49 protein-coding genes and 3 pseudogenes (1 of these 52 only partly in view) are annotated in these 56,923 nt (G+C 73.5%); 34 read left to right on the top strand and 18 right to left on the bottom strand.

The window, feature by feature from the left end:
- The 7 genes in view from ACZ7IF_RS06270 to ACZ7IF_RS06240 are tightly spaced (at most 7 nt apart) and all read left to right on the top strand, a layout consistent with a single transcriptional unit that may run on beyond the window.
- A protein-coding gene (locus ACZ7IF_RS06270) for an NAD-dependent epimerase/dehydratase family protein (protein WP_470963898.1) crosses the window boundary here: on the top strand, window positions 1-904 show its 3' portion. It extends 122 nt beyond the left edge of the window; the window shows 904 of its 1,026 coding nt (coding positions 123-1,026); the start codon falls outside the window, past its left edge; it ends in the stop codon at window positions 902-904.
- A complete protein-coding gene (locus ACZ7IF_RS06265) occupies window positions 892-2,175 on the top strand; it encodes a DUF4910 domain-containing protein (RefSeq protein ID WP_470963895.1) in 1,284 nt (427 codons plus the stop codon). The genes ACZ7IF_RS06270 and ACZ7IF_RS06265 overlap by 13 nt, the downstream gene beginning before the upstream one ends.
- Window positions 2,172-3,491, top strand: a complete 1,320-nt coding sequence (locus tag ACZ7IF_RS06260; RefSeq protein ID WP_470963892.1) for a hypothetical protein — start codon at window positions 2,172-2,174, stop codon at window positions 3,489-3,491. Before ACZ7IF_RS06265 ends, ACZ7IF_RS06260 begins: the two co-directional genes overlap by 4 nt.
- Complete coding sequence (locus ACZ7IF_RS06255; protein ID WP_470963888.1) at window positions 3,488-4,435, top strand: glycosyltransferase family 2 protein; 948 nt, start codon at window positions 3,488-3,490, stop codon at window positions 4,433-4,435. Before ACZ7IF_RS06260 ends, ACZ7IF_RS06255 begins: the two co-directional genes overlap by 4 nt.
- A complete protein-coding gene (locus ACZ7IF_RS06250) occupies window positions 4,432-5,700 on the top strand; it encodes a polysaccharide pyruvyl transferase family protein (RefSeq protein WP_470963885.1) in 1,269 nt (422 codons plus the stop codon). The genes ACZ7IF_RS06255 and ACZ7IF_RS06250 overlap by 4 nt, the downstream gene beginning before the upstream one ends.
- Entirely contained in the window at window positions 5,697-6,248 is a 552-nt protein-coding gene (gene rfbC / locus ACZ7IF_RS06245) for a dTDP-4-dehydrorhamnose 3,5-epimerase (RefSeq protein WP_470963882.1), read from the top strand. The genes ACZ7IF_RS06250 and rfbC overlap by 4 nt, the downstream gene beginning before the upstream one ends.
- A gap of 7 nt (window positions 6,249-6,255) precedes the next feature.
- Window positions 6,256-7,590 (top strand): glutamate-1-semialdehyde 2,1-aminomutase, encoded by a 1,335-nt coding sequence (locus ACZ7IF_RS06240; protein ID WP_470963879.1) that lies wholly within the window; start codon window positions 6,256-6,258, stop codon window positions 7,588-7,590.
- A 28-nt stretch (window positions 7,591-7,618) separates the two neighbouring features.
- Here the strand turns inward: ACZ7IF_RS06240 and ACZ7IF_RS06235 are convergent, their stop codons facing one another.
- Window positions 7,619-8,293, bottom strand: a complete 675-nt coding sequence (locus ACZ7IF_RS06235; protein WP_470963876.1) for a phosphatase PAP2 family protein — start codon at window positions 8,291-8,293, stop codon at window positions 7,619-7,621.
- 119 nt (window positions 8,294-8,412) lie between these two features.
- On the opposite strand from ACZ7IF_RS06235, the gene ACZ7IF_RS06230 reads away from it, so the two are divergent.
- On the top strand, window positions 8,413-9,657 hold the full coding sequence (locus ACZ7IF_RS06230) for a cytochrome P450 (protein ID WP_470963873.1): 1,245 nt from the start codon (window positions 8,413-8,415) through the stop codon (window positions 9,655-9,657).
- A gap of 19 nt (window positions 9,658-9,676) precedes the next feature.
- On the opposite strand, the gene ACZ7IF_RS06225 is transcribed toward ACZ7IF_RS06230, so the two are convergent.
- The 4 genes from ACZ7IF_RS06225 to ACZ7IF_RS06210 form a co-directional block, all read right to left on the bottom strand.
- Entirely contained in the window at window positions 9,677-12,874 is a 3,198-nt protein-coding gene (locus ACZ7IF_RS06225; RefSeq protein ID WP_470963870.1) for an ATP-binding protein, read from the bottom strand.
- Between the two features lie 67 nt (window positions 12,875-12,941).
- Window positions 12,942-13,682 carry a class I SAM-dependent methyltransferase gene (locus ACZ7IF_RS06220; protein WP_470963867.1) on the bottom strand — a complete coding sequence of 247 codons (741 nt, stop codon included), beginning with the start codon at window positions 13,680-13,682 and terminating at the stop codon, window positions 12,942-12,944.
- Window positions 13,683-13,973: 291 nt separating this feature from the next.
- Window positions 13,974-14,741 (bottom strand): response regulator, encoded by a 768-nt coding sequence (locus ACZ7IF_RS06215; RefSeq protein ID WP_470963864.1) that lies wholly within the window; start codon window positions 14,739-14,741, stop codon window positions 13,974-13,976.
- Between the two features lie 43 nt (window positions 14,742-14,784).
- A complete protein-coding gene (locus tag ACZ7IF_RS06210; RefSeq protein WP_470963861.1) occupies window positions 14,785-15,969 on the bottom strand; it encodes a sensor histidine kinase in 1,185 nt (394 codons plus the stop codon).
- A gap of 334 nt (window positions 15,970-16,303) precedes the next feature.
- Here ACZ7IF_RS06210 and ACZ7IF_RS06205 point away from each other — a divergent pair, with 334 nt between their 5' ends.
- From ACZ7IF_RS06205 to ACZ7IF_RS06175, 7 genes are all read left to right on the top strand, one after another.
- On the top strand, window positions 16,304-16,990 hold the full coding sequence (locus ACZ7IF_RS06205) for a peptidoglycan-binding domain-containing protein (RefSeq protein WP_470963857.1): 687 nt from the start codon (window positions 16,304-16,306) through the stop codon (window positions 16,988-16,990).
- A 42-nt stretch (window positions 16,991-17,032) separates the two neighbouring features.
- Complete coding sequence (locus ACZ7IF_RS06200) at window positions 17,033-17,554, top strand: hypothetical protein (RefSeq protein WP_470963854.1); 522 nt, start codon at window positions 17,033-17,035, stop codon at window positions 17,552-17,554.
- Window positions 17,555-17,559: 5 nt separating this feature from the next.
- Window positions 17,560-18,558 carry a penicillin-insensitive murein endopeptidase gene (locus ACZ7IF_RS06195; protein WP_470963851.1) on the top strand — a complete coding sequence of 333 codons (999 nt, stop codon included), beginning with the start codon at window positions 17,560-17,562 and terminating at the stop codon, window positions 18,556-18,558.
- A gap of 29 nt (window positions 18,559-18,587) precedes the next feature.
- Window positions 18,588-18,986 (top strand): hypothetical protein, encoded by a 399-nt coding sequence (locus ACZ7IF_RS06190; protein ID WP_470963848.1) that lies wholly within the window; start codon window positions 18,588-18,590, stop codon window positions 18,984-18,986.
- Window positions 18,987-19,128: 142 nt separating this feature from the next.
- Entirely contained in the window at window positions 19,129-20,805 is a 1,677-nt protein-coding gene (locus tag ACZ7IF_RS06185; protein ID WP_470963845.1) for an NAD(P)/FAD-dependent oxidoreductase, read from the top strand.
- Entirely contained in the window at window positions 20,802-22,265 is a 1,464-nt protein-coding gene (locus ACZ7IF_RS06180; RefSeq protein WP_470963841.1) for an ATP-binding protein, read from the top strand. The genes ACZ7IF_RS06185 and ACZ7IF_RS06180 overlap by 4 nt, the downstream gene beginning before the upstream one ends.
- Window positions 22,262-22,615 carry a UBP-type zinc finger domain-containing protein gene (locus tag ACZ7IF_RS06175; protein ID WP_470963838.1) on the top strand — a complete coding sequence of 118 codons (354 nt, stop codon included), beginning with the start codon at window positions 22,262-22,264 and terminating at the stop codon, window positions 22,613-22,615. The genes ACZ7IF_RS06180 and ACZ7IF_RS06175 overlap by 4 nt, the downstream gene beginning before the upstream one ends.
- Here the strand turns inward: ACZ7IF_RS06175 and ACZ7IF_RS06170 are convergent.
- Complete coding sequence (locus tag ACZ7IF_RS06170; RefSeq protein ID WP_470963834.1) at window positions 22,524-23,486, bottom strand: aldo/keto reductase; 963 nt, start codon at window positions 23,484-23,486, stop codon at window positions 22,524-22,526. The genes ACZ7IF_RS06175 and ACZ7IF_RS06170 overlap by 92 nt on opposite strands.
- A gap of 15 nt (window positions 23,487-23,501) precedes the next feature.
- Entirely contained in the window at window positions 23,502-24,455 is a 954-nt protein-coding gene (locus ACZ7IF_RS06165; RefSeq protein WP_470963831.1) for an NAD-dependent epimerase/dehydratase family protein, read from the bottom strand.
- Between the two features lie 70 nt (window positions 24,456-24,525).
- Here ACZ7IF_RS06165 and ACZ7IF_RS06160 point away from each other — a divergent pair, with 70 nt between their 5' ends.
- On the top strand, window positions 24,526-25,434 hold the full coding sequence (locus ACZ7IF_RS06160; protein ID WP_470963828.1) for a LysR family transcriptional regulator: 909 nt from the start codon (window positions 24,526-24,528) through the stop codon (window positions 25,432-25,434).
- A 16-nt stretch (window positions 25,435-25,450) separates the two neighbouring features.
- Here the strand turns inward: ACZ7IF_RS06160 and ACZ7IF_RS06155 are convergent, their stop codons facing one another.
- From ACZ7IF_RS06155 to ACZ7IF_RS06125, 7 genes and pseudogenes are all read right to left on the bottom strand, one after another.
- A complete protein-coding gene (locus tag ACZ7IF_RS06155) occupies window positions 25,451-25,936 on the bottom strand; it encodes a dihydrofolate reductase (protein WP_470963825.1) in 486 nt (161 codons plus the stop codon).
- Window positions 25,933-26,730 (bottom strand): thymidylate synthase, encoded by a 798-nt coding sequence (locus ACZ7IF_RS06150; RefSeq protein WP_470963823.1) that lies wholly within the window; start codon window positions 26,728-26,730, stop codon window positions 25,933-25,935. Before ACZ7IF_RS06150 ends, ACZ7IF_RS06155 begins: the two co-directional genes overlap by 4 nt.
- A 50-nt stretch (window positions 26,731-26,780) precedes the next feature.
- Window positions 26,781-27,896: an LLM class flavin-dependent oxidoreductase gene (locus ACZ7IF_RS06145; protein ID WP_470963820.1), complete on the bottom strand. Its 1,116-nt coding sequence runs from the start codon at window positions 27,894-27,896 to the stop codon at window positions 26,781-26,783.
- A gap of 10 nt (window positions 27,897-27,906) precedes the next feature.
- Window positions 27,907-28,953 carry an LLM class flavin-dependent oxidoreductase gene (locus tag ACZ7IF_RS06140; protein ID WP_470963817.1) on the bottom strand — a complete coding sequence of 349 codons (1,047 nt, stop codon included), beginning with the start codon at window positions 28,951-28,953 and terminating at the stop codon, window positions 27,907-27,909.
- Complete coding sequence (locus tag ACZ7IF_RS06135; protein WP_470963814.1) at window positions 28,950-30,332, bottom strand: NtaA/DmoA family FMN-dependent monooxygenase; 1,383 nt, start codon at window positions 30,330-30,332, stop codon at window positions 28,950-28,952. The genes ACZ7IF_RS06140 and ACZ7IF_RS06135 overlap by 4 nt, the downstream gene beginning before the upstream one ends.
- 22 nt (window positions 30,333-30,354) lie before the next feature.
- Window positions 30,355-31,560 (bottom strand): LLM class flavin-dependent oxidoreductase, encoded by a 1,206-nt coding sequence (locus tag ACZ7IF_RS06130; RefSeq protein ID WP_470963811.1) that lies wholly within the window; start codon window positions 31,558-31,560, stop codon window positions 30,355-30,357.
- A gap of 160 nt (window positions 31,561-31,720) precedes the next feature.
- Window positions 31,721-31,966 (bottom strand): annotated as a pseudogene (locus ACZ7IF_RS06125) (ABC transporter substrate-binding protein); the annotation flags it as partial.
- 700 nt (window positions 31,967-32,666) lie between these two features.
- On the opposite strand from ACZ7IF_RS06125, the gene ACZ7IF_RS06120 reads away from it, so the two are divergent.
- The 9 genes and pseudogenes from ACZ7IF_RS06120 to ACZ7IF_RS06080 form a co-directional block, all read left to right on the top strand.
- A complete protein-coding gene (locus ACZ7IF_RS06120; protein WP_470963808.1) occupies window positions 32,667-33,869 on the top strand; it encodes an acyl-CoA dehydrogenase family protein in 1,203 nt (400 codons plus the stop codon).
- Between the two features lie 50 nt (window positions 33,870-33,919).
- Window positions 33,920-34,378 carry an RrF2 family transcriptional regulator gene (locus ACZ7IF_RS06115; RefSeq protein ID WP_470963805.1) on the top strand — a complete coding sequence of 153 codons (459 nt, stop codon included), beginning with the start codon at window positions 33,920-33,922 and terminating at the stop codon, window positions 34,376-34,378.
- Between the two features lie 161 nt (window positions 34,379-34,539).
- Window positions 34,540-34,611, top strand: a complete 72-nt coding sequence (locus tag ACZ7IF_RS06110; RefSeq protein ID WP_350325368.1) for a putative leader peptide — start codon at window positions 34,540-34,542, stop codon at window positions 34,609-34,611.
- A gap of 226 nt (window positions 34,612-34,837) precedes the next feature.
- The gene (locus ACZ7IF_RS06105) at window positions 34,838-35,953 is read left to right on the top strand and encodes an ABC transporter substrate-binding protein (protein WP_470963802.1); all 1,116 of its coding nucleotides are present in this window, start codon (window positions 34,838-34,840) and stop codon (window positions 35,951-35,953) included.
- Between the two features lie 203 nt (window positions 35,954-36,156).
- On the top strand, window positions 36,157-36,318 hold the full coding sequence (locus ACZ7IF_RS06100; protein ID WP_470963799.1) for a hypothetical protein: 162 nt from the start codon (window positions 36,157-36,159) through the stop codon (window positions 36,316-36,318).
- A gap of 96 nt (window positions 36,319-36,414) precedes the next feature.
- Window positions 36,415-37,293: a glutathione S-transferase C-terminal domain-containing protein gene (locus ACZ7IF_RS06095; RefSeq protein ID WP_470963796.1), complete on the top strand. Its 879-nt coding sequence runs from the start codon at window positions 36,415-36,417 to the stop codon at window positions 37,291-37,293.
- 370 nt (window positions 37,294-37,663) lie between these two features.
- Window positions 37,664-37,930 (top strand): annotated as a pseudogene (locus ACZ7IF_RS06090) (sulfatase); the annotation flags it as partial.
- 46 nt (window positions 37,931-37,976) lie between these two features.
- Window positions 37,977-39,068, top strand: a complete 1,092-nt coding sequence (locus ACZ7IF_RS06085) for a sulfatase-like hydrolase/transferase (RefSeq protein ID WP_470963793.1) — start codon at window positions 37,977-37,979, stop codon at window positions 39,066-39,068.
- 95 nt (window positions 39,069-39,163) lie between these two features.
- A pseudogene (locus tag ACZ7IF_RS06080) lies at window positions 39,164-40,051 on the top strand (formylglycine-generating enzyme family protein); the annotation flags it as partial.
- Between the two features lie 30 nt (window positions 40,052-40,081).
- Here the strand turns inward: ACZ7IF_RS06080 and ACZ7IF_RS06075 are convergent.
- Window positions 40,082-42,319 carry a sulfatase-like hydrolase/transferase gene (locus ACZ7IF_RS06075; protein WP_470963790.1) on the bottom strand — a complete coding sequence of 746 codons (2,238 nt, stop codon included), beginning with the start codon at window positions 42,317-42,319 and terminating at the stop codon, window positions 40,082-40,084.
- Window positions 42,320-42,489: 170 nt separating this feature from the next.
- Complete coding sequence (locus ACZ7IF_RS06070) at window positions 42,490-42,867, bottom strand: hypothetical protein (RefSeq protein WP_470963787.1); 378 nt, start codon at window positions 42,865-42,867, stop codon at window positions 42,490-42,492.
- A 194-nt stretch (window positions 42,868-43,061) separates the two neighbouring features.
- On the opposite strand from ACZ7IF_RS06070, the gene ACZ7IF_RS06065 reads away from it, so the two are divergent.
- A complete protein-coding gene (locus tag ACZ7IF_RS06065; RefSeq protein ID WP_470963784.1) occupies window positions 43,062-44,090 on the top strand; it encodes an ArsR/SmtB family transcription factor in 1,029 nt (342 codons plus the stop codon).
- A 173-nt stretch (window positions 44,091-44,263) separates the two neighbouring features.
- Here ACZ7IF_RS06065 and ACZ7IF_RS06060 read toward each other — a convergent pair whose 3' ends face one another.
- The gene (locus ACZ7IF_RS06060; RefSeq protein WP_470963781.1) at window positions 44,264-44,827 is read right to left on the bottom strand and encodes a hypothetical protein; all 564 of its coding nucleotides are present in this window, start codon (window positions 44,825-44,827) and stop codon (window positions 44,264-44,266) included.
- 445 nt (window positions 44,828-45,272) lie between these two features.
- Complete coding sequence (locus ACZ7IF_RS06055) at window positions 45,273-45,695, bottom strand: MarR family winged helix-turn-helix transcriptional regulator (protein WP_470963779.1); 423 nt, start codon at window positions 45,693-45,695, stop codon at window positions 45,273-45,275.
- Between the two features lie 135 nt (window positions 45,696-45,830).
- Between ACZ7IF_RS06055 and eno the strand changes: the two genes are divergently transcribed.
- The 8 genes from eno (at window position 45,831) to ACZ7IF_RS06015 (ending at window position 56,861) form a co-directional block, all read left to right on the top strand.
- Window positions 45,831-47,108: a phosphopyruvate hydratase gene (gene eno / locus ACZ7IF_RS06050; protein WP_470963776.1), complete on the top strand. Its 1,278-nt coding sequence runs from the start codon at window positions 45,831-45,833 to the stop codon at window positions 47,106-47,108.
- A 295-nt stretch (window positions 47,109-47,403) separates the two neighbouring features.
- Window positions 47,404-48,222, top strand: coding sequence for a hypothetical protein (locus ACZ7IF_RS06045; RefSeq protein WP_470963773.1), 819 nt, complete (start codon window positions 47,404-47,406; stop codon window positions 48,220-48,222).
- 145 nt (window positions 48,223-48,367) lie between these two features.
- Window positions 48,368-49,066 (top strand): sigma-70 family RNA polymerase sigma factor, encoded by a 699-nt coding sequence (locus ACZ7IF_RS06040; RefSeq protein ID WP_470963770.1) that lies wholly within the window; start codon window positions 48,368-48,370, stop codon window positions 49,064-49,066.
- 431 nt (window positions 49,067-49,497) lie between these two features.
- On the top strand, window positions 49,498-50,760 hold the full coding sequence (locus ACZ7IF_RS06035; RefSeq protein WP_470963767.1) for a phenylacetate--CoA ligase family protein: 1,263 nt from the start codon (window positions 49,498-49,500) through the stop codon (window positions 50,758-50,760).
- The gene (locus ACZ7IF_RS06030; protein ID WP_470963764.1) at window positions 50,757-52,058 is read left to right on the top strand and encodes an MFS transporter; all 1,302 of its coding nucleotides are present in this window, start codon (window positions 50,757-50,759) and stop codon (window positions 52,056-52,058) included. Before ACZ7IF_RS06035 ends, ACZ7IF_RS06030 begins: the two co-directional genes overlap by 4 nt.
- The gene (locus ACZ7IF_RS06025; RefSeq protein ID WP_470963761.1) at window positions 52,055-53,203 is read left to right on the top strand and encodes a GNAT family N-acetyltransferase; all 1,149 of its coding nucleotides are present in this window, start codon (window positions 52,055-52,057) and stop codon (window positions 53,201-53,203) included. Before ACZ7IF_RS06030 ends, ACZ7IF_RS06025 begins: the two co-directional genes overlap by 4 nt.
- Window positions 53,200-54,348 (top strand): LuxE/PaaK family acyltransferase, encoded by a 1,149-nt coding sequence (locus ACZ7IF_RS06020; protein ID WP_470963758.1) that lies wholly within the window; start codon window positions 53,200-53,202, stop codon window positions 54,346-54,348. Before ACZ7IF_RS06025 ends, ACZ7IF_RS06020 begins: the two co-directional genes overlap by 4 nt.
- Window positions 54,349-54,350: 2 nt before the next feature.
- Complete coding sequence (locus tag ACZ7IF_RS06015) at window positions 54,351-56,861, top strand: acyl-CoA reductase (protein ID WP_470963755.1); 2,511 nt, start codon at window positions 54,351-54,353, stop codon at window positions 56,859-56,861.
- Window positions 56,862-56,923 lie beyond the last annotated feature (62 nt).

Below are 56,923 nucleotides of genomic sequence, written 5' to 3'. Positions count from 1 at the left end.
CCCGCGGCCCGCGGACCCGCCGGGGCGGCGGGTGGACCTGCGCGACGTCACCGCCGAGGACGTGGCCGGGGCGGACGCGGTGATCCACCTGGCCGCGCTGTCCAACGACCCGCTGGGATCGCTGGCGCCGGAGCTCACGTACGACATCAACCACCACGCGTCCGTGCGGCTGGCCCGGCTGGCCCGCGACGCCGGAGTGCGGCGCTTCCTGTACGCCTCGACGTGCTCGGTCTACGGCGCCGCCGGCGGCGACGTCCTGGTGGCCGAGGACGCCCCGCTGCGCCCGGTGACGCCGTACGCGGAGTCCAAGGTGCGGGTGGAGGACGATCTGCACGCGCTGGCCGACGGCGACTTCAGCCCGGTGCACATGCGCAACGCCACCGCCTTCGGCTACTCCCCCCGGCTGCGCGCCGACATCGTCGTGAACAACCTGGTGGGCCACGCCCTGCTGTCCGGCGAGGTGCTGGTGATGTCCGACGGCACCCCGTGGCGCCCGCTGGTGCACGCCGCCGACATCGCACGGGCCTTCACGGCCGCGCTGGAGGCGCCGCGCGAGGCGGTGCACGACCGGGCCTTCAACATCGGCAGCGAGACCAACAACGTCACCGTCGCCGAGATCGCCGGGCAGGTCGCCGACGCGGTGGCCGGCTCGAAGGTGGTGATCACCGGGGAGACCGGTGCCGATCCGCGGTCGTACCGGGTGGACTTCTCCCGGTTCCGTGCCGCGGTGCCCGGCTTCGAGTGCGAGTGGACGGTGAAGCAGGGCGCGCTCGAACTCGCCGACGCCTACCGCGAACACGGGCTGACCCGCCAGGACTTCGAGCAGCGCTTCACCCGGCTGGCCGTGCTGCGCGCGGCCTCCGGGGCCGGTGCGGTCGACGACACCCTGCGGTGGCGCCGGTGACCGCGCTCGGCCAGGAGATGCACGCGCTGGTGGAGCGGCTGTACCCGCTGTGCCGGAGCATCACCGGCGACGGTGTGCGCGCCACCCTGGACATCGTCGGCGAGTACGTCCCGCTGGAGGTGCACGAGGTTCCGACCGGGACGCAGGTGCTGGACTGGACGGTGCCGCAGGAGTGGAACATCCGGGACGCGTACGTCGCCGACGCGTCCGGGAAGCGGGTCGTGGACTTCGCCGCGTCCAGCCTGCACGTGCTCGGCTACAGCGTGCCGGTGTCGGCGACCATGCCGCTGTCCGAGCTGCGGGCGCACCTGCACACCCTGCCCGACCACCCTTCCTGGGTGCCGTACCGCACCAGCTACTACAAGCCGGAGTGGGGGTTCTGCCTGGCCCAGGAGACCTTGGACGCGCTGCCGGACGGGGATTACGAGGTGCGCGTCGACTCCACGCTCGCGGACGGCCACCTCACCTACGCCGAGCACGTGGTCCCCGGTCGGGTCTCCGACGAGGTGATCGTCTCCTGCCACGTCTGCCACCCGTCGCTGGCCAACGACAACCTGGCCGGCATCGCGGTGGCCGCCTTCCTGGCCCGGGCGCTCGCGGAGCGGACCCCGTACTACACCTACCGGTTCCTGTTCGCGCCCGGCACCATCGGGGCGATCACCTGGCTGGCCCGCAACGCGGAGCGGATCGACCGGGTCAGGCACGGCCTGGTGCTGGCCTGCGCCGGCGACCCGGGCCGGCTGACGTACAAGCAGAGCAGGCGCGGCGACGCGGAGATCGACCGGGTGCTGCGGCACGTGCTGCGGGCCTCCGGACGTCCGCACCGGATCACCGAGTTCACGCCGTACGGCTACGACGAGCGGCAGTTCTGCTCGCCGGGGTTCGACCTCGGCGTGGGCTCGCTCAGCCGTACCCCGTACGCCGGGTACCCCGAGTACCACACCTCGGCGGACAACCCGGACTTCGTCACCCCGGAGGCGATGGCGGACACCCTCGCCCTCTGCCAGGAGGCGTTCGCCGTGCTGGACCGCAACCGGCGGTACCAGAACCTCAGCCCGTACGGCGAACCCCAGCTGGGCCGGCGCGGGCTGTACGACTCGCTCGGCGGCCGCAGCGACGCGAAGGAGGCCCAGATGGCCGTGCTCTGGGTGCTCAGCCTCTCCGACGGCGAGCACAGCCTGCTGGACGTCGCCGAGCGGTCCGGGCTGGCGTTCGACACCGTGGCCGCCGCGGCCGGGGCGCTGCACGGCGCCGGGCTGATCAAGGCGTGACGCCGGTGCCCACCGAGGGGGAGAAGACGACGGCACCGGCGGCCCCGGACGCGGACACCGCCCCGCGGGCCGCCAAGCGGGCCGTCCTCGGCCGGCTGTCCTGGGGACTGGCCGACCAGGCGGCCTCCAGCGTGTCCAACTTCGCGGTGGGCATCTACGTGGCGCGCTCGCTGGGGCTGGCCGCGTTCGGCGTGTTCAGCCTGGCCTGGGTGACCTACGGGGTGGTGCTCAGCGTCTCCCGCGGGCTGGCCACGGACCCCCTCGTGGTGCGCTTCAGCGGTGTGCCGGAGGCGGCCTGGCGCGGGGCGGTGGCCCGGTCGTCGGGTACCGCGCTCGGCGTCGGCGGCGCCATCGGCGCGGCGTGCCTGGTGGCCGGGCTGGGGCTCGGCGGGGCCGTGGGGACCGCGTTCGCCTGCCTCGGCGTCGTGCTGCCGGGGCTGCTGCTGCAGGACGCCTGGCGGTACGCGTTCTTCGCCGCCGGGACCGGGCGCAAGGCCTTCGTCAACGACGTGGTGTGGGGCGTCGCGCTCGTCCCGGCCATGGTGGTGGCCGCCCGTGTGGGCAGCGTGTCCGCCTTCGTGCTCGCCTGGGGCGCGTCCGCCGCGGTGGCCGCGGCGTACGGCTGCTTCCAGTCCGGGATCCGGCCCCGCCTGGCCGGTTCCCGCGAGTGGGTCCGCGAGCACCGCGACCTCGGCTACCGGTACCTGGTCGAGAACACCTGCGTCAGCGGCGCGAGCCAGCTGCGGGCGTACGGGCTCGGCGCGATCGTCGGGGTCAGCGCGGTGGGCGTGGTCCGGGGCGCCGAGCTGCTGCTCGGCCCGTTCCTCGCCGTGCTGATGGGGCTGTCGCTGGTCACGGTCGCGGAGGCGGCCCGGGTACTGCGGCGGGCCCCGCACCGCCTCGGCGTGTTCTGTCTCCTGCTCGGCGGCGTGCAGGCCGTCGCCGCGCTGCTCTGGGGCGCGGCGCTGCTGCTGGTGCCGGACCGGCTCGGCGGGCTCGTGCTCGGGGACGTCTGGGGCTCGGCCTCGCAGCTGATCGTGCCGGCCACGCTCGGCGTCGCGGGCGCCGGCCTCGGCACCGGCGCGGCGGCCGGGCTGCGGGCGCTCGGTGCGGCCCGGCGCAGCCTGCGCAGTCAGTTGTTCGCCTCCGCCTGCTACGCCGCGGGCGGGCTCGGCGGTGCCGCCCTGGCCGGCACGGTCGGGTCGGCCTGGGGCGTCGCCGCCGCGACCGCCTGCGGCTCGGCCGTGTGGTGGCTGCACCTGCGGTCCGCCCTGCGCGAGCGCACGAATTCCATCCGCGAAGTGAGGACACCGTGAACGACCGTCCCAGGCTGAGCATCGGCCTGCCCGTGTACAACGGCGAGGAGTACCTCGCCGAGTCGCTCGACGCCCTGCTCGGCCAGACCTACGAGGACTTCGAGCTGGTCATCTCCGACAACGCCTCGACCGACGGGACCCGGGACATCTGTCTCAAGTACGCCGCGCGGGACTCGCGCATCCGATACCTGCGGCTGCCCCGCAACATCGGCGCCGCGCCGAACCACAACCACGTGTTCACCGAGTGCCGCGGCGAGCTGTTCAAGTGGGCCTCGCACGACGACCTGTACGCCCGGGACCTGCTGAAGCGCTGCGTGGAGGCGCTGGACGAGCGGCCGGACGTGATCCTGGCGCACAGCGGCCAGGCCGTCATCGACGGCGACGGCCGGGTGAAGGTCCCGTACGAGTACGGGATCGCCACCGACTCGCCGCGCGCACCGGAGCGCTTCCGCAGCTTCCTGTTCGAGCCCGGTGGCGACGACTTCTACGGGGTGATGCGGGCCGACGTGCTGCGCCGGGTGAAGCCGCACGACAGCTACCACCACGCGGACCGCACGTTCGTCGCCGAGATCGTCCTGAACGGGCCCTTCCACCAGGTGCCGGAGCTGCTGTACTTCCGCCGCGACCACCCCACCCGCGCCGAGCGGGCGAACCCCGGCAAGCGCTCCCGGTGCGTCAACCTGGACCCGCGCCGGGCGGGCGCGCTGCACCCGACGCCCCGGCTGCTCGCCGAGTACGTCCTGGGGTTCCTCGGGGCGATCGGGCGGGCGCCGCTGTCGGCGGCCGACCGGCGCGCCTGCTACCGCCACCTGGCCGTCTGGATGGCCAGCCGGGCCAGGCCGGGCGCCGGCGAACGGGTCGAGGACCGTGCCCCGGTCGTCCCGGCCGGGCTCGCCGTCTCCGTCGACGACCTCGTCGCCGGCCGTGAGGGGAGGGGGGCGTGAGGTCCGCGGACGGAACCCCGGTGCGGGTCGGGGTGTTCGGCCTGCTCGGCTCCGGGAACCTCGGCAACGACGGGTCGCTGGAGGCGGTGCTCGGGTACCTCCGCGGCGCGCACCCGGAGGCGGCGGTGGACGCCCTCTGCGGCGGACCCGAGGTCGTCGCGGCCCGGTACGGGATCCCCGCGACGCGGCTGCACTGGTACCGCGGGGAGTACCGGACCGCGTCCCGTGCGGGCGCGATCGCCGGCAAGGGCCTGGGCAAGCTCGTCGACGTCTTCCGCACCGCCGCCTGGGTGCGCCGGCACGACGTGGTGATCGTGCCGGGCATGGGGGTCCTGGAGGCCACGCTGCCGCTGCGGCCGTGGGGCTTCCCGTACTCGCTGCTGCTGCTGTGCGCGAGCGGGCGGCTGCTGGGCACCCGGGTCGCGCTGGTCGGCGTCGGCGCCGCCCCGATCGGCGACCGGCCGACCCGGGCGCTGGTGCGCTGGTCGGCCCGGCTGGCCGCGTACCGGTCGTACCGGGACGGCCCGTCCCGCGACGCGATGCGGGCGATGGGCGTGGACACCTCGCGCGACGAGGTGTACCCGGACCTCGCGTTCGCCCTGCCGACGCCGCCGGCGGGCGTGCCCTCGGACGCGCCGGGCCCGGTCTGCGTGGGTGTCATGGACTTCCACGGCGGCAACGACGACCGGGCCCGGGCCGAGGAGATCCACCGGCGCTACCTCGACGGGACGACCCGCTTCGTCCGCGCGCTGGTCGAGGAGGGCAGGCCGGTCCGGCTGCTCACCGGCGACGAGTGCGACGCTCCGGTGGTCGCCGCGATCCTCGAAGCGGTGGACTCGCCGCTGGTCACCGCCGCCGGGGCGGCCTCGCTGGCCGACCTGATGAAGGAGGCGGCGGCCGCCGGTGCCGTGGTGGCGACCCGCTACCACAACCTGGTCTGCGCGCTGAAGGCCGGCACGCCGACGCTCGCACTGAGCTACGCGGCGAAGAGCGACGCGCTGATGGCCCGGATGGGGCTGGACGCGTACCGCCACCCGGCCCGCGAGGTCGACGCCGACCGGCTGCTCGGCCAGTTCCGGGAGCTGGAGGAGCGGTCGGCGGAGCTGCGCCGGACCCTCGCCGAGCGGAACCTGGTCGCCGCCCGGCTCCTGGAGGACCAGTTCGCCGCCCTGACCGCGGCCCTGTTCCCGGCGGCCGGCCGCACCCGGGGCCGCGCCCACGGCCATGCCCATGCCCACGCCCACGCCACTCGGGAGACCCCATGAAAGCGACCGAAGTCCCGGCGATCGCCGGCGCGTACCTCTTCGAACCGACGCCGTACGCCGACGAGCGCGGCTTCTTCTGCCGCACCTTCGACGCCGACGTGGTCCGCTCGGTGGGCCTCGACCCGGACGCCTTCATCCAGGACAGCCTGTCCCGCTCGGTCCGGGGCGTGCTGCGCGGCCTGCACCTGCGCTCCGGCGCCGGCGAGGCCAAGCTGGTCCGCTGCTCGTACGGGAGCATCTTCGACGTGGTCGTGGACCTGCGGCCGGACTCGCCGACGTACCGCAACCGGGCCTTCTTCGAGCTGTCCGGCGAGACGCAGGCGACCGTGTACGTCCCGGCGGGGTGCGCGCACGGTTTCCAGGCGCTGAGCGACACCGCCGACACCTCGTACCGGATCGACCGCCCGCACGATCCGACCGAGGACGTGACGATCGCCTTCGACGACCCGGAGCTCGCCATCCCGTGGCCGCTGCCGGTCACCTTGATGTCCCAGCGGGACCGGGAGGCGCCGAGCCTCGCCGAGGTCCTGAAGCAGAACGAGAGCTGAGGCCGGCGTGGACACCGAAGACAACCGAGAGCTCCGCCTGCCGCGGTCGCGGGCGGCGAACGAACGGCTGCACGCCCTGGTCCCCGGGGGCGCGCACACCTACGCCAAGGGCGACGACCAGTACCCCGAGGACCTGGCCCCGGTCATCAGCCACGGCAGCGGTGCCCACGTGTGGGACGTCGACGGCAACCGCTACGTCGAGTACGGCTCCGGCCTGCGGTCCGTCAGCCTCGGCCACGCCCACCCGCGCGTGATCGAGGCGGTACGGCGCGAACTCGGCCGCGGCAGCAACTTCGTGCGGCCGTCCATCGTGGAGGTCGAGGCCGCGGAGCGCTTCCTCGCCACGGTGCCGACCGCCGAGATGGTGAAGTTCGCGAAGAACGGCTCCGACGCCACCACCGCCGCGGTACGCCTCGCCCGTGCCGCCACCGGGCGCCGGCGGGTGGCGGTCTGCGCCGACCATCCGTTCTTCTCCACGGACGACTGGTTCATCGGCACCACGCCGATGTCCGCCGGCATTCCGGACGCGGTCAACGAGCTCACCGTGACGTTCCCCTACGGGGACCTGGCCGCCACTCAGGAGCTCCTCAGCCGGTACCCGGACGAGGTCGCCTGCCTGGTCCTCGAACCCGCCACCCACACCGAGCCGCCGCCCGGATACCTCGCCGGTCTGCGCGAGCTGGCCGACCGGCACGGCTGCGTCCTGGTCTTCGACGAGATGATCACCGGCTTCCGCTGGTCCGAGGCGGGCGCCCAGGGCCTGTACGGCGTGGTCCCCGACCTCTCCACGTTCGGCAAGGCGCTGGGCAACGGGTTCGCCGTCTCCGCGCTGGCCGGGCGCCGCGACCTGATGGAGCGGGGCGGGCTGCGCCACTCCGGCGACCGGGTGTTCCTGCTGTCCACCACGCACGGTGCGGAGACCCACTCGCTGGCGGCCGCGATGGCCGTGCAGGCCACCTACGTCGAGGAGGGCGTCACGGCGCGGCTGCACGCCCTCGGCGAGCGGCTGGCCGCCGGGGTCCGCGACGCCGCGGCCGGCATGGGCGTCGGTGACCACGTCGTCCTCCGGGGCCGGGCCAGCAACCTGGTCTTCGCCACCCTCGACGAGAACGGGCAGCCGTCGCAGGAGTACCGCACCCTGTTCCTGCGCCGGCTCCTGGCGGGCGGGGTGCTGGCCCCGTCGTTCGTGGTGAGCAGCGCGCTCACCGACGCCGACATCGATCACACCGTCGACGTGGTGGCCCAGGCGTGTGCGGTGTACCGCAAGGCGCTGGACGCCGCCGACCCCGCTCCCTGGCTGGCGGGACGACCGGTGAAGCCCGTCTTCCGCCGCCTGGCGTGACGTGAGGTGAGGTGGCCGGCGTGGCGCGTCAGCGGCGCTCGCGCCGGCCGGCGTCGGCCGCCCGGTCCACCAGCCACGCGGTCGCCGGCACCACCGCAAGCGCGGTGCACCAGCCGCCCAGGACGTCGGTCGGGTAGTGGGCGCCCAGGGCGACCTGCGCCCAGCCCATCGCGGCGCCGGCGACCAGCGCCGCGGCGAGCACGAGCGACGTGCCGGCCGTCCTGCCGAGGCCGAGCCGGCCGGTCGCGAGCAGCGCCACCGCGAGGGCGAGCGCGGTGGCGAAGGCGGTGTGCCCGCTCGGGTAGGACAGGTTGTCGCCGTGGATGGTGCGTCCCACCAGGGACTTGAGCAGCGTCGCCGTCCCCACGGCCAGGGCGGCGCCGGCCACGACGAGCACCGCGGCGCGAGGGCGCCGGAGCAGCAGGCAGACCGTCACGGCGGCCACCACCAGCACCGCCGCTCCCACGGGCTCCCCCAGGAAGTCCGTGGCCAGGGCGAGGTAGCGCCAGGACGGCCCCACCCCGTACACCGCCTCCCCGATCCGCGCGTCCACGGTGCCGGGCTCACCGGCATCGGCGTACAGGACCCCGAGCCCGAGGACCACCAGGGCGGCCAGGGCCGCGATCAGCCCGAGCCACACACGTAACAGCGGGGGTATCGCCGCGGACGTCGGCCGGCCGCTCTTCAGCAGGATTCCAAACACGCCAAAACCCTAACCAACGCCGCGTTCTCACGGGGGGCATCGATGAAACCGGTGTGAAGCCGCGTTGAAGCCGGGCGGCCGCAAGCTCCGTGGACACCCACCGCCACGAGAGGACCGCCATGAGCGAGACCATCCACCACCTGTCCCCCGACCGGCTCCAGGACCCCGGGGCCGGGTACGCCGGCCTCCGCGAGGAGGGCGGTCTGCCCCGCGTCGTGCTCCCGGGCCTGCGGACGCCGGTACGGCTCGTCACCCGCTACGAGGACGTCAAGGCCGCGCTCACCGAGCCCCGGCTGATCAGGGACCGGAACAGGGTGCCCGGTGGCGTCGAAGGACCCGACGCGCAGGAGGAGTTGCTGGAGCCGCTGGGCGGGCTCCCGTCCGAGCACGTGCAGTACGTCTCCGCTCACCTGGCCTTCTTCGACGGCGAGGAGCACGCCCGCCGCCGGGCCCCCCTCACCCGTGCCTTCACCGCCCGGCGCGTCGCGTCCTTGCGGCCCTTCGTCGAGGAGACCGCCGAGCGGCTGATCGGCGAGCTGGCCGGGCGGGAGGAGGCCGACCTGCTGAACGAGTTCGCCTATCCCCTGGCCACCTCCGTCATCTGCGAGCTGGTCGGCGTCGACGCCGCGGACCGGGCCCGGGTCTGTGACTGGATCCGGGACTTCGCGTACGGCGACGGCAGCAGGATGAGCGACGGCCTCGCCGGCGTCGTCGAGTACGTCAAGTCCCTGATCGGGAGGCGGAAGGCCGTCCCCGCCGACGACCTGATCACCGCCCTGCTGGAAGGCGCCCGGGAGGGCGGCGCGGACGCGCTCGCAGAGGACGAGATCGTCGCCATGGTGTTCCTGCTCATCAACACCGGGATCACCCCGCCCGCCCTCTTCCTGGCCCACGCCGTCCTCACCCTGCTCGACCACCCCGGCGAGCTGGCCCGGCTCCGCGCCGACCCGGAGCTGCTGGCGCGGGCCGTGCCCGAACTCCTGCGGCACGTCACGCTCCTGCGGATCGGAGCCACGGTGTACGCCACCGAGGACTTCGAGTTCGCCGGGACCGCGCTGCGCAGGGGCGAGGCCGTGACCGTGGCCCTGCTGGCGGCGAACCACGACCCGGCCGTGTACGGCGAGGAGCCCGGGCGGCTCGACATCGGCAGGGAGGCCGGGCGGGGCAGGACCCACCTCGCCTTCGGGCACGGTGCGCACCACTGCATCGGCGCCCCGCTCGGGAACCTGGTGACAGGGGTGGTGTTCGACCGGCTGCTCGTCCGGCGGCCGGTTCCGGAACTGGCCGTCGCCCGCCAGGACCTGGAGTTCGGCCACTGGCCCGGGGACGGCTTCCACCTGATGCGGCTGCCGGTGCGGCTGTGATCCCGGCCGGGTGAGCCGGTCAGCCGTGATCCCTCTCCCTGTCGCGCAGCAGGTCGAGGGCCGCTCGCCGTAGTTCGTCCCGGCCCAGGGCGGCGTACCGGGACACCGCGTCCTCGTACGCCGCCCCGTCGGCGCGTCGGGCCGCCTCCCGGGCGCGGGCGGAGGACATGGTCGGCTGGAAGGTCCGCAGGCACCGGAAGTACTCCGTCAGCGCGAGCAGCCGTACGCCGCCGCGGACCGTGGCCGCGCTGCCCTGCGCGCCTCCCCGGGCGAGGTCGGCCGTCCCCAGCGCGAGCAGCAGCGCGCCGCAGACCGGGAGGTCCGCCGGGGCGCCCCGTTCCAGCCGGGCCGTCGCGCGTTCCGGGAGGCGGGCGGTGAGCCGCTCCACCAGGTCGAGCCGGCCGTGCCGCGCATGGGCGGTCACGGCGGCCGCCCGTATCTCCAGGACCCAGGGCTCCAGGTCCACTTCGAGGCCGAAGACCGGTTCGCCGGACCGCTCCGGGAGGGCCGCGGCCCGGCGCCAGAGCATCAGGCCCTTCTCCGTCCCGCCCCGCGCGAGCTCGATCTCGGCGCGCGCCCCCAGTTCGGGGGTCGGGACGTCCGCGCTCTCCTCCGGCCGGTTCCTCAGGGCCAGCTCCAGCCACCGTTCCGCCTCGTCCACTTCACCCGTCTGGAGGTTCCCCAGCACCATGCCCCAGCGCAGGCCCATGGTGTCGGGCCAGTCGCCGAGCCGGTCGAGGACGCGTACGGCCTCGTGCAGGTGGCGCAGCGCCTCCTCCCCCCGCTCCGCGTGCAGGCACAGTTCGCCCAGCCGGGACAGGGCCACGACCTGGAGCCATGGAACGCGGTGGCCCTCGATGGCGGCGAGCGTCCGCCGGGCGGCCGCCATGGCCCGCTCCGGTTCGTGCCCGTTCTCCCACAGGTAGCCGGCCAGTCCCTCGGCGACCCCGGCGAGCAGGGGCTCGCGGCTGCCACGGAACGCGTCCAGCAGCGTGCGGTCGGTCCCGAAGACCTCGGGAGCGGCGCGCAGGACGGTGGCGAGCGCCCTGACGGGGGTGTCCGCGGGGGCCGGAGGCAGCCGGCGCAGGAGGACGAGGAGGCGCGGCGGAGCGGGGGCGCCGCCCAGCAGCGGGCTGACGGCGAGCAGCACCGCGGCGGTGCGGGCCGCCTCGACGTGGGCGGGTTCCGGCCGGTGGTGCGAGAGCAGTCCGCCGGCTTCCGCCGAGAGCGGGATCAGCCGCGCGTAGTTCGCCTCGGTGGCCCACAGGGTGCACAGGACGGCGCAGGCCGCCGCGACGGTGGGCGCGTCCCGGCGGGCGAGGCCGAGCCGCAGGGCGCGGACGAGGTTGTCCTGCTCGGCCTTGACGGCGCGCCATGCGGCGTACGGATCCGGGCCGAAGGGCGCGCCGTGCCGGGCGACGCCGAAGTCGCGTGCCCAGAGCAGGAACCGCCCGGTGACGCGCTCCGTCTCGCCGGCCCGGTCCCGGTGCGCGGCACCGAATTCCCGTACGGTCTCCAGCATCCGGAAGCGGGTGCCGGTGCCGGTGTCGGCGACCTTGAGCAGGGACTGGTCGACCAGGTCCTCCAGGACGTCCAGGACCTCCGGAACGTCGTCACCGAGCACCTGCGCGGCCGCCTCGGCCGTGAAGCCGCCCGGGAACACGGACAGGGCGCGCAGGGCCGTCCGCCCGGCCGGTTCGAGGAGGTTCCAGCTCCAGTCGACGACGGCGTGCAGGGTGCGGTGCCGGCGGGGTGCGTCCCGGGCCCCGCCGCGGAGCAGTGCGAACCGGTCCTCCAGGCGCCGGGTCATGTCCGCGACGGACATGACCCGCACCCGCGCGGCCGCCAGCTCCACGGCGAGCGGCAGCCCCTCCAGGCGCCGGCAGAGCTCCGCGACCTGGCGGACGGGGAGTTCCACGCCGGGACGCGCGGCCCGGGCCCGTTGCTCGAACAGCCGCACCGCCGTGGCCTGATCGAGCTCGGGCAGCGGGTAGACCGATTCGGAGGACAGGCCGAGCGGTGCCCGGCTGGTGGTGAGGATCCGCAGGTCACCGGTCATGGCGACCAGCGCCCGGACCAGTTCGGCGGCCCCGTCGAGCACGTGCTCGCAGTTGTCCAGCACCAGCAGCACCGGGCCGGGACCGAGGGCGCCGACGATGCCGGTCAGCACGTCGGCCGGGGGGCCGAAGCCGCCCGGGGGGCCGAAGCCGCCCGGGGGCACGAGACGGGGCTGGGCGACCCCGAGGGCGGAGGCGACCTCGCCCGCGACGTCCGCGTCGCCGGTGACACCGGCGAGGGCGACCAGGTGGACGGTGCGCTGCGCCGCGTCCCGGCCGACGGCGGCGGCGAGCCGGGTCTTGCCGAGCCCGCCGGGGCCCACGATCGAGGTGACGCGGGAGGTGCGCAGCAGCCGGGTCACCGCGGCGATGTCGCCCGCGCGGCCCAGGAGTTCGTTGGGCTCGTGCGGCACTCCCCTGCGCACCGCCGGCGCGCCGGCCCGCAGCAGTTCCCGGTGCTGGGCGCGCAGGGCCGGCCCGGGGTCGGTGCCCAGCTCGTCACGGAGTGCGCGGCGGTAGCGGTCGTAGCTGGCCAGTGCGGCGGAGGCGCCCGCGGTGGCCGCCTCGCAGCGGACCAGCTCCAGCAGCAGTTCCTCGTCAAGCGGGAGTTCCCGTACGAGCTCCGCCAGCGGCTCCAGCGCCTCGGGCTCCCGGCCGGTGCGCGCCAGCCCGAGCGCCCGGGCGCGGAGCAGCGCGCGGTACGCCGGGCGCCGTTCGGCCCTGAGCGCGGACAGCGGATCGCCGAGTACGGGTTCCCCGTGCCCGGCGCCGGCCGCCCCCCACAGCGCCAGCCCCGCTTCGGCTTCGGCGAGCGCCCCGGCGTGGTCGCCGGAGCGGGACCTCTCCGCGCACGCGGCGGTGTGCAGCAGGACGGCCGAGGCGTCGACCCGGTCCTCGCCGAGGGCCAGCCGGTACCCGCCCGGCGTACTGGCGATGACCTCGGCCCCCAGCTGCGTACGCGCCCGCGAGACGAGGATCTGCAGCGCCTTGACCGGACGCGCCGGCTGCTCGTCCGGCCAGAGCCCGTCGATCAGCCGCGCGGTACCGCATCCCGCGGGCAACTCGCCGGCGAGCAGGGCGATCAGTGCCCGCAGCCGGGGTGCGGATATCTCCCGGCCCCGGAAGGCCACCGTCGTCAGAGTGGTCAGCTCCATGGTCACCGGAGCAGCGTAGAACGACGGACCGGCCCGCCCCCAGGAGGGCCGGGCCGGCGTCGTGAGCCCCCGGTCAGGCGGTGCAGCGGATCATGGTCAGCGGCCGGTTGGCGGTGTAGTCGGCCCAGTACTCCTCGCCGTACTTCTCCACCCCGGCGTCCGAGACTTCGAGGGTGACCCACTCGATCCCGGTGAATCCGGCCGCCTTCAGGGTCTGCTCGTACGTCTCCTTCGAGGGAGTGGTGGCCTCGAAGGAGACCGGCGGGTCGAGCAGGGCGGTGAGCCGGATTCCGCTGCCGATCTCGTTGTCCTTGCCGGTCGATTCGAGCAGGAACCCGTACTTCTCCAGCGACGGGCCGCCGAAGTCGTAGCCGGGGTCCTGCACGAACAGGTTGAACGAGCCGCCGGCGACGAGGCTGCGCCGGATGTTGCGCATCATCCGCTCGATCTCGGCGACGTCGCCCGCGTAGTTGAACGCCTGCACGGCGATGGCCACGTCGAACGGCCGGTCGAACTCGCGCAGGGTGGTCGTGTCCGCGACCTCGTAGTCGATGCCGAGGGGCTCGGCTCCCTCGATCGCCTTGGCCGCGTCGACCATCGCGCCGGAGATGTCGAAACCGAAGACCCGGGACGCGCCGCGGCGCTTGAGCTCACGGCTGTAGAAGCCGGTGCCGCAGGCGATGTCGAGCACGGACTTTCCGGTGACGTCGCCGACCAGGGCGAGGAAGCCCGGCACCTCGGCGTAGCGGATGACGGGCAGGGTCTTGAAACCTTCGAACGCTTCACCGATGCCGTCGTACAGCTGACCACTCATCGCAGTGGTTCCCCCTCGTTCTGTGGCGTCGGCTCCCATGACGAGCCGCGGCCCTCGGCGGGAAGTCTGCTCCGTGGGCCAGCGGACTTCGTACTGGCGGAACGCACGAACCTGCTGGTGGTGTCACCGAGGTGCACACAAAGGAACGCGGCTCTTTCGGGCCGGGGACCTCCGCCCCAACGGACGTCCCGCGTCCGGGGATCGGGTGCCGGCCGGGGGCGGCGGCCGCCCCGCCGCGGTCTTCCGCTTCCCCTGAGATGATCAAGGAATGCCGTGGGCCGCGGGTCTTCATCACCTTCCGCTTCGGCACTGCCGGAGCGCGCGGACGCCGGACAGCCCCAGGGCGGGGACCGCGCCGGCACGGGCCGCCGACGGGCCGGACGGGGGCGCGGCGTGACTCCCGTCACCCGCGCCCGGCACCACCAGTCCGGCTTCGTACGCGACGGCGACCGCCTGCGCACGGCTGCGCAACCCCAGTTTGGTCATCGTGCGGTGCAGATGCGTCTTGACGGTGGCCTCCGTGACGACGAGCTCGGCGGCGATCTCGTCGTTGCCGAGCCCCCTGGCCACCAGCCGCAGCACGTCCTGTTCCCGGTTGGTGAGCAGGGACAGGCTGTGGCCGTCGACGCACGGCCCCTCGGTGCGCGTGCTGTAGGCCTCGATGAGTCGCCGGGTCACGGCGGGCGCGAACAGCATGTCGCCGCCGGCGATCGTGGTCACCGCGGAGATCAGCCGCTCCGGCGGGGTGTCCTTGAGGAGGAAGCCGCTCGCGCCCGCGCGCAGCGCCGCGTACACGTACTCGTCCACGTCGAAGGTGGTGAGCACGATGATGCGCGACCGGGTGCCCTGCTGGCCGGCGAGGATGCGTTCGGCCGCGGTGATGCCGTCGATGCCCGGGAGGCGGATGTCCATGAGGATCACGTCGGGCCGGCGGGCCAGCGCGGCGGCCACCGCGGACTCGCCGTCCGAGGCCTCCGCGACCCCGGTGAATCCGGGTGCGGCACGCAGGAGTGCGGCGATGCCTCCCCTGATCAGGTCCTGATCGTCGACAACGAGCACGTCCGTCACTGTCGTCCCCCTCATGTCCGGTCACGGCCGGGCGCTACGCGTCCTCCGGGAGCTCCGAGCCGGTCGGAAGGGAGAGACGGACCTCGAATCCCCCTTCACCCAGAGGCCCGGCGGACAGCCTGCCGCCGCAGATCCTCACCCGTTCCCGCATGCCGATCAACCCGTGCCCGGAAGCCGGAGGAGCGATGGCCGGTTTCCCCTCGCCCCCGTCGTCGCGCACCAGGATGGTCAACCGGTCGGCGAAATAGGCGATATGCACCTCCACACGGGCGCAACGCGCGTGTTTCACCACATTGGTGAGCGCCTCCTGGAGTACCCGGTAGGCACATACCTCAAGGCCCGGATCGAGTTTCCGGGGCAGGCCGGTTGTCCGTATGTCGACGCTCACTCCCGCCGCCCCGACCCGCCTGGCGAGCTCCCCCACCCGGCTGAGTTCCGGCAGCGGGCCGAGCGGCGCGGCCGACGGGTCGCCCTCCGGGCCGAGGTCGACCCGGAGCACGGTGAGCAGCCGGCGCAGGTCGTTCAGGGCGTCGCGGCTGGCGCCCGCGATCGTGGTGAGTGCCGACCGGGCGGTGGCGGGGTCCGAGGCGAAGACGTAGTCGGCGAGACCCGCCTGGACGGAGATCACCGACATGTGGTGGGCGACCACGTCGTGCAGCTCGCGCGCGATGTGGATCCGCTCGTCGACCACCGCGCGCCGGGCCCGTTCGCGCTGCTCGTGGGCGAGCGCCTCAGTGAGCCTCACCAGTTCGAGGTTCTGCAGGGCGACCTGGCGCCGTCCGTGGCCGAAGGCCAGGCAGACGACCGGGACGATCACCGCCTGTCCGATGACCAGCAGCAGGCTGAGGCGGCCCGCGAACCCGCTGTACAGCACGGCCGCCGCGCCGAGCAGGGCCCCGGGCGCCGATACCCGCAGCGGGCACCGGGACGCCGCGTTGACCAGGGCGACGGTGATCGCCCACCAGTTCAGCGACGGCTGGTAGCCGGCGGCGAGGTAGAGCGAGTAGCCGAGGCAGCAGGCGGTCAGCGCCGTCATGGGCCGGGCCCGCCGGACGACGAGCGGCAGCGCGGTGAGGCAGGTGAGCAGGTACGCCGGGGCGTCGAACGACGCCCGGTCGGCATGCGGGTACTCCTCCCCCGCGACGCACCCGCCCACCGCGAGGACGACGGGGAGCGCGCTGTCGAGAAGGACTTGCCGAAGGCGTGACCGGGTGCTCATCGCTGGAAGGTACGCGGATCCGCCGGGGGCGTCGTCCACCGTGGGGTTGATGTCCGCGGGGCCGGCCGGGCGGTCCGGTCCCCGTCAACCCGGGGGTGGGCCCGGACGTCAACCTCCGGGTTGAGGCGCGTCCGCGCGTCAACTCCCGGACGTACGGGAGCCGTCGCAAAGCTCCACCCGGCAGCGGACGTACGGGTGCCGGGCCCGCTCCTAGCCTTCCAACCGTCAACTCCGGCAGCCACCGGGGGCCGAAGGTCCCGGTCGCCTTCTCGAGGAGCCTTGAGTGAGAGCAATTTCCGCTGTCCGAATACCGTTTCTGGCCAGCGGGGGCGCGATGGCAGCCCTGCTGGTGCCGATGGCGGGCGCGTCGGACGCGTACGCCCTCGACCAGGTCCGCGTGGAGCAGTCCAACCTGGCGGGGCTGGGCTACCTGGCGGCGGGCCGGGTGGACGGGGTCGACGGACCCGCGACCCGGGCCGCGCTGAAGGACTTCCAGGGCGACAACGGCCTGGACGCGGACGGCAAGTACGGTGCGCGCAGCGAACTCGCCCTGCACCGCCGGATCGAGGCCGTGCAGGCCAAGGCCGGGGTCCCGGCCGACGGGGTCTTCGGCGCGGGCACCAGATCGGCCGTCAAGCGGTGGCAGAGCGCCCACGGGCTCGGCGCCGACGGGACCGCGGGGCCGGCGACGATGTCCGCGATGGGAGTGGCCCGCACCGTCAGGATCGCGGCACAGAAGCAGTTCGGCGCGCACGGCTGGACCGTGTCGGCGCAGTTCGGCTGCCTGAACGACCTCTGGAACGGCGAGAGCGACTGGCGGGTGTACGCCACCAATCCGAGCAGCGGGGCCTACGGGATCCCCCAGGCGCTGCCGGCCACCAAGATGGCGAGCGCCGGCGCCGACTGGAAGACCGATCCGGCCACCCAGATCAAGTGGGGCCTGAAGTACATCGACGACCGGTACGGGACGCCCTGCAACGCGTACAAGGCCTGGAAGTCCCGCTCGCCGCACTGGTACTAGACCTTCTCCGCACGTACCCCGACCACCTCCGAGGAGTCCACCATGCGCACCATGCACCGCTTCGCCCTGACCGCGGGCGCCATCGGCGCGGCCACCGTACTGGCCCTGCCCGGCAACGCCTTCGCCGTCTCCAAGCTGTCCCAGTCACAGGCGGCGTCCCAGCTGCGGGCCGCCGGGGTCACCTGGTCGTCCAGCGGCAACTGCACCGACCCCAGGAAGAACACCTGCACCTCCTTCGAGCAGATCAACCAGGCCACCGTCACCGGGCTCAAGACCCTCAAGAGCGCGAGCAAGTGCGCGGTCACCGTCACCGGAGGCACCGAGGTCGGCCACGACCGCACCTTCCGGTACAGCCACGAGAAGGGTTTCAAGGCGGACATCAACCCCGCCGAATGCATCACCAACTACATCATGCGCAGCTTCACGCGCATCGCCCCCAGGGGCACCTACCCCCGTTACCGGTCCTCGGCGGGCAACGTCTACACCTGGGAGAAGAGCAAGAACCACTGGGACATCACCTTCTGCGACGGCATCGCGGCCTGCACGGCCGAGGCCGGCAGGTGACCGCGGTGCCCCTGCCCCGGACCCCCCGGAGGACAACGGCGCTGCGCGCCGCCCTCGTCGTCCCGGCCGCCGTCCTGATGGCGTTCGCCGGTCCCGCTCAGGAATCCCTCGCCTACGGGCGCGCCCAGTACCCCGCGCAGTCCGCGGGCAACCGGGGCACCGACGTCCTGGCCCTCCAGCGGCTGCTCGTCTCGAAGGGGCAGTCCGCCCCGGCCGACGGCGTGTTCGGGGCGTCGACCACCGCCGCCGTGAAGCGCTTCCAGGCCTCCCGCGGGCTCGCCGCCGACGGTGTCGTCGGCGCCGGCACCTGGGCGGCCCTGGCCCCGACGCTGAAGGAGGGGGCCTCGGGGCCCGCCGTGCACGCCCTGCAGAGCGAGCTCAACGCCAAGACCGGGGCAGGCCTCGGGGTGGACGGGGCGTTCGGCGCCGGGACCAGGGCGGCGGTGCGCAGGTTCCAGGCCGGCGCGGGGCTGACCGCCGACGGCATCGTGGGCCCGGCGACCTGGAAGAACCTGCTCTGGCACTACGAGCGCGTCACCTTCTCCGGCAACAACCTGTGCGACCAGAACCCGGACGGGAACAAGACGGCGAACTGGGGCACGGCCGCCGCCGTCGCCCAGCTGGAGGCCGCCGGACGCGCCTTCGCCTCCGCCGGCCGCGGCAGGATCCCGGTGGGCGACCTCGGGCTCGAACTGGGCGGGAACATACCCGGCCACGCCAGCCACGAGCAGGGCCTGGACGCGGACCTCTGGCCCGTCCGCGACGACGGCGCGCAGTGCACCGCCGCCCGGATCACGTGGAAGTCCGCCGCCTACGACCGGGCGGCCACGCGCCGCCTCGTCCAGGAGATCCGCCGGGCCGCGCCCGGGCACGTCAAGACCGTCTTCTTCAACGACCCCCAGCTGATCGCCGAAGGCCTGACCACCTCGTGGGCGGGCCATGACAACCACCTGCACGTGCGCTACTGCGAGCCCGCGCACTCCAGCGCCGGCTACCGGTGCTGAGTCCCGCCCACTGTGAGGAGAACACCGTCTTGAACACCACCCGAACCACCACGGTCGCCGCCGCCGGGATCACCGCCGCGGCAGGCCTGCTGGCGCTCTCCGTGGCTCCGGCCTCGGCGGCCGCGCCCCACGGCTGCGCCTCGTCCGGCGTCTGCTTCTACCTGAAGACGGCGGACTACAACGCCAACCGCCCCACCGCGACGTACAAGGACGTCACCAGCGGCTTCCAGACCCTGGGGGCGCGCGGCAAGGGGGCGAAGGCCGTCGTCAACAACCGCGGCGGCCGGGTCCAGATCCGCTACCTCGACGGCGGGCGCTCGTACACGGCCTGCCTCGACGCGCGGGTGACCTGGGCCCCGGTGCAGTCCGCGTTCACGGTGACCGCCGTGAGGCTGGAGACCCCCTCGGCCTGCCCGCCCCGCCCCTGAGGGCCGGGGAACACCGCGGGCCGGGGTACCAGGGCGCCCGGAGCCGGGGCGGGGCGGGTGTCGGGGGCACCCGCGCCGCCGGCTCCGGGCGCCCGCCGCGCCCCCGGAGCGGTCCCGGCCCGTCGAACATACGATGGGCGCTATGGCACAGGCCGTGGAGACCGCGCGGACCGTCATCCTGACCGTGGACGACGACCCGGGCGTCTCCCGCGCCATCGCCCGTGACCTGCGGCGCCGCTACGGAGCCGGGTACCGGATCGTGCGCGCCGAGTCCGGCGAGTCCGCGCTGGAGGCGCTGCGCGAGCTGAAGCTGCGCGGCGACCTGGTGGCCGTGATCCTCGCCGACTACCGCATGCCCCGGATGAACGGCATCGAGTTCCTCGAACAGGCCCTGAACGTGTACCCGGGCGCGCGGCGCGTGCTGCTGACCGCGTACGCGGACACGAACGCGGCGATCGACGCGATCAACGTGGTCGACCTCGACCACTACCTGCTCAAGCCCTGGGACCCGCCGGAGGAGAAGCTCTACCCGGTCCTGGACGACCTGCTCACGGCCTGGCGCTCCAGCGACTACCGGCCGGTGCCCGCCACCAAGGTGGTCGGGCACCGCTGGTCGGCCCCGTCCTCGCGCGTGCGGGAGTTCCTGGCCCGCAACCAGGTGCCGTACCGCTGGTACTCCTCCGACGAACCCGAGGGCCGGCGGCTGCTGGAGGCGGCCGGGGCCGACGGTCAGCACCTGCCGCTGGTGGTCACTCCGGAGGGCACCGCGCTGATCGAGCCGGAGACGGCCGAGCTGGCGGCCCACGTGGGGCTCGCCACGACCCCGGCGGCCGAGTTCTACGACCTCGTGGTGATCGGCGGCGGCCCGGCCGGGCTCGGCGCGGCGGTGTACGGGGCCTCCGAGGGGCTGCGTACCGTGCTGGTCGAGCGGTCGGCGACCGGCGGGCAGGCCGGCCAGAGCTCCCGCATCGAGAACTACCTCGGCTTCCCGGACGGGGTCTCGGGCGCGCAGCTGACGGAACGCGCCCGCCGTCAGGCCGCCCGCTTCGGCGCCGAGATCCTCACCGCCCGCGAGGTCACGGGCCTGGAGGTCAGGGGTCCGGCGCGGGTGGTCCGCTTCTCCGACGGTTCGGCGGTCGCCGCGCACAGCGTCATCCTGGCGACCGGTGTCTCGTACCGGCAGCTGGCGGCGCCCGGCTGCGACGAGCTGACCGGCCGGGGGGTGTACTACGGCTCCTCGCTCACGGAGGCGGCCTCCTGCGCGGGACAGGACGTGTACATCGTGGGCGGCGCCAACTCGGCCGGGCAGGCGGCGCTGTACCTGGCGCGGGGCGCGAAGTCGGTGACGCTGCTGGTGCGCGGGGAGTCGCTGACAACCTCGATGTCGTACTACCTGGTCCAGCAGATCGAGGAGGCCGCGAACATCACGGTGCGCACCCGGACCGTCGTCGAGGCGGCGCACGGTGACGAACACCTGGAGCGGCTGGCACTGCGGGACGTGGACAGCGGCGCGACGGAACTGGTGGACGCCCAGTACGTGTTCGTGTTCATCGGCGCGGCCCCGCTGACCGACTGGCTGGACGGCACGGTGCTGCGCGACGAGCACGGCTTCATCCTGGCCGGGCCGGACCTGACGCCGGACGGGCGGCCGCCGCCCGAGTGGGAGCCGGACCGGCTCCCGTACCACCTGGAGACCAACGTTCCCGGCGTGTTCGTGGCGGGCGACGCGCGCGCCCGGTCCGCGAAGCGCGTCGCGTCCGCCGTCGGAGAGGGAGCCATGGCCGTCATGCTCGTCCACCGGTACCTGGAGCAGCCGTGAACGGGCAGGGCGGCGGGCAGGTCCTGCCCTGCGCGCCGCACGAGATCGCTTCCCTGTTCCTGTTCGAGGCACTGTCCCCGGAGCAGCTCGGGCGGCTGTGCCGGGAGGGGCGGGTGGAGCGCTTCGAGGCCGGTCCGGTGTACACCGAGGGCGACCCCGCCACCTGCTTCTACGTGATGATCGAGGGCACCGTCGTACTGTCGCGGCGGGTCGGCGGCGACGACGTCGAGGTGAGCCGCACCTCGCAGCGCGGTGTGTACTCGGGCGCGATGCAGGCCTATCTGGGCGAGCGGGTGCCCCAGACGTACACCAACTCGATGCGGGTGACGGAGCCCACGCGTTTCTTCGTGCTCCCCGCGCAGTCGTTCGCGGACGTCATGCGGGAGTGGTTCCCGATGGCGGCGCACCTGCTGGAGGGGCTGTTCTTCGGTTCGAGGAACACCCAGCGGGCCATCGGGCAGCGTGAACGCCTCCTGGCGCTCGGTTCGCTGTCCGCCGGCCTCACCCACGAGCTGAACAATCCGGCCGCGGCGGCCGTCCGGGCCACGGCGACGCTGCGCGAGCGGGTCGGCAAGATGCGGCACAAGCTGGCGCACATCTCCCAGGGCCAGTACTCGCGCGAGGCGATCGCCGATCTCATCGAGATCCAGGAGCGCACGGTCGAACGGGTCGCGAAGGCCCCGGTGCTGAGCCCGCTGGAGGCCTCCGACCGGGAGGACGAGCTGGCCGACTGGCTGGAGGACCACGGCTTCCCGGAGGGCTGGCGGATCGCGCCGGCCTTCGTACAGGCCGGGCTGGACACGGACTGGCTGGAGCAGGTCGCGGCGGCCGTGGCCGGGGAGCTGCTGCCGGCCGCGATCGGCTGGCTCGGCTACACGGTCGAGACCGAGCTGTTGATGGCCGAGATCGAGGACTCCACGGCCCGCATCTCCCACCTCGTCGACGCGGCCAAGCAGTACTCGCAGCTCGACCGGGCCCCGCACCGGGTCGTGGACGTCCACGAGCTCCTCGACAGCACGCTGCTGATGCTGTCCGGCAAGATCGGGCCCGGGGTGCGGGTGGTCAAGGACTACGACCGCTCGGTGCCGGACGTGCCCGCCTATCCGGCCGAGCTCAACCAGGTGTGGACGAACCTGATCGACAACGCCGTGTCGGCCATCGCGGAAACCGGCGGCGAGGGCACGCTGACGGTCCGCACGGCGCGGCAGGGGGACCGGCTGCTGGTCGAGTTCCGCGACACCGGCCCGGGCGTGCCGGCCGAGATCCGCAGCCGCATCTTCGACCCCTTCTTCACCACCAAACCGGTCGGTGAGGGCACCGGGCTCGGCCTGGACATCTCCTGGCGGATCGTGGTCGGCAAGCACCACGGCAGCCTCCAGGTCGAATCCGCCCCGGGCGACACCCGTTTCCAGGTGCTGCTGCCGCTGACCCCACCGGACACCTCCGAGGAGACCGCATGACCGAGATCGACGGGATCGACCCGAGCGTTCCGCCCTCCGGCACGGGCTGCGTCGAGTGCGAGGAGGTGCACGGCTGGTGGTTCCACCTGCGTCGCTGCGCGCAGTGCGGCCACATCGGCTGCTGTGACTCCTCGCCGGCCCAGCACGCCACCGCCCACTGGAAGGCCACCGGCCATCCCCTGGTGCAGAGCTTCGAGCCGGGCGAGGACTGGTTCTGGAACTACGCCACGAACGCCCTCTACCAGGGCGGCCCGCAACTCACCCCGCCGGCCGAGCACCCGCCGACCCAGCCGGCCCCGGGCCCCTCGGAACGGGTCCCGCAGGACTGGACGCAACGGCTGCACCGCTGAACGCCTCCAGCCGCGCCAGCTCCTCGCCGTTCAGCGTGAGCTCCGCCGCCCCGGCCGAGTCGGTGATCGAGGCCGGGCGGCCGGCTCCCGGTACCGGGATGACGGCGCAGGAGCGGGCGAGCAGCCAGGCCAGGGCGATCTGCTGGGGGCTGACGCCGCGCTCGGCCGCGATGCGGTGGAAGGGGGTGCCGGTGGAGGCGGGGCCGGAGGGGCCGTCCAGGGAGCTGCGCGAAATCCCGCCGAGCGGGCTCCAGGGCAGGAAGGCCAGTCCCAGCCGGGCGCTCAGCCGCAGCTCGGCCTCGCCGTCGCGGACGGCGGGCGAGTACTGGTTCTGCACCGAGGCCAGTCCGTCGCCGAGGATCCGGTGTGCCTGGCGGATCTGGGCGGAGGTGACGTTGGAGATTCCCGCGGCGCGGATCGTGCCGGCGTCGAGCAGCTCGCGCAGCGCGCCGACGGACTCCGCCCAGGGAACGGCCGGGTCCGGCTTGTGCAGCTGGTAGAGGCCGATGGCGTCGACGCCCAGGCGCCTGGCGGAGGCTTCGGCGGCGCGCTTGACGTGTGCGGGGGTGGCGTCGACGGTCCAGCTGCCGTCGCCGGGGCGGCCGCGGCCGCCCTTGGTGGCCACCAGGACGTCCGAGGTGTCGCCGCCGTAGCGCGCCAGGGCGCGGGCGATCAGCCGCTCGTTGTGGCCCTCCTCGCCGGCGTGCCAGTGGTAGCTGTCGGCGGTGTCGATGAGTGTGACGCCGGCGTCGAGGGCGGCGTGGACGGTGGCGACGGCCCGTGCTTCGTCGGGGCGGTGCTCGATGGACAGGGGCATGGCGCCGAGGCCGATGGCGCTGACGGTGACGTGGCCGATGGTGCGGTACCGCATGGTGGCTCCTCTTCCTCAGGCGCTGGGTGACGGCCCGGTGGGTGACGGCCCGGTGGTGAGGGCTTCGGCGACGGCGGCGGGCAGCCATTCGGCGGTGCGGGAGAAGCGGAATCCCAGCTCCTTCGCGCGGGAGTTGCTCATGGCGTAGTGACGGTCGAAGGAGAACGGCGACGCGTCCTCGCCCGCCGGGACGGTCCGGTGGACGGGCTCCCGGCCGGTCTGCGCGGCGATGACGGCGACGAGGCCGTGCACGTCGAGCGGGCCGTCGGAGCAGGCGTTGACCGGGCCGGTGAAGCCGGCCGTGGCCGCCCACAGCAGCAGGTCCGCCAGCTCCTCGTGGTGGATGAAGACCGTGGGCAGCGGCTTCGCGTGCACGGTGACCTCCTCGCCCCGGGTGATGCGCCCGGTGTAGTGCGCCAGCCGGCCGGTGAACTCCAGCGCGCCGCCGCCGAGCACGTGGGCACTGCGCACGCCGGCGAACTCGAAGCCGCCGGCGCCGGTGAGGACGGCCTCCGCCTGGCGCTTGCCCTCGGCGTAGTGCGCCTCCAGGTACGCGTGGTCGTGCCAGGGGAGGTCCGGGGCCACCCGCCAGGCGGCCGGGTCCACGATCGATTCCGGCACCGGCGTGCCGACGGGTACGGCCGGCAGGGCGGCGGTCGCGGGGTCGTAGACCTCGATCGTGGAGGTCATGACGTAGCGCCGGGTACGGCCGGCGAAGGCGCGGGCGGCGATGGCGGCCTGCACGGGGGTGTAGCAGACCTGGTCGACCACGACGTCGAAGGTCCGGCCGGCGAGCGCGGCCCCGAGGGCGGCCTCGTCGTTCCGGTCGACGACGAGGTGCTCGACCCCTTCGGGCGGCGGGGTGGAACCGCGGTTGATCACGGTGACCCGGTGCCCCGCGGCGTGCAGGCGCTCGACCAGGAGCCTTCCGAAGTACCGGCTTCCGCCGATGACGATGATCTTTTGCATGCCCTCATCGTGGAGGCCTATCGTCATCAGCAGAAGTCATGATCTGCTGGTTGCGTATTAAGGAAAACTGTTGATCGATGTGCAGCGGCTCCGCATCCTGCGGGCGGTGGCGGAGCACGGCAGTTTCAACCGGGCGGCCACGGCCCTGCGCCTCACCCCTTCGGCCGTCTCCCAGCAGATCGCCGCCCTGGAGCGCGGCCTCGGCGCGCAGGTCGTCGACCGCAGCACCCGCGGCGTCACGCTCACCCGGGCCGGCCGGATCATGGTCGGCGCCGCCGAGACCGTCGCGGCCGAGCTCGAACACGCACGGCAGCAGGTCGACCGGCTCGGCACGGGCCGCACCCGGCTCACCGTGGCCACGTTCACCAGCGGCGGCAGACTGCTGCTGCCGGCCGCGCTGACCCGGCTCACGGCGGAGCACCCCCGCACGGTGATCCACATCAGGGAGGGCGAACCCGAGGACGCCCTGCCGCTGGTCCGTCAGGGAGCCGTGGACCTCGCCCTCGCCTACCACTTCGACGGCCCGCTGCCCGTCGGGCCGGGGGCCGGCTCCGGCCTGGAGTGGACCCCGCTCATGGAGGACCCGCTGTACGTCGTCCTGCCGCGGGGGCACCGGTTCGCCGGACGCGAGGCGCTGGACCTCTCCGAGCTGGCGGGCGAACCCTGGGTGCTCGGCTGCCTGCGCACCGAGGCGTACCTGCGCCGCTACGCGGAGCGCGCCGGCTTCGATCCCGAGGTGCGCGGCACCACCACCGACTACTTCTTCGCGCGCTCGCTCGTCGCCGCGGGCATGGGGATCTCCCTGATCCCCTCCATCGCGCTCGGCCCGGAGATCCCGGGCCTGCGCGCCGTCCCGGTCGCGGCGCCGGGACCGGTCCGCCACATCGGGGCCGCCACGATCGGCCGCGGCGGCCGGCCCCACGTCACGACGCTCGTCCGCGCCCTTCGCGAGCAGGCCGCGCGGCACGGGGGGCGCTGATCCGCCGGCGGTCCGGCTACCGCGTGTACCTGCGGATGCGGTAGCGCAGCCCGGACGTCGAGGAGTGCCAGCCGTCGTCTGCGGCGGCGGTCCATTCCGGGCCGGGTACGGGGGCGTGGGTGTCGCCGTCCACCTGCGTGTCGATCTCGGTCACCGAGAGCACCGTGGCGTGTTCCAGGGCGGCCCGGTAGATCTCGCCGCCGCCGATCACCCACGTCTCGGCGGAGCCGGCCGCGAGCTCCAGGGCCTCGGGGACCGAGCCGGCGCGCACCGCGCCCCCGGCCTCCCACCGCGGGTCGCGGGTGACCACGATGTTGCGCCGGCCGGCGAGCGGGCGGAACCGCGGGGGCAGCGAGTCCCACGTCTTGCGGCCCATCACCACGGGATGGCCGAGGGTGGTGGCCTTGAAGTGCGCCATGTCCTCGGGCAGCCGCCACGGGATCGCGTTGTCCGCGCCGATGACGCCGTCGAGGGTCTGCGCCCAGATCAGTCCGACGCTCATACCGCCACCGGTGCCTTGATGGCCGGGTGGTGCCGGTAGTCGAGCACCTCCACGTCGGCGTAGGCGTAGTCGAAGATCGATTCGGCCTGGCGCAGGCGCAGCCCGGGGAAGTCGTACGGCGTGCGCGAGAGCTGCTCGGTCACCTGCTCGACGTGGTTGTCGTAGATGTGGCAGTCGCCGCCGGTCCAGATGAAGTCACCCGGTTCGAGGCCGGCCTGCTGCGCCACCATGTGGGTGAGCAGGGCGTAGCTCGCGATGTTGAACGGGACGCCGAGGAACAGGTCCGCGCTGCGCTGGTACAGCTGGCAGGAGAGCCTGCCGTCGGCCACGTAGAACTGGAAGAAGGCGTGGCACGGGGCGAGTGCCATCCGGGACAGCTCGGAGACGTTCCAGGCGGAGACGATCATCCGGCGGGAGTCCGGGTCGCGCCGCAGCGTGTCGAGCACCTCGGTGATCTGGTCCACGTGCCGGCCGTCGGGGGTGGGCCAGGACCGCCACTGGACGCCGTAGACCGGTCCGAGCTCACCGTTCTCGTCGGCCCACTCGTCCCAGATGGTGACGCCGTGCTCCCGCAGCCAGCCGACGTTCGAGTCGCCGCGCAGGAACCACAGCAGCTCGTACACGATCGACTTCAGGTGCACCTTCTTGGTGGTGATCAGGGGAAACCCCTGTGAGAGGTCGTAACGCAGCTGGTGCCCGAACACGCTTCGGGTGCCGGTGCCCGTCCGGTCGGCCTTCGCCGTCCCGGAGGTGAGCACAAGCCGCAACAGGTCTTCGTACTGGGTGTCCGCCACAACCGTCGAGTCTACGAGCCCGCGGGTGGTGCCTCGACCAGGGCTGCTCCTCAGCGGCTCTGCCACTCCTCGGCCAGCAGGCGGTAGGAGCGGACCCGGTCGGCGTGGCCGTGCGTGATGGTGGTGATCAGCAACTCGTCCGCCCGCGTGGCCTCCTGGAGCCGCTCCAGGTGGTCGGCGACGGTCCGCGGAGAGCCGACGAACTGGGTGTCCACCCGGTCGGCCACGAGTTTCCGGTCCGCTTCGGTCCAGGGCAGGGCGCGCGCCTCGGCGGGCGTGGGGAAGGGGATGGCGCCCTGGGCGGTGCGGATGCTGCGCACCCAGGGCGCGTATCCGGTGGCCAGTTCGCGGGCGGTCGCGTCGTCCTCGGCGACCACGACGTCGGCGGACACCGTCAGGTACGGCCGGTCCAGCCCGGCCGACGGCTTGAAGGCCGCCCGGTAGCCCTCGGCCGCCTCCAGCACCGAGGCGGGGCTGACGTGGTAGTTCGCCGCGAACCTCAGCCCGCTGCGGCCGGCGGTCTCGGCGCTGACTCCGCCACTGCTCCCCAGGATCCACACCTGTACGTCGGCCCCTTCCCCCGGGACCGCGTGCGCCTCCACCCCCTCCGGGGAGCGGTAGTCCCCCCGCAGCAGTGCGAGGACGTCGTCGACCTGCTCGGCGTAGTCCTGCGGCCGGGCTCCGGGCAGGTTCAGCAGCCGCTGCTGGAGCGCGACCCTCGGGTGGCCCAGCAGGTGCGCGAAGGAGAAGCGCGGCGGGATGCGCAGCCCGTTCGGCGTGTACCCCTCGAAGGGCTCGGCCGCTGCGGGGTCGCGCTGCGGCGGCCGGCCGGCGGAGCGGCCCAGTCCCAGGTCCAGGCGTCCGGGGTGCAGCGCGTCGATCAGGCCGAACTCCTCGACCGTGGAGAGGGCGGTGCGGTGCCCCAGCTGCACGGCTCCGGAGCCGAGCCGGATGGTCGTGGTCGCGGAGGCGGTGAGCGCGAGGACGACCGCCGGGGAGGTCCCGGCGACCCCCGGGTTGAGGTGGTGCTCGGCGAACCAGTAGCGGGCGTAGCCGAACGCCTCCGTCTGCCGGGCGAGGTCGATGCTGTGGTGCAGGGCCTCGGCGGCGGTGGAACCGGACGGGACGGGGACGAGGTCGAGGACCCCGAGGGGGATGCCGGACATGCCGGGCTCCTTACAGGTCGGGGAAGGCGGGGTCGGGGATCTCGCGGCGCAGCACCGGGGCGATCTCCGACTGGAAGAGTTCGAGGGAGGCCCGGTGCTGCGCGGGGGTGAGCCCGCCCGGCTCCGCCTGGAGGTGCAGGGCCGTGTGGCCGAACTCCTCGTGGTAGCGGTGGACCTTCTCGATCACCTGCTGGGGGCTGCCGATGAGGGCCGAGCTCCGCTCGACGAAGTCCTCCAGGGTGGGGAAGACGGGCGGCAGGCCCTGCCGCTCGTGGAAGGCGAGGTAGCGCGCGAACGCCGGCCGGTACGCCGCCGCCGCCTGCTGCGAGGTGGGGGCCGCGTGGTAGCCGGCCGTGCCCGCGCCGACGACGGCGTGTGCCGGGTCGTGTCCGTAGTGCTCCCAGCGCTCGCGGTAGTGGCGGACCAGTTCGGCGTACGGGCCGATCGGGTGGGTGACGTTGGCCGAGAAGAGCGGGTCGCCGTAGCGCGCCGCGAGATCGACGGACTCCCGGCTGGTCGCGCTGCCGTGCCAGACCCGCAGGGCCGGCTGGAGCGGCCTGGGCAGCACCTCCGCGCCGTCCAGGGCGGGGCGGAAGCGCGGCTCGGCGGTCACCTTGTCCTCGCGCCAGATCCGCCGGAACAGCTCGTAGCCCTCGGCGTTGCGCTCCCACTGGTCCTCGGGGGTCACGTGGAACAGCTCCCGCTGCGCGGTGCCGTTGCCCTTGCCGATCATCAGCTCCAGGCGGCCGTCGCTGAGGTGGTCGAGGGTCGCGTAGTCCTCGTACGCCCGCACCGGGTCCAGCAGGCTCAGCGTGGTCACGGCGGTGAACAGCCGGATCCGGCGGGTCAGGGCGGCGATGTGGCCGAGCACCACGGGCGGCGAGGACGACAGGAACGGCCGCTCGTGGCGCTCGCCGACCCCGAAGCCGTCGAAGCCGAGCTCCTCCGCGAGCAGTGCGGCGGAGACGACCTCGCGGAACCGCTCGCGGGTGGGTGTGGGGGCTCCGGTCGCCGGATCCGCGGAGTCCGTGATCAGGGTGACGGCGAGGAACTTCACGAGGCCGCGGCCTGCCGGGACACCGCTTCGGCGCCGGGCACGGAGAGCCCGAGGTGGTCGCGCAGGGTGCTGCCCTCGTACTCGGTGCGGAAGACCCCGCGTTCCTGGAGCAGCGGTACGACGGTGTCGGCGAAGACGTCCAGGCCGCCCGGGGTGATGTGGGGAACCAGGATGAACCCGTCGGCGGCGTCCGCCTGCACCAGGTCGTTGATCGCCCCGGCGACCGTGGCGGCGGAGCCCACGAAGGTCTGGCGGGAGGTGGTCGCGATGACGAGCTCGCGGATCGACAGGTTCTTGGCGCGGGCGAGCTCGCGCCACTGCCGGGCGGTTTCGAGCGGGTCGCGGAACTGGCGGACGCTGGCCCGGCCGAGGGCGATGGTGTTCTCGCCGGGGTCGGGGTCGATGCCGGGCAGCGGCCCGTCGGGGTCGTAGGCGGACAGGTCGCGGTTCCAGACGTGCTCCAGGTATTTGATCGCGGTCTGCCCGCTGACCTGGAGGCGGCGTACCTCGTGCGCGGTCTCGTGCGCCTCGGCGTCGGTGTCGCCGAGTACGAAGGTGGCCGCGGGCAGGATCTTCAACTGGTCGGGCGTGCGCCCGTACCGGGAGAGGCGGCCCTTGACGTCCGCGTAGAACCGCCGCCCCTCGTCGAGCGTCCCGTACCGGCCGAAGATCGCGTCGGCACTGGAGGCGGCGAACTCTCGTCCCTCGTCGGAGTCGCCCGCCTGGAAGAACACGGGCCGGCCCTGCGGGCTGCGCGGCACGTTGAAGTGGCCCTCGATGTCGAAGTGCTGTCCGCGGTGGGTGAAGGCCCCCGCCCGCGCGTCCCGCAGGAAGGCGCCCGACACCGGGTCGGCGACGATCTCGGTGCCGTCCCAGGAGTCGAACAGCTCGGTCGCGGTGGCCAGGAACTCCTTCGCGCGGGAGTAGCGCTCCTCGCGGGGCAGGAACCCGCCCCGCCGGAAGTTCTCCCCGGTGAAGGCGTCCCAGGAGGTCACCACGTTCCACGCGGCGCGCCCGGCGGACAGGTGGTCGAGGCTGGCGAACTGGCGGGCCACCTCGTAGGGCTCGTTGAAGGTGGAGTTGATGGTCCCGGTCAGGCCCAGGCGTTCGGTGACGGCGGCGAGCGCGGCGAGCACGGTGAACGTGTCGGGACGGCCGACCACGTCCAGGTCGTAGATCCGCCCGCCCTGTTCGCGCAGCCTCAGTCCCTCGGCGAGGAAGAGGAAGTCGAACTTGGCGCGCTCGGCGGTCCGCGCGAAGTGGACGAAGGAGTCGAAGTCGATGTGGCTGCCGGCCGCCGGGTCGCTCCACACGGTGGTGTTGTTGACGCCGGGGAAGTGGGCCGCGAGATGGATCTCCTTGAGCGGCTCGTTGCTCATGAAGGGTCCTTCCGGGTCCGGATCAGGCGGCGGGGTGGGTGGCGTACCGGCCGGCCGGGCGTTCCAGGCCCAGCAGTCCGCGCAGGGTGTCCGCCTCGTACGCGCGGCGGAAGACCCCGCGCCGCTGGAGCTCCGACACCAGCCCCCGCGTGATCGCGGGCAGGTCGTGGGCGAGGCCGCCCGGCCGCAGCCGGAAGCCCGACAGGCCGGCCGTCCGCCAGTCCTGGAGCAGGTCCGCCAGCTGCGCGGGGGTCCCGGTGAAGACGGCTTCGTCGCCGCCGTACGGGATGCCCGAGAGGGCGTCGAGGCGTTCCCTGCGCGCGCCGGCCGCCGGGGCGTCCCCGTCCAGGAACACGGTGAGGTCCCCGAAGAGGTGCAGCGGCCGCGCCGCGAGCCCGGCGGCCTCCCGGGCCCGCCGGATCTCCGCGACCGCGGCGCGGGCCCCGTCCGCGTCGCGCACGGCGACGTACCCGACGTCCGTGGACCTGGCGATCAGACCGTACGCCGCGCCGGCGGCGCTCGCCGCGCTCACCACGGGCTGCCCCTGGGGCGGGCGCGGGGTGATCGAGGGTCCCCGCACGCTGAAGTGGCGGCCCTCGAAGTCGATGTAGTGCAGCTTGTCGCGGTCGACGAACCGGCCGGTGGCCACGTCCCGGATCTCGGCGTCGTCGTCCCAGCTGTCCCACAGCCGCCGGATCACCTCGACGTGGTCGACGGCCTCCCCGTATGCCTCCGCACCGGGCAGTGCGACCGCACGCCGTCCGAAGTGCCGCAGTTCGTGGGCCGGTTGTGACACCTGGACGTCCAGGCCCGCACGGCCCCGGCTGACGTGGTCGAGGGTGGCGATCGCCTTGGATATGTGGAAGGGCTCGGTGTGGGTGGCGGTCACCGCCGGGACGAGTCCGATGTTCCGGGTCAGCGGTGCGACGCGGGCGGCGGTGAGCACCGCGTCCAGCCTCCCGCGGACCTGGTCCGTACGTCCGTCGGGCCCGTCCGCCGAGGACGACTGGAGGGTGAGGGAGTCGTCGAAGGAGACGAAGTCGAGCAGTCCGGCTTCGGCCTCGGCCACGGCGTCGGCCCAGTAGCCGGCCGTGAGGAGTTCGCCCGGCCGGGCGCCCGGCTCGCGCCAGGCGGCGGGGTGCCGGCCGGCACCGTCGAGCGCGACGGCGAGGTGCAGCGGTTCGGAAACCGCCGATTGGAATTCGGATGCGGATGCGGATTCGGGCACGTCGAATTACGCCTTTCCCGTCGGCCGCACGAACGGGGGCCGATGCCTGTTGCGGTATCCGTTCGAAACGCTACGCCCGGTATCTGCGCCGTACAATGACCGCAGCATTAAGAGAACTTGGCAGCCGTGTTGCCGGGTGCGCGGCTCCCTGCCCCGGTGCTCAGGAGTTGCTCACGGGCAGGCCGGGCGGGTCGGCCTCCGAGGTGGTGACGGCCTCGTCGGACAGGTTCCCGGCGGAGAGCAGCTGCGCGTACTGGCCGGTCCTGATCAGGTGGTTGATCGCCTGCGCCACCGGGTGGGCGAGTCCGCTGTCCCTCTTCGCGGTCGCGGCGATCAGGCCCTGGAGCGGCTCCCCGGCGCCGGAGAAGGTGCCGGCGCCGCGCGTGGCGGCGGCGCTGGCCGCCGTCTGGGCCCGGGCCCGCGGCCGCGGCAGCCGGCCGGTGGCCACCGGGGCCGCGGCCGCGTTGTCCGGCACGGTCAGGTGCGGGAAGAGGTTGAAGTTCTGGTCAAGGCCACTCTCGCGGCATCGGCGAATCGGCCAACCGGCGAATCGAAAAGCAGCCGTCATGTCCGGCGGAGGAGGCCGCTGATGTCGTTTTCTGCGGCCTAAGCCAGGCAGCCCGAAGAAGGGCTGTCAACGGTCCCGGTATCGGAATTGTCCCCAGCCCGCGGCGATTTCATCGGCCGTACACAAAACGCCTTCCGGTGAAATGAATTGCTCCGTCCACCACCGGGCCGCGGGGCGAACTCCCCCGGTCCACGGGCGCCCTGACGAGGAGTCCTGCCGCGCCCCTCCTTCCCCCGGCCGGTACCAGCGGGCTCCTGACCTGCGGCGTCTTTCATTCCGAGACCGCCTTGTCCACGATCCGGGCACGGTCTTGCCGGGAGGTCTCTTCCGGGCGAGTATTCCTATCAATCCGATGGGAAAAGTGGGGATCCGGTGCCGCCCGGCTTCCACCCCTCGCGCGCCCAGGCCTCCCGGCAACCGGCCGGCGCCACCGACAACGTCCCGGAGCAGCCGACATGACCACCGCCGTCCCTCCTGGCAGCGCCCTCCGCCCGTCCCCCGCGCCCCTCCCCCGCGCCCGGGCCTGCCGGTGACGCCCGTGCCGACGACCCCGAGCACCGCGGGCCAGCCGTCCGACGCCGCGCGGCGCCGCGCGCTCCTGCGTACCGCCCGCGACGTGGCGGAGGACCTGGCCGCCGACTCCATAGCCCGCGAGCAGGCGGGCAGGCCGCCGGTCGACGAGACGGCCCGGCTGCGCGAGGCGGGCCTGCTGGCGGCCCTCACCCCGCCCCGGCCGGGCCGCGGGGCGGACTGGCGTACCGGATGCGCCGTCATACGGGAGATCGCCGCGGCGGACAGCTCGCTCGGCGAGGTACTCGCCCGCCACTACGTGCACGCGTGGGGCGGGCGGTTCTACACGGCCGACCACCGCGCCACCGCCCTGGAAGAGGAGTCGGCGCGCGAACAGTGGCTGTGGACCGGCGCGGTGCACGCTCCCGCGCCGGGCGACGAGGCCGATCCGCCGGACCTCACACTGAGGCCGCGCAGCACGGGCTACGTGCTGAGCGGGCGCCGTCCCGTGGACACCGCGGTGGCCGCCGCCGACCAGATCGTGGTGGACGCCGTGTGCGCCGTGACGGGTGACGTCCTGGTCGTACGGATCCCGCCGGGCGCGCGGGGCGTGACCGTCGAACCCGCCCCCGACCGCCTCGGCCAGCGCGTCGCCGGCGCGGGCGCGGTCGTCCTCGACCGCGTCGCCGTCGCGCCCGGGCAGGTGCTGGGCCGGCGGCCGCACGACGAGGAGTCGACCGCGCCCTTCACCGCCCTCGCCGAGCCGGCGCTCCGGCTCGCCCTCTGCCACGTCGGCCTCGGCATCGCCGAGGGCGCCCTCACCGAGGCGCGCGACCTCAGCAGGGGCGGCCGCGCGCACCGGCTGCCCGGCGAGGACCCGGACCTCTTCCTCGCTTACGGGGAACTCGCCTCCGCCGCCCAGACGGCCACCGCCGTGGTCGACCGGGCCACGGAGGTGATGGCGCAGGCCCTCGACGCGGGTGAGCGGCTCGACGCCGAGGAGCCCTCGGGTGTCGCCGCCCTGGTCGCCACGGCCGAGACCGTGACGTCGAAGGCCGCGCTGCACATCACCGCCAGAGTGCTGGAATTCGCCGATGCCCCGGGCCTGGACCGGTTCTGGCGCAACGCCCGCGTCCTGACGGCCCACCGCCCGGTCGCGCACCGCCTGCGCTCCATCGGCGAGCACTATCTCAACGGCTCCCACCGCGCCGTCGCGGCGGCCTTCCGCTGATCGGGGGCCCGCGCGGGACGCCGGCCGAAGCCGTACGGGATAATGTCCGCATGCGGATCTCAGCCAGGGCGGACTACGCGGTACGTGCCGCGCTGCAGCTTGCCGCGTCGCAGGACGACGGGCCGCTGAAGGCCGAGGCCATCGCCGACGCCCAGGACATCCCGCACAAGTTCCTCGAAGGCATCCTGAACGACATGCGCCGGGGCGGTCTCGTACTCAGCCAGCGCGGCGGCAACGGCGGCTACCGACTGGCCAGGCCGGCCCGGTCCATCAGCATCGCGGACGTCATCCGCGTCGTGGACGGACCGCTCGTCTCGGTGCGCGGCGTCCGCCCGCCCGACCTCTCCTACACCGGCCCCGCCGAGTCGCTGCTCCCCCTGTGGATCGCGCTGCGGGCCAACGTGCGCGAGATCCTCGACGGCGTGTCGCTCGCCGACGTCGCGTCGTCGGAGCTGCCCGCCTCGGTGTCCGCGCTGACCCGAGCCCCGGACGCCTGGACCAATCCCTGAGCGTCCGACCTGCATTTTCTCGTATCACGAGACAACAGCGTCCATCATCTGGTCACCCTCTTGGGGCGGGTGCCCCGGTCTGCCAAGATGCCTACCAACCAGGTGGGAAAACTAGGGATTCCGGGAGGGCGGCCGTGCGAACACTGCATCACGCACACCGGATGCCGTCCCTGATCTCCCGCCGGCACATCGATCTGGTCCGTACGTCCAGCGCCATCTGTCAGCCTGCCTGACCGCCCTCACCGGCCCTGGCCCGATGGGCAGAGCGCGGCCCGGGCGCTGCGCCGCCCACTCGTCGTGCCGGCCGGACCCCGCTCCCCCGAGCCGCCGACGGCCCGCCGTTCCCCAGCCTGCGACCGTGATCCGGCCACCGACCGCCGCGCGCGGGTGCCGTGTGTACCGGTGGCTTCGAGACGCCCGTCTCACCCCCTTGAACCCATCCCGTGAAAGGACACCTCCGTGTCTGCCGCAAGATCGCTCACCGCCCTGCGCGCCGTCGCCGTCACCGCGGCGCTCCCGCTGCTGCTCACCGCTTGCGGCTACGGTTCCGAGGCCGAGAAGACCGCCGACAAGGACGTCAAGCCGGCCGCCGCCGACGCGGGCGAGAAGCTCTCCGCCTCCGAGGTCCGCATCGGGTACTTCCCGAACCTGACCCACGCGACCGCCCTGGTCGGCCTCCAGGAAGGCCTGATCGAGAAGGAACTGAACGGCACCAAGGTCAAGCCGCAGTCCTTCAACGCCGGCCCGTCCGAGATCGAAGCCCTCAACGGCGGCTCTCTCGACATCGGCTTCATCGGCCCCTCCCCCTCCATCAACGGCTACGTCAAGTCCAAGGGCTCCAACCTGCGGATCATCTCCGGATCCGCCTCCGGCGGCGTCAAGCTCGTCGTGAACCCGGACAAGATCAAGACCCTGGACGACCTCAAGGGCAAGAAGATCGCCACCCCGCAGAAGGGGAACACGCAGGACGTCGCGTTCCTCAACTGGATCGCCGAGAAGGGCTGGTCGGTCGACCCCGAGTCCGGCAAGGGCGACGTCTCCGTCGTCCGCACCGACAACAAGGTCACCCCCGACGCCTTCAAGCAGGGCTCGATCGACGGCGCCTGGGTGCCCGAGCCCACCGCCTCCAAGCTCGTCTCCGACGGCGGCTCCGTCCTCCTCGACGAGACCTCCCTGTGGCCCGACAAGAAGTTCGTCATCACGAACATCATCGTGTCGCAGAAGTTCCTCAAGGAGCACGCCGACGTCGTCGAGGCCGTCCTCAAGGGCACGGTCAAGACCAACGAGTGGATCAACGCCAACCCGGACAAGGCGAAGGCCTCCGCCAACGCCAGGCTCAAGGCCGACAACGGCAAGGAACTCGAAGCCAACGTCCTCGACCCCGCCTGGCAGAGCATCCTCGTCACCGACGACCCGCTCGCCGGCACCCTGAAGACCGAGTCCGAGTGGGCCGTCAAGGCCAAGCTCCTGGAGAAGCCCGACCTCACCGGCATCTACGACCTGACGCTCCTGAACAAGGTCCTCAAGGCCGCCGGCAAGCCCGAGGTCTCCGACGCCGGCCTCGGCGCCAAGTAGGTTCCCGGGCACGCCCCGGCACGCCCGGCACGCCCGGCACAGGGGCACCGGCTCCACCGAGGCATCGGCCTCCGCGGGGCCGGTGCCGTCGTGCGTGACGCGCGGCGGCCCGCGGCCGCGCGGACGGGACGGCGGTCTTGACACCGGCCCGGACGCGCGCCGACACTCCAGAACGGCGAATCCTGGTGAACCGGTGGGGAATCATGGGTTGTTCTGCGCTGGACCGCGGCACCGACGGCGTCCGTACCGCCGTCCTGACGCTCCGGCTGCCGCTGCTGACCTCCCGCCGCCACATCGACCTTCTGCGCGTGTGCAGCGCGGCGAGTCCCCTGCACCTCGGCGGTCCCGCGCCCGTCCGGCGCTGACCCGCGCGCACTCACCCTCCGGGTCCCGGCCGCGCCGCATCCACCGCCGGCCGCCGTCGTCGCATGCCCCGTGCCCGAGCACTCCCAGGGAGAAGCATGTCCACCACTCGCCCGACAGCCGCGCCGTCCTTCCGGAGCAGGATCGGCCGTGACGCGCACAGCGGCTACCCCGCCGTCCCGTACCGCTACCGACTCCACCTCTCGCCGTCCGGTCCGTCCTGTCTGCGGATCGCGATCACACACAGTCTGCTGGGCCTGGAAGACGCCCTCCCGGTCACGCTGCTGCCCGCCGTGCCCGACGCGCCCGACGGCGGACACCTGGCGCTGCGCCCGCTGTACCAGGCCAGCTCGCACCGGTACCCCGGGCCGGCCGTGGCGCCGGTACTCGGCGACTGCTGGACCGGACGGATCGTCAGCACGCACGCCCCGGACATCCTCCAGGACATGGGCAGGCGGTTCGACACCGGCGGCCGGCAGCTGTACCCGGCCGGCGCCGACGAGCGGATCGAGGCCGTCGGGCGGCTCTGCGAGCAGGGCATCAGTGCGGCCGCGCAGCGCGCCGGCCAGTCCGGGGCCGACCCGGCGGTGCGCGACACCGCGCTCACCACCCTGCTGCGCGCGCTGGCCGCACCGGAGCGGCGGCTCGCCTCGGCCGAGTACCTGCTGGGCGGGGAACTCACCGCCGCCGACGTGCAGTTGTGGGTGACGCTGGTCCAGCTGGACACGGTGCACCGCTGGCACCTGGACGCGGCCGCGGTGTACCGGCTCACCGACCACCCGCATCTGTGGTCGTACGCGCGGCGTCTGGCGGCGCACCCTGCCTTCGCACCCCACCTCGACCTGGACGGCATCGCCCTGCGCCACCACGCGCAGTGCCGCGGCACGGAGGCCGCCGGGGCGGCGGTACGGATCGTGGACTGGGCGGGTCACGTGCCGGACACCGGAACCGGAGTGGTCCGCGTCTCCAAGCACTGACCGGGAGGCCCCGCGCGTGGCGGAGCCCGGCGCGGGGCGCCGCCGCCACCGCCGAACGGCCCCGTGTGCCTTCCCAGGCGCCGGGGCCGTTCCCCATTTCATCCGCCGTACATGGAACCGGGGTTCCGCTGCGCCTACTCTCGTCGCCATGGCAGCAGGAATCCTCACCTCGCGCCGCCACGTCGACCAGGGGCTCGTGGCCAGCGCCCTGTGTACGGCCGCCCCGGCGCGCTGACCGCGCCCCTTTGCCCCTACGGGATCCCCACCTGGCGCCCCGCCCGACTCCCGTCTCTTCCCCTCGCGCACCGCGGCCCCCCGCCGCCGTGCGCCCACGCGCCCATGCGCCGAAGCACCCAGGAGGAACAGACCCATGAGCGAGAACAGACGACACCCGGTGGGCCGCCGGGGCTTTCTCGGCGGCGCCGCCGCCGTGGCGGCCACCACGGCCCTGCCCGCCGCCGCGCAGGTCGCCGCGGCGGGGCCGGCCGCTGCCGCCGGCCGTCCGAACATCCTGCTGATCGTCACCGACGACCAGCCCAAGCACACCGAGTGGGCCCTGCCCAAGACGGTGGCCTGGCTCGCCGGCCAGGGCGTGAAGTTCACCAACGGGCACGTCACCACCCCGCTGTGCTCCCCCTCGCGCTCCAGCGTCTTCTCCGGCCGCCACGCCCACAACCAGCGGCGTGCGCAACAACAAGGCCTCGTACGCGCTCGACCAGAGCACGACCGTGCAGAAGTACCTGGAGCAGGCGGGCTACCGCACCGGCCTGTTCGGCAAGTACCTCAACTCCTGGACCCTGGGGGACAATCCGCCGCACTTCGAGGAGTTCGCCCTCCTCCAGCCCGGGTACGTCGACGCGCAGTGGAACGTCAACGGAACCGTCCAGACGATCAACGGCTACACCACCACCGTCATCAAGAACCGCACCCTGGACTTCCTCGACAAGGCCGCCACCGACAGCCGCCCCTGGTTCGCCTACGTCACCCCGTACGCCTCCCACGGCCCCCGGACCCCCGAGGCGAAGTACGCGGGCACCGCCGTCCCCGCCTGGAACGGCCGCCCCTCGGTCCCCGAGGGCGACCGCAGCGACAAGCCGGCGTACATCAGGAACGCCACCGGCACCCTCGCCGACGGCCAGGCCATCCGCGCCGAGCAGCTGCGCACCCTGCTCTCCGTCGACGACGCGGTGCAGGCCTTCAAGGACAGGCTCCAGGCGCTCGGCCAGCTCGACGACACGCTCGTCGTCTACATCGGCGACAACGGGTTCAGCTGGGGCGACCACGGCTGGACCGCCAAGTCGGTGCCCTACCGCCCGGCGCACGAGGTGCCCTTCTACCTCTCCTGGCCGGCCGGGGGGCTGGGAGCGGGCACCCAGGACGACCGGATCGTCGCCAACATCGACATCGCCCCGACCATCCTCGACGCGGCGGGCATCACCCCGGCCGCACCCCAGGACGGCCGCTCCCTGCTCTCCTCCCACAGCCGTGACCACCTGCTGGTGGAGTGGTGGAAGCAGGGCACCGGCGCCGGAGGGACCCCGACCTGGTCCTCGTACGTCGCCAAGGACAAGCAGTACACGGAGTACTACGACCTCACGACCGACGCGAACGGCACCGTCTCCGGTACGGGACAGGTCAAGTTCCGCGAGTACTACGACCTGGTGGACGACCCGTACCAGCTGGCCAACAAGCTGTACCAGGCCACGCCGGCGCAGGAGCAGGTCCTCGGCATCCCCGCCCTCGCCGCACGGCTCCACGCCGACCGCACCGCCTGACCCGCACCGCCCCACCCGTCCCCACCGCACCGCCGGCCGGGCACCGCGCCACCACGCGCCGGTGCCCGGCCGCCCATCGTCCCCACGGAGCCGACATGCCCGCATGCTGCACCCCCGGCCACGCACACGCCCCGGTGCTCACCCTCGCGCCGCCGCCCCCCGCGGCCCCGCCCTCGCGGGTGGCCCGGCAGCTGCTCGCCCTGCCCGGCGGGCGCTTCCTCATGGGCACCGACGACCCCGACGGCTTTCCCGCCGACGCCGAGGGGCCGGTCCGGGAGGTGGCCGTGGAGCCCTTCCGGATCGCGGCCACGACCGTGACGAACGCCCAGTTCGCCACCTTCGTCAAGGCCACCGGGCACACCACCGAGGCCGAGCGCTTCGGCTTCTCCTTCACCTTCGGCGCGTTCCTCGCCGACGAGGTCGCCGCCGTCTCCCGCCCGGTGCCGGGTGTCCCGTGGTGGCGGGCCGTGGAAGGGGCGTCCTGGCGCAGCCCCGAAGGGCCCGGCTCACACGTGACCGACCGGCAGAACCACCCCGTCGTCCACGTCTCCTGGAACGACGCCCGGGCCTACTGCGCCTGGTCCGGTACCCGCCTGCCCACCGAGGCCGAATGGGAGTACGCCGCACGCGGCGGGCTGGAGCAGCGGCGCTACCCGTGGGGCGACGAGCTGATGCCGGGCGGCCGGCACATGTGCAACATCTGGCAGGGCGAGTTCCCGGTGCTCAACACCGGTGCCGACGGCCATGTGTCCACCGCCCCCGTGAAGTCCTTCCGGCCCAACGGCTTCGGCCTCTACAACACGGTCGGCAACGTCTGGGAGTGGTGCGCCGACTGGTTCACCCCCGGCGAGGAGACCTCGCGGGCGATGCGCGGGGGCTCGTACCTCTGCCACGACTCCTACTGCAACCGCTACCGGGTTGCCGCCCGCAGCTCGAACACGCCGGACAGCTCGACGGGGAACATCGGGTTCCGGGTGGCCGCCGGTCCCGCGCAGGCCACCCGGAACGCCGGTTCAGGACACGGTGACGCGGGCCAGGGCCCAGGAGGTGTGGTCGAAGGACGTACGGTTGTTGGCGTCCTCGACCACCAGCCGCAGGACGCGTACGCCGCGCACGTCCAGGCCGACCGCCACGGGACCGCCGGCCGCCGTGAGGACCGGGGTGGTCAGCAGCAGGCGGCCGTCGCCGTAGACCTTGGCCCGGGTGGCGCCGGCCGTGCTCTGCTTCGCGGAGAAGTCGTCGATGCCGACCAGTGAGGTGAACCGTACGGCTGCCCCGCCGAGGTGGTAGGCGATGTCGCTGGGCGCGTGGACTCCGAGGCCCTTGGGGTACGTGGTGCCGCCGAAGGAGATCGGCGTGCCGTCCCCGGCGGCGTTCTTGCCGTTCGAGGCGTCGCGTTCCACCGGTCCCCAGCCGTTCGCGGCGCTGATCCAGGCGAGGTCGGACAGGTAGGTGTCGGCCGTCGGGGCCGGCGGCGGGGTCGGTACGGTCCCCGTCGCCGCGTACCGGACAGGGCCGCCCGGGGCGACGGCACTGCCCTCCGCCGTGAGCGTCCAGGCGGTCGCGGGGGCGGCGTTCGCGGGCGGGGTGACCTGCCAGGACACGGTGAGCCGGCCGCCCGCGGCGAGCTGCTCCGCGCCGGCGGGGGAAGTGGGGGTCACCGTCCATCCGGCGGGGGCGCGCAGGCCGAGCGCGGCGGCGGTCCAGGGCCGCGAGGACCCGTTGTCGAGGGTGGCCGTCACGGTGAACTCCTCGCCCGGGACGGCCAGGGCGGGCAGCGCCACGCGCGTCCCGAACGGGGTGCGCGGGTACGGGTCCTTCCAGGAGGAGCGCATCAGCGCGACCAGCTCCGCGGCCCGGGCCGGGTACGTGCCGGCGAGGTCGCGGGTCTCGCCCGGATCGGCGGCCAGGTCGTACAGCTCGACCTGCCACTTCGCGTCGGGGAGGTCGTGGTCGCGTTCGGGTGCGAAGCGCACGGCCTTCCAGTTGTCCCGGCGGGCCGCCTCGGCGAGCCAGGTGGCGCGCTTGGCGTCCTGGGCGTTGGCCCGGCTGGTGACGCCCAGCTCGTCGCGGAACCAGTACAGGTGTCCGTGGCGGGCCGCGTCGGGGCTGCCGGCGAGCAGGGGCGCGGCGGACAGCCCGTCCACGTCGGTGGGGGCGGGGGCGCCGCCGAGCTCGGCGAGGGTGGGCAGGACGTCGGTCAGGGGGGTGGGGCGGTCGCTGGTGCCCTGCCGGACCCGGCCGGGGCCCCAGGCGATGAGGGGGATCCGTACGCCGCCCTCGTAGAGGTTGCGCTTGTAGCCGCGCAGCGGCCCGTTGGCGTCGAACAGGTCGGGGTTGACCCCGCCCTCCTCGTGGGGGCCGTTGTCACTGGTGACGAGGAGGACGGTGTCCTGCTCCAGGCCGAGGGCGCGCAGCCGGTCGACGACCTTGCCGACCAGGGCGTCGAAGTAGCTCACCTGGGCGGCGTGCCCCTTGTTGGCGGCCGTCCAGGTGCGGTCGGCGTAGGCGCTGGTGTCGGGGATGTCGCTGGGGGCGTGCGGGACGTTCGGGGTGAGCAGGAGCAGGAACGGCTGCCCGGCGTTGTCCCCGATGAACTCCAGGGCGCGCCGCTCCAGCAGGTCGGGGGCGTACACGGCCTTCGCGCCGCCGGTGTTGGCGGGGACGGGCTCCTTGGCGTCGTTGTGCCAGAGGTATTCGGGGTAGTACTGGTGGGCGTGGCTGTGGTCGATGTACCCGTAGAACTCCTCGAAGCCGCGGGCGGCCGGGTGGCTGTCCTGGCCGGCGGCCTCCGGTCCGAAGCCCCACTTGCCGATCACGGCGGTCCGGTAGCCGCGGGCCTTCAGCACCTGGGCGAAGGTGGTGTCGGCGGCGGTGAGGGAGCCCTGTCCGCCGGAGGAGGGGTTGGCGCGGACGGTGGCGTGGCCGGTGTGGAGGCCGGTGAGGAGGGAACCGCGCGAAGGCGCGCAGACGGCTGCGGTGGAGTAGGCGTCGGTGAACCGGAGCCCCTCGGCCGCGAGCCGGTCCAGGTGGGGGGTGGCGATCAGCTTCTGCCCGTACGCGCCGAGTTCGCCGTAGCCGAGGTCGTCGGCGAGGACGACGACGAGGTTCGGCGGCCGGCTGGCGGGGCCGGCCGCCGGCTCCGGGGCCGTCACCGAGGGCGCGGCCTGGGCCGCGGGTACGGCGGCCGCGGTGGCGGCGAGGCCGAGCGCGGCGGTCGAACCGGCCAGGAACGTACGGCGGGTGGACATGGCGGAGTGCTCCTCAGGTGCGGGGACCGGTCGTGTGCGCCGATCATGAGCGCCCGGCTCCGCCAGGACCATGCACAGGACATGAAGACCTTGTGACGGCACCCGGGCCCGCGCGCCCCCCTCCCCGCAGCGGAGCCGGCCACCGGGCGGTGGCCGGCCCTTCCGGCGTGTCAGGGGCAGCGAGTGGTGGCGCCACCGTTGCTGAGGTAGGCGTCGTAGATCCACCCGAGACTGGATCCGCCGCCGTCCCGGACCCAGGTCCAGGTGTTGCCGTAGTCGTTCACCACGTAGCAGTCGTAGTAGACCCTCGTGCCCTGGGACACGAATCCCACGGTGGTGCACGCTCCGTACGGGCCCGTGTGGACGGCGGCGCTGCCGGACTGGGACACCGTCCCGGAGCCGTCGTCCACGTTCTGGTGGGGCCAGTACGCGTTCCCGCAGGTGACGGCGGTCCCGCCGAGCGGAGCCGCCTGCGCGGGCATGACCATGGCCCCGGCCGTCACCGTCGCCCCGAGGGCCGCGGTGGCAAGGACGCTACGAAGACGCATGAATCCTCCTGCGATCGATGCTGGTTCCGCGGACGGGCACTTCGCCCGCTCGCTCGCTTTCCAGGCTCGGCCGCCGGCACGGGCACGTCGACTCGTTTCGGTCTGGTCCGAAACGAGGACGGGCAGGAAGAATCGCAGCGCCGCCGACGTCCGTGCTCGCGACGGTGCCAGGGGGGCGGGGAGCGGGAGGGCGGATGCTTCGGCTTCATTTCACGGCGGCCGACCTGGCCAGGGTCCGTACCACCGTGCTGGGGCCGCTCGCGGAGACGGAACTGGCCTTGGGGAACCTCCAGCAGCGCGACCGCCGGGCCGTGTTCGGCAACTGGCGCTCCCGGACCGGCCCTCGTGTCGCGGCCGACGGCCGGGACCTGGCGCGTTTCCTGGCCCGGCCGCCCGGCGGGCTCGTCGATCTGTTCAGCCTGACCGGCCCCGTCGCAGGCATCGACGAAGCCATGGACCGCCTGCGGAGCGTCCCGCACCGGCAACTGGCCGAAGAGTTCACGTTCCACCCCGGAATGGCCCGCCGCCGGGCGCCGTGGCTGGGGCGGGTTCCGGCGGGTGACGGCGACGCCGGAGAGAGGATGGCCCGGGCGCTGTCGCACTGCCACGAGGTGGCCGTCGCCCCGTACTGGGACCGGATCCACCACCACCTGAACACCGAACTGACGCTGCTGGGACAGCTCACCGCCCGCAACGGTGTGGCCGCGCTCTTCGGCCACCTGCACCCGATGCTCCGGTGGAAGGCACCCGTCCTTGAGATTCCGGGGTACCGGCACTGGCGAGCGAGCAGCGACCTGCACCTGGCGGGCCGGGAGCTGGTCCTGGCGCCCTCGGTCTTCTGCGGCCCGGTGCCCCAGCTCTTCGCCCGCGCCGAGGGCCGCGAAGTCCTGCTGATCTACCCGGCGTTACGGGATCTCCCCGCCGCGAGCGCCATCTGGTCGGGGCCCGCCGGCGCCCGGCACACCAGCGCCGCGGCATCGCCGCCCCTGATCGCGCTCCTCGGCCGTACGAGAGCCGCCATCCTGACCGCGATCGCGGACCACGCCCTGTGCACGACCACCCAGCTGGCCGCGCACACGAAGGTCTCCCTCGCCAGCGCGAGCGAGCACGCGACCGTTCTGCGCCAGGCGGGCCTCATCGCACTCACCCGCGACCACAGACACGCCCGGCACAGCATCAGCCCGGCAGGACTGGCCCTCCTCGACACCACCGCGGCCACCTGAGCCGCGTACCCAGGCCGTTTCCTTCGGATCATCTGAGCGTGGGTTGATGTGTGTCGTTGTCTGATGCGCAGTGGGCGCGGCCGCGAGCCCGCCGACCGTGACCTCGGACGGTCCCGCCGTCTCGGCGGGTGCCCGTCTCGTGCCCTGGTCGGCCGACCGCGGCGGGGGTGCCGCTACTCGGCGGCCTTGGCACAGGTCACCTTCGCGAACTTCGAGGTGACGGTGTACGTGTCGTTGGGGACGCCGGTGAACTCGAAGAACCCGTCCTGGATGGTTTGGGTGGTGTTCACGACGGCGCCAGAGGAGTTCTTCAACGTAACCGTCTCCGCCACCGGGAATCCCCTGCCGGACACGCCGTAGGTCGTTCCAGGGCCCTTGGTCACGGTGCACTTGATCGCGGCCTCCTCGTCCGACACCCACTTCGGGCAGATCGCCCTGGCCCGACGTCCCGCGGCGCTGTAGGTGTCGTTCGGCAGTCCCGTGACCTCGAAGAAGCCTCCTGTGATGGCTGTGGTCGTGCGCACCGTGGTGCCCTGCGAGTTCTTTACGGTGACGCGCTCGCCGGATCTGAACCCTTCGCCCGACACTCCGAACGTGTTGTTGGGCCCTTCCGAGAGGAAGCAGGTGGCGCCGGGTGCGGCCCGTTCCGCCGCGTCGGCCGTCATCGCGGTGACGGCGGTCCACCCGCTGAACGCCACAGCGGCCACGACCGCGGTGGAGAGGGTCTTCCTTCGCATGAGATGTCCCTTCCCTAGACTGGAGGCAGTCGCTTCGCTCGAGTAGGTCCCCGCGCCTCGCGGAGGAGTGTCGGCGGTGAACGTGTCTCGTCAGGGACCTCACCTCTGATCGCCCGGCCTCAGAGCCGACGGGCAATGCTCAGGGGCCCGGTTCTTGCCGGTGACGGTTGAGGTATCGGCGTCTTCGGCCTCGGCGCGAGGAAGCGGAGTTGCTGACGACACGTGGAGGGCTGTGATCACCCACACCCCCCAGGGGCGGCGGCCTCCATCCGCTCCCACTATTCCACTGGGCGGGGCGGGCCGCATGTGGGCGTGGGCGGCGGCGCCGGGGAGTACACCGGAGCCCTGCCGCCCGCCCCTCGACCGGGTCTGTCAATCGTTGACGCTGCATGCACGATGTCAACGGCCTTGTGGCCGCGGAACCCGTAAGCGCGAAGGAAACGGCCTAGTGCGCCGCGAGCCTCTCCACCAGCCCGATCCCCCGCGCCAGCAGCTCCCGCTCCTCCCCCGTCAGTTCCGCTTCGATCGCCCGCGCGAGCCAGTCGGCCCTGCGTCCCCGCTCTTCCTCCAGCAGCGCGCGCCCCGCGGAGGAGAGCTCGACCAGGCTCTTGCGGCCGTCGGTCGGATGCGCCCGCCGGGTGATCAGTCCCTGTTCCATGAGCAGTCCGACGGCTCGGGCCATCGACTGCGGGCGCACGCGCTGGTCGGCCGCCAGTTCGCTGGTCGTCATCGCGCCGTTGCGGTCCAGCGCGCCGAGTACGGACGCCTGGCCGAGCGGCATCTGGTCTTCGAGCTTCACGCGCCGCGTGAGCTTTCCCATCGCGGTGCGCAGTTCGGCCGCGACCGCGGCGGATTCCGGAATGGGCATGCCGAATTTTAACGCAGCACACCTGGTCAGCAGAACTGCACAGCACAGCTGTGCAGCACAACTGAACAGCAGAACTGCACAGCATTGCTGTAGAGTCTTCGGTGCCAGGTCAGCGCCACAACGGAAAGGACTTCCATGACCGCCATCACCGCCGTCACCGGCCGCCGCGTCCTCGACAGCCGGGGCAACCCCACCGTCGAGGTGGACGTGGAGCTGTCGGACGGATCAATCGGCCGGGCCGCGGTCCCCTCCGGCGCTTCGACCGGTACCCGCGAGGCCGTCGAACTCCGCGACGGCGACCCGGCCCGGTGGCACGGCAAGGGCGTCGACCAAGCGGTACGCCACGTCAACACCGAGCTCGCCGCCGCCGTCACCGGCCGCCAGGCCGAGGACCAGGCCGGCCTCGACGCCGCCCTCATCGCCGCGGACGGCACCCCCACCAAGTCCAGGCTCGGCGCCAACGCGATCCTCGGGGTCTCCCTGGCCGCCGCCAAGGCCGCCGCGGCCGCCCACCGCCTGCCGCTCTACCGCCATCTCGGCGGCTCCGACGCCCGGCTGCTGCCCGTACCGATGATGAACATCGTCAACGGGGGCGCGCACGCCGACAATCCCCTGGACTTCCAGGAGTTCATGATCGCCCCGATCGGCGCGGAGACCTTCGCCGAGGCCGTGCGGATGGGGTCCGAGATCTTCCACACCCTGCGCCGCGACCTCCTCGCCGCCGGGCACTCCACGGGCGTGGGCGACGAGGGCGGCTTCGCACCCTCCCTGCGCACCGCCGAGGAGGCCCTCGACTTCGTGGTGGGCGCCGTCGAGCGCACGGGCTACCGGCCGGGCACCGACATCGGCCTGGTCATGGACCCGGCGTCGTCCGAGTTCTTCCGCGACGGCGTCTACGACTACACCGGGGAGGGCATCCGGCGCACCCCCGCCGAACACGCCGACTACCTGGTCAAGCTGATCGACTCCTACCCCGTCGTGTCGATCGAGGACCCGATGGCCGAGGACGATCTGGCGGGGTGGCGGGACCTGACCGCACGGGTCGGTGCGCGCTGCCAGCTCACCGGTGACGACGTGTTCTGCACGAACGAGACCATCCTGCGCGAGGGCATCGGTTCCGGCGTCGCCAACTCGGTCCTGGTGAAGGTCAACCAGATCGGCACCCTGACGGAGGCCCTGGCCACCGTCGGCACCGCCCACCGGGCGGGCTACACCGTGGTCATGTCGCACCGCTCGGGAGAGACGGAGGACACGACCATCGCGGACCTGGCGGTGGCCACGGGCTGCGGCCAGATCAAGACCGGTTCGCTGTCCCGCTCCGACCGCACCGCCAAGTACAACCAGCTCATCCGCATCGAGGAACAGCTGGGCGACAGCGCCCTGTACGCGGGCGCGGCAGCCCTGCGCCGTTAGGACCCTGCCGGGAATCCGTTCCGCCCGCGCACGAAGATCCTCGGTTCGCGGGGCTCCCGGCCCCTGCTCGTCGCTCCGCGCGGTGCGGAACGACGGGCAGGGGCGGGATGGGCGGCCCGGATGTGCGCATGAGGTCAGTGGCCTGCCGGCACGGCCGGGTGGAGCGAGCACCGGGCCCGCCCCGCACCACACCGGCGGACGGCTTCGAGGCGCACCACAGGCGCGGTCGAGAACGTGTCAGGAAGTGCGCACCCCCCTGCGCGGTCCGGAAGGCCGGTGCGAGGATGAACCCGCCATGACGCCAGGTCACTGTTTCCGAGCCGGACGGGCCGCGATGTTCGCGGCCGTCTGCGTTCTGCTCGCGAGCGTCGGCCACGTGCTCATGTCCGGTATGGCCGTGCCCTGGTGGGCGACGTCCGCCGCGTTCGCGGGCACGGCGGCCGGTGCCTGGTGCCTCGCGAGCCGCGAGCGCGGGCAGCTCACCGTGATCGCGGCGACGGTCGCCGTCCAGGCCGCGCTCCACTCGGGCTTCTCCCTGACCCAGTCGGTCCTGCACCCTTCCCTGCCGTCCGGCACGTCGTTCGCCCGCCAATGGGCCGCTTACCTGATGTGCGGAGACGGCACGGCGTCGGGGCTGTCCGCCCAGGACGCCCGGAAGGCCGTGGACGACGCGGGGCTCGGCGGCCTCGTGTACGAGCCGCCGCCGGGCACCGCCCTCGCGGACGCCGCCTCGCACGCCCACCACGGCATGCACGAGGTGCACGAGGTGCCGGGCATGGCGGACGCCGCGTCCGCCGCCACCGGCGTCCTCGTACCGGCGGGCGGTCACGACATGGCCGGCATGTCCCCGGCCGGCATGCTCGCCGCGCACCTGCTGGCCGCTCTGCTCTGCGGCCTGTGGCTGGCTTACGGCGAACGGGGCGCCTTCCGTGTGCTGCGCGCCGTCGCGGGCCGGCTCTGGACACCGCTGCGCCTGCTCTTCGGCCTCGGCGCGGCTCCCGTCCCTCCGCGCGTCCGCGTACGCCGGGTAGGGCGCGACCGCGCGCTCCCGCAGCTGTTCCTCGTCCACGCCATCACCTCACGGGGTCCGCCGACGGGAACCGCTGTCCTGTGACAGCCGGTTCCCCGAGCGTGCGCTGACGGCCCTTCTGCGGCCCGTCGCCCCTCGGGCATCGGCCATGCCCTCCGGCTGGCCGTACTCCCTTCACCGGTGCCGCCGCGCGCGGCGCCGGACACCTTGCCCTTAAGGACCTGTGGCGATGACTCCTGCCCTGCCCACCCAGCACCGTCCCGCCGGCGAAAGGCCGTCCCGGCACACCCCGGACTCCGATGCGGAGGTCACCCGACTGGCCCTCGCCGCGCGCGACGGGGACCCCGCGAAGGCCGACCGGTTCGTCCGCGCCCTGCACCGCGACGTCTGGCGGTACGTGGCGTACCTCAGCGCGGACGCGCAGGCGGCCGATGACCTCACCCAGGACGTGTTCCTGCGGGCCCTCGCCGCGCTCCCCCGCTTCGAGGGCCGCTCCTCCGCCCGCACCTGGCTCCTGTCGATCGCCCGGCGCACCGTCGTCGACAGCGTGCGCCATGCCGCCGCCCGCCCCCGGCTGTCGGACCGCCACGACTGGCAGGCCGCCGCCGAACAGAGCCAGCCGAAGGACCTCCCCGGCTTCGACGACGGCATCGCCCTCGCGGAACTCCTGGCCGCCGTCCCGGCCGAACGCCGCGAGGCCTTCGTCCTCACCCAGCTGCTCGGCCTCCCGTACGCCGAGGCCGCCGTCGCCGCAGGCTGCCCCATCGGCACGGTCCGCTCCCGTGTGGCCCGCGCCCGCACCACGCTGATCGCCCTGCTGACGGACACCGAAGCCCCGGCGGCCCCGCCGAACCAGCGGGCCCTCGACGACCCGGGGCACATCTCCCCGCCGCCGCGTTCCGCCGCGCTCGCACCGTCACTGGCCTGACGGCCCGGATCCGCACGAGCGAGGGGCCGGCAGAGCCGGCCCCTCCCTGGACGGCGGAGGACCGGCCCGTCAAGACCGATCGGCATGGCCACCGCGTCCGTCACCGGTCCGGCGGCAAGCCGGGCCGTGGCCGGGCGCCGCGTCGTGGACTGGCGGGCCTGAGGCCGAGGTGGATCCGAAGCCGCACCCCGCCGACAGGCGCCACAAATTCTGGTGGACACAGCCGAACTGGCCGGAAATATTTGCTCAATTTGGTGACAAGCGCACTGATGTTTCATCATCGTGACTGCGCGTCAAGTTCTGGCGCGCACCGAGGAGGCGGGGGCACCGGGGGGTCCCCCGTTCACACCGGCCGGGCCAGCAGGCGAGTACTCGCTCTCGCCGCGCCCCGCCGTGGCTCCCGTCCCGTTCCGTCACCTAGGCAAAGGCCCATGTCCGCCCAGCAACTCTCGGACCTCATACGTTTCGCCCGTCACAACTCACCCTTCTACCAAGACCTTTACGCGTCCCTGCCGCCGCACGCCGACCGCCTCACCGACCTGCCGGTGGTCGACCAGCAAGCGTTCTGGGCAGCCAACACCCTTCACGACAGCCGCGTGCTGACCGGCCCGCTCAGCGAGGCCACGGTCTACAAGACCGGCGGCACCACCGGGTCCCCCAAGTTCTCCGTCTACACGCGCGACGAGTGGCAGACGTTCGTCACCGCCTTCGGCCAGGGACTCGTGGACACGGGTCTGCGCCCGGGGCACCGCGTCGCCGACCTCTTCTACGCCGGGGAGCTGTACGCCAGCTTCCTCTTCGTCCTCGACTCGCTCGCCCACGCGCCCGTGGACAACGTCCGCCTGCCCATCGGCGGCGGCGCGCCGCTGGAGTCGACGATCCCCACGCTGCGCGATCTCGCCGCCCAGGTACTGGCCGGAACGCCGACCACCCTGTGCCGGCTCGCCGAGCAGGCCGTGTCGTCCGGTGTCCGGCTCGACTCGGTGGAGTTGCTCCTCTTCGGCGGCGAGGCCCTCTTCGACGACCAGCGGCGCCTGCTGGCGACCGCGTTCCCCCGCGCCGAGGCCCGTTCCGTCGGATACGCCAGCGTCGACGCGGGCCTGCTCGGCCGCCCCGTACCCGGCTCCGACGCCCGGGTGCACCGTGCCTTCACGCCGTACTCGGTCGTCGAGATCCTCGACGACTCCACCGATGAGCCCATCACCGAACCGGGCCGGCCCGGCCGGGTCGTCGTCACCAGTCTCTTCCGGCGCCTCATGCCGATCATCCGCTACCCCGCGGGCGACCGGGCCGAGTGGACGGGCAGCGGGCCCGGGCACTTCCGGATACTCGGCCGCGCCGAGGAGGGCGTACGGGTGGGCCCCGTCTCCCTCTACACCCAGGACGCCCAGGACGCCGTGGCCGCCGCGGACACCGCGGGGCAGGTGGTCGGCATGCAGCTCGTCGTCCGCCGCTGGGACGGCCGCGACGGGCTCGTCCTGCGGCTGGCGACGGCACCCGGTGACCACTGCCGGAAGGAGCTGGCCGAGGCCGTCGTCGCGGAGCTGGAGGAAGCGCGGCCGCTGTATCCGGGGAGCGTGCGCGCCGGGTTCGTGCACCCGCTGTCCGTGGAGTGGGTGCGCCACCGCGACCTCGCCGTCAACCCGCGCTCGGGCAAGCTCGTCCGGGTCCTCGACGAGAGGCCGACCGCATGACCGCCGCACCCGTGGCCGAGACGGAGGCCGGGACGGTGGCGGAGACCGGGGCCGGCAGCCGGCGCGCTCCGCTGGTCCTGCGCAACCGCGCCTTCGGCGCCGTGTGGCTCGGCCAGGTCCTCACCCAGGCCGCCGTACGGATGTTCCAGGTCGGCGTGTCCTGGTGGATCGTCGCCTACGCCGTGCAGGACACCAGGGGGCTCGCCTCCGGGCTGTTCATGGCGGCCTGCACACTGCCCGCCGTGGCGCTGGCGCCCGTGGTGGCCGGGGCCGTCGCCCGGTTCGCGCACCGTTCGGTGTTGCGGACCGCCGCCGCCCTGGCCGGGGGCGCCTCGGGTGCCCTCGCGCTGTGGGCGTACGCCGGTGGCCCGCCGCTCGCGAGCGTGTACGCCGCCGGTCTCGCCCTGGCAGCCTGCCAGGCGTTCTTCGACCCTTGCCTGACCACCTCGGTGCCCGAACTCGTCGACGACGCCGACATCGAGACGGCCACCGGCTTCGAGCTGTCCACCCAGTCCCTGGCCGGCCTCGGCGGAGCGCTGCTCGGCGCCCTGACCGTCGACCGGGCCGGTGTGGCCGGGCTGGCCGCCGGCTGCGCGGCCGCCTACCTCGGCGCCGCCCTCCTCGTCGCGGGCGCCCGCTTCCGCACCGTCGCGCCCGGCGTCGGAGCCGGTGCGCCGGGCCCTCCCGAGCGGCGCACGCTGCGCCGCATCCTCGGGGAACTCCCCTACGTGCGGCGGATCCTGATCTGCTTCACCGCGGCGAACCTCTTCACCACCGCGGTGTTCGTCGTCATCCCCCTCTACACCCGCTCGGTCCTCGCGGGCGGTGGCGGCACCGTGGCCCTGCTGGAGGCCTCCCTGGGCACCGGTGCGCTCGTCGGCGCCTTCACCGGCGCCCGCGTGCCGGGACGCCCCACGACCGCCGGTGCCTACTGCCTGGGCCTGATGGCCCTGGCCCTCGCGCTGCCGGGGCTGGTCGCGCACCGTCCGGTCATCGCGGGCTGCCTGGCCGTGGCCGGCTGGTGTGCCGGGGCCGTCAGCGTCCGCTTCGTGGCCCTCTTCCAACGGCTGGTGCCGCCGGCGGACAAGCCCGGCTTCTTCGCCGTGATGCAGGCGGTACTGGGCGCCTCCCTGCCGGTCGCCTCCTTGGCGTTCGGCTTCGCCGGCGACTTCCTCTCCCCGCAGACGCTGTGCCTGGTGCAGGGCGCCGGACTGGTCCCCGCGGCCTGCACGCTGGCCCTGCTCAGGTCCCCCACACCCGCGCCGGCCGCGGCGGAACCAGCCGGAGGCGAGCGGTGAGCCCCGTCATCACCCCCGCCGCCTGCTCGGACATCGCCGAACTGCGCCAGCTCTACTACGCCGTCTACGGACCGCACTACCCCGTGGCCCTCGGCACCGACCCGGCCGAAATGGCCCGGCTCATCGAGGACCCGTACTCCCTGTGGCTCGTCGGCCGCTGCGCCGGCACCGGGGCCCTGACCGCGTCCGCCGCCATCCACGGCGAGGCCGGCAGCCGCATCGGCCGTCTGGAAGGCATCGCCGTGCACCCCGGGCACCGCTCGGCGGGCCTGGCCGCCGCCCTGACCGAGGCCCTGTGCGCGGGCATGCTGGACACCGGGCGGCTGGACTCGGTGTACGCGACCGTGCGCACCGTCAGCGCCGGCCCGCAACGCGTCGTCGCACGCAACGGGTTCCGCCCGCTGGGCATCCTGCCCAACGCGGTGGATCTCCGCAGCCGCGAAAGCCTCGCACTCTACGCGCGTCACGCCGCCGGGGTGCTGGACCGCCGGATCCCCGTCACCGAAGTGCCCGCCCCGCTCCTGCCGTTGCTACGCACCGCCGAGTCCGCGCTGGGCATCGGCTACCCCGGGGTGCGGGCCGCGACCGGCCCGGACCCGGCGCCGCCCGTGCCGCAAGGCGCCGGCGACCGCCTGGAGATGATCGAGGCGCCGGCCTTCGTCCGCCGCCGCTTCCGCGAGCGGTTCCCGAGCGCCGAGGGCTGGTTCTACCCGCTGCACACCCCGAACGTGCTGCTCACTCCCGAGGACGGCCGGTTCGAGGTCTACGCCTACCTCAACCGCGCCGGAGGGTACTGCTCCCTGCTGACCGCCCACCCCGACCCGGCCGCCGCGGCCGCGTGCCTCGAACCCGTCACCCGGGCCCTGGCCCGGGCGGGCGCGGGCTACGTCGAGGCCCTGGTGCCGCTCGCGCACCAGCAGGTCCTCTCGGCCTTCCTGTCCGAGGGGTTCGTCGCCGGGGCCGTCTACCCGGCGATGCGCGCGGACGGCGACGGCTTCCACGACTACGCCGTCCTGTCCCGGTCCAGCGAGCGCATCGACTTCCGCGGCGTCGCCGTCGAACCGCCCCTCCAGCCCTATCTGGACTGCTACGTGTCGGCCTGGGCGTCGACGCACCTGCCCACATCTTCCGAGGTTGCCTCATGAACCCCCATCTCGCGCCGGTCGCCGTACCCGATCCGGCCCTCCTGCCGCACGTACAAAAGCTGTGCGACCTGACCGACCCGTACGCCTCCGGGCCCGCGGAGGACGAGCTGTTCGCCGCCGCCATGGCGGAGACGAACGCCTGGCACGTCGAGCGCTCCCCCTTCTTCCGCTCCCTGTACGAGGCCACTCCCCCGGCGCAGCCGTACCGGACCCCGCTCGTCCACGCGAACTTCTTCAAGCGGCACGAGGTCCTCTCCGTCCCGCGCGAGGACGTCGAGCTGCACCTGACCTCCTCCGGCACCACCGGTCAGAAGTCGCAGATGTTCTTCGACCACTGGACCATCCGCTCCGCCCAGCGGATGGTCGCCCGGATCTTCGAGCGCAACGGCTGGATCACCCCCGGCCAGGAGGTCAACTACCTCCTGTACAGCTACGAACCGGCCCCCTCCCTCAACCTCGGTACCGCCTTCACCGACAACTACCTGTGCGACTTCGCCCCCGCGCGCAGCGTCGAGTACGCACTGCGCAACACCGGCGGCGACCACGAGTTCGACCCCTTCGGCTGCATCTCCGCGCTGCGCCGCTTCGAGCGCGATGACGCACCGGTCCGCATCCTCGGCTTCCCGGCCTTCCTCTTCTTCACCCTGGAGCGGATGCGGGCCATGGGGCTGCCTCCGCTGCGGCTTCCCGAGGGCTCCCTCGTCGTCCTCGGCGGCGGCTGGAAGGGACACGCCGACCGGCGCATCGGCAAGGAGGAGCTGTACGCCCGCGTCACCGAGCAGCTGGGCGTACCGGGCGAGCGGATCCGGGACACCTTCGGGTCGGTGGAGCACTGCATCCCGTACATCGAGTGCGACCACCACCGGCTGCACGCCCCCGTGTGGTCGCGGGTGACGATCCGCTCCACGCGCACGCTCGAACCCCTGCCGTACGGGGAGCGGGGCTACCTGCACCTCGTGTCGCCGTACATCACCTCGGTACCGGCACAGAGCGTGGTCATGGGCGACCTCGCCTCCCTCCAGCCCGGCGACGCCTGCGGGTGCGAGCTGGAGACCCCCTGGTTCACCGTCCACGGCCGTGCCGGGGTGAGCCGCAACCGCAGCTGCGCGGTGGCCGCAGCGGAACTGATGAAGGGAATGGCGTGACCATGAGCGAGCACCACCACTACTGGCAGGGCGCCTTCATCGGCGACGAGGAGGCCGGGCGCCGCCTCGCCGGCCTGCCGGCCGCCGTCGAGGCCGCGCTGGCCACGGTGCTGGAGACCGAGACCGTGCTGGCCGCCTGCGACGCCCTCGCCACCGCCCTGTGCGACCCGGCCCACCCGGTACGCGCCCGGCTCGCCGCGCACCTGCCCGCGGGGGAGGACCCGGCCGTCCTGGCCGAGCTCGGTGGCCTGCTGGGCCGGCGGGAGCTCACCCGCAAGCTGCGCCGCGAACTCGGCGGCGCGGCTCCCGGCCGGCTGAACCGGGCCGATCCGCGCGAGACGGTCTACGAGGCCTGGGCGCCCGTCGGCCTGGTCGCCCACATCGCCCCCGGCAACGCGGCCACGGTCGCGCCGCTGAGCATCGTCGAGGGGCTGCTCGCCGGGAACGTCAACATCCTCAAGACCAGCAGCGCCGACACCCTCCTGACCCAGCACCTGATGGCCGAGCTCGCGGCCCTCGATCCCAGCGGCGCGCTGGCCGCTCGGGTCGTCGTCCTGCGCTTCCCGTCCTCCCGGCAGGAGTGGCTGCGCCTGATGTGCGCGCCCGCGGACGCCGTCGCCGTATGGGGCGGGGAAGGCGCCGTCGACGGGGTGGCAGCGCATGTGCCGGCCGGATGCCGGCTGGTGGAGTGGGGGCACCGGATCTCCTTCGCGTACCTGACGGGCGACGTCTGGTCGGATGCCGGCACGCTCGACGCCCTCGCGGACGACGTGTGCCTGCACGAGCAGCAGGCGTGTTCGAGCCCCCAGGTGGTCTACCTCGACACCGAGGACGAGGGCGAGGTGTTCGCCTTCGCCGAGCGTTTCGCCGCGGTCCTCGCGGCCCGCCCGCCGGCCCCGGGCACCGCTCCGGCGGGCGCAGCGGACCCCGCCGAAGCCGCCGAGCTGACCACCACCGAGCTGGTGGCCCGGCTGGAGGAACACCTCGGCCTGACCCGTGTGTTCGCCGCGCCCGACGGCTCGTGGCGGGTCATGGCCGACACCCGGTCGCCGCTGACGGCCTCGCCCCTGCACCGCAGCGTGTGGGTCAAGCCGCTGCCCCGAAAGCGGCTGATCGCCACCCTGCGCCCCATGCGCCGCTACCTGCAGACGGCGGGCCTCGCGGGCAGCCGGTCCGACATCGCCGAGCTCTCCCGCACCGCCCTGGCCGCGGGCGTCACCCGCGTCACACCGGTCGGCGCCATGCTGGAGAGCTACGCGGGCGAGCCGCACGACGGCGTCTACGCCCTGCAGCGCTACAGCCGCCGCGTCGCGGTCCAGGCCGACCCGGCCCGCTTCGCGACCACCGCCTGTCTCGACGACCTGGTCCGGCCCGTCGTCCTGCCGCTGCCGGCGGGCCCGCTGCTGGGCAAGGAGGACGTGCAGCAACCGGCCCGGGAGCTGGCCCGGGCCGATGCCGAGCTCTACTTCCGCAGCGGCGGCAGCACGGGCGCTCCCGCCCTGTCGGTCTTCAGTTACGACGACTACGACACCCAGATGCAGGCCGCCGCCCGCGGCCTGCTCGCCGCCGGCTACGACCCGGTCGGGGACCGCACCGCCAACCTCTTCTACTGCGGCGGCATGTACGGCAGCTTCATCAGCTTCTTCTCCGTACTGGAACGGCTCGGCGGGGTGCAGCTGCCGCTGTCCGCGGGACCGGACCACCGGGCCACGGCCCGGGCCGTCATCGAGCACCGGGCGGACACCCTCTTCGGCATGCCCTCCTATCTGTGGCAGCTGCTGCACGCGGAGGCGGACGCGCTGCGCGCGTACGGAGGCCTGCGCAAGGTCTTCTACGGCGGCGAGCACTTCACGCAGGAGCAGCAGCGCACGCTGAGGGAGGAGTTCGGCATCGAGACCGTCCGCTCGATCACCTACGGCAGCACCGACCTGGGCCCGCTGGGCTACCAGTGCACGGAGAGCTCCGGCGGCGTCCACCACCTGCACGCCGACCTCCACACGATGGAGATCCTGGACCTGGCCGAGGACCGGCCGGTGGCGCCGGGCGAGACGGGCCGGCTGGTCTTCACCACTCACGCCCGGCGCGGCCAGCACCTGGGCCGGTACCTGATAGGCGACCTCGGCCGGGAGGTCCCGGGCCGCTGCCCCTGTGGCCGGCAGGCGCCCCGCTTCGAGCTGATGGGGCGCACCGGTGACGTGATGCGGGTGGCGACGTACTTCCTCAACCACCGCCGCTTCCTGGCTCTGGCCGAGGAACAGGGCGGCCACCGCGGCGAGTTGCAGATCAGGCTCGACGGTACGGACGCGCGCGAGCGGCTCACCGTACGGGTGGAGCGGACCGGGTCGACGGATCCGGAGCGACTGCGGGAGGTCTTCCTGTCCGGCTACCCGGAGCTCCGCTCGGCGGTGACGGAGCAGCTGCTGGACCTGGTGGTCGAGGCGGTCGGCGGCGCGTCCCTGGACCGCAGCCCGACCAGCGGCAAGCTCCTCGCGGTGGTCGACGCACGCCGCTAGGGCGTGGCCGCGCCGGTCGTCACGGGCGTCCTGCGGCCCTGGTCCGGTGACCAGGGCCGCAG

This window comes from Streptomyces sp. NPDC037421 (genome assembly GCF_055602105.1).
Note: the sequence above shows the minus strand (reverse complement) of the source record. Positions and strands in the feature narration are given on the sequence as shown.

Excerpts from the sequence above, each read along its gene's own strand:
- ACZ7IF_RS06175 (WP_470963838.1), top strand. The coding sequence starts at position 22,262 with ATGACCGAGATCGACGGGATCGACCCGAGCGTTCCGCCCTCCGGCACG.
- ACZ7IF_RS06075 (WP_470963790.1), bottom strand. The coding sequence starts at position 42,319 with ATGTCCACCCGCCGTACGTTCCTGGCCGGTTCGACCGCCGCGCTCGGC.
- ACZ7IF_RS06030 (WP_470963764.1), top strand. The coding sequence starts at position 50,757 with ATGACCGCCGCACCCGTGGCCGAGACGGAGGCCGGGACGGTGGCGGAG.
- ACZ7IF_RS06015 (WP_470963755.1), top strand. The coding sequence starts at position 54,351 with ATGAGCGAGCACCACCACTACTGGCAGGGCGCCTTCATCGGCGACGAG.
- ACZ7IF_RS06145 (WP_470963820.1), bottom strand. The coding sequence starts at position 27,896 with ATGTCCGGCATCCCCCTCGGGGTCCTCGACCTCGTCCCCGTCCCGTCC.
- ACZ7IF_RS06055 (WP_470963779.1), bottom strand. The coding sequence starts at position 45,695 with ATGCCCATTCCGGAATCCGCCGCGGTCGCGGCCGAACTGCGCACCGCG.
- ACZ7IF_RS06135 (WP_470963814.1), bottom strand. The coding sequence starts at position 30,332 with ATGAGCAACGAGCCGCTCAAGGAGATCCATCTCGCGGCCCACTTCCCC.
- ACZ7IF_RS06060 (WP_470963781.1), bottom strand. The coding sequence starts at position 44,827 with ATGCGAAGGAAGACCCTCTCCACCGCGGTCGTGGCCGCTGTGGCGTTC.
- ACZ7IF_RS06155 (WP_470963825.1), bottom strand. The coding sequence starts at position 25,936 with ATGAGCGTCGGACTGATCTGGGCGCAGACCCTCGACGGCGTCATCGGC.
- ACZ7IF_RS06035 (WP_470963767.1), top strand. The coding sequence starts at position 49,498 with ATGTCCGCCCAGCAACTCTCGGACCTCATACGTTTCGCCCGTCACAAC.
- ACZ7IF_RS06210 (WP_470963861.1), bottom strand. The coding sequence starts at position 15,969 with ATGAGCACCCGGTCACGCCTTCGGCAAGTCCTTCTCGACAGCGCGCTC.
- ACZ7IF_RS06165 (WP_470963831.1), bottom strand. The coding sequence starts at position 24,455 with ATGCAAAAGATCATCGTCATCGGCGGAAGCCGGTACTTCGGAAGGCTC.
- rfbC (WP_470963882.1), top strand. The coding sequence starts at position 5,697 with ATGAAAGCGACCGAAGTCCCGGCGATCGCCGGCGCGTACCTCTTCGAA.
- ACZ7IF_RS06205 (WP_470963857.1), top strand. The coding sequence starts at position 16,304 with ATGGCAGCCCTGCTGGTGCCGATGGCGGGCGCGTCGGACGCGTACGCC.
- ACZ7IF_RS06100 (WP_470963799.1), top strand. The coding sequence starts at position 36,157 with ATGGGTTGTTCTGCGCTGGACCGCGGCACCGACGGCGTCCGTACCGCC.
- ACZ7IF_RS06230 (WP_470963873.1), top strand. The coding sequence starts at position 8,413 with ATGAGCGAGACCATCCACCACCTGTCCCCCGACCGGCTCCAGGACCCC.
- ACZ7IF_RS06095 (WP_470963796.1), top strand. The coding sequence starts at position 36,415 with ATGTCCACCACTCGCCCGACAGCCGCGCCGTCCTTCCGGAGCAGGATC.
- ACZ7IF_RS06045 (WP_470963773.1), top strand. The coding sequence starts at position 47,404 with ATGACGCCAGGTCACTGTTTCCGAGCCGGACGGGCCGCGATGTTCGCG.
- ACZ7IF_RS06115 (WP_470963805.1), top strand. The coding sequence starts at position 33,920 with ATGCGGATCTCAGCCAGGGCGGACTACGCGGTACGTGCCGCGCTGCAG.
- ACZ7IF_RS06220 (WP_470963867.1), bottom strand. The coding sequence starts at position 13,682 with ATGAGTGGTCAGCTGTACGACGGCATCGGTGAAGCGTTCGAAGGTTTC.
- ACZ7IF_RS06170 (WP_470963834.1), bottom strand. The coding sequence starts at position 23,486 with ATGCGGTACCGCACCATCGGCCACGTCACCGTCAGCGCCATCGGCCTC.
- ACZ7IF_RS06040 (WP_470963770.1), top strand. The coding sequence starts at position 48,368 with ATGACTCCTGCCCTGCCCACCCAGCACCGTCCCGCCGGCGAAAGGCCG.
- ACZ7IF_RS06185 (WP_470963845.1), top strand. The coding sequence starts at position 19,129 with ATGGCACAGGCCGTGGAGACCGCGCGGACCGTCATCCTGACCGTGGAC.
- ACZ7IF_RS06065 (WP_470963784.1), top strand. The coding sequence starts at position 43,062 with ATGCTTCGGCTTCATTTCACGGCGGCCGACCTGGCCAGGGTCCGTACC.
- eno (WP_470963776.1), top strand. The coding sequence starts at position 45,831 with ATGACCGCCATCACCGCCGTCACCGGCCGCCGCGTCCTCGACAGCCGG.
- ACZ7IF_RS06070 (WP_470963787.1), bottom strand. The coding sequence starts at position 42,867 with ATGCGTCTTCGTAGCGTCCTTGCCACCGCGGCCCTCGGGGCGACGGTG.
- ACZ7IF_RS06020 (WP_470963758.1), top strand. The coding sequence starts at position 53,200 with ATGAACCCCCATCTCGCGCCGGTCGCCGTACCCGATCCGGCCCTCCTG.
- ACZ7IF_RS06200 (WP_470963854.1), top strand. The coding sequence starts at position 17,033 with ATGCGCACCATGCACCGCTTCGCCCTGACCGCGGGCGCCATCGGCGCG.